Below are 55,575 nucleotides of genomic sequence, written 5' to 3'. Positions count from 1 at the left end.
CCGCTGGGCGGCGCAGGGATGCACGGGCTGGTCCTTTGCCGAAGTGCTGCCCTACTTCCGCCGGCTGGAAAGCTATGCCCCATCGCGGGACCAATGGCACGGCAACGATGGGCCTATCGCCGTCACCCGCGCCGGGCAGGATCCCCCCTTCGCACGGGCCTTCGTCGCGGCGGCGCAGCAGGCCGGCTATCCGTTCTGTGCGGACCTCAACGGCGCGGTGCGTGACGGGGTGGGGCCGGTGGACCTCACCATCGGGCGCGGGCGGCGTTCCAGCGCGTCTTCGGCCTATCTCCGCCCGGTACGCCATCGCCCCAACCTGACCGTGCTCACCGGCGCGCAGGCCTTGCGCGTGCTGTTCGAGGGCAAGCGGGCTTGCGGCGTGGTCTATCTCCGGCAGGGAGAGCACCACACCGCCCTCGCCCGGCGCGAGGTGATCGTCAGCGGCGGGGCGATCAACACGCCGCAACTGCTGATGCTGTCCGGGCTTGGCGATGCCCAGCACTTGCGCGGCCACGGGATCGACGTGGTGGCGCATGTCCCGGAAATGGGCCGCAATCTGCAGGACCACCTTGCCGCGCATGTGAAGTATCGATCGACCAAGCCCTGGTCGATGCTGCGCTATCTGAGCCCGCTGCGCGGCATCACGGCGATGGGACAATATCTCGCCACGCGGAGCGGGCCGCTGGCGGATCCCGGCATGTCGGTCGCCGCCTTCGTGCGATCCGACCCGGCGCTCGCGGAGCCCGACATCAAGATGCTGCTGGTCATGGCCCTGTTCGCCAACAACGGCCGCAGGATGGAGCCGAGCCACGGCTTCTACGCGCACATCAATGTCGCCCGCCCGCAAGCGCGCGGCACCGTCACCTTGGCCAGCGCCGACCCCGCTGCGCCGCCGGTGATCGACCAGATCTACAACGGCACCGAGCACGACCGCCGCGTCATGCGCGAAGGGATCCGCGCCGCCCGCCGCATTTTTGCCCAATCCGCCTTCGACGCGTGCCGGGGCGAGGAACTGGCGCCCGGCGCCTCCATAGAGAGCGACGAAGCGCTGGACGCCCATGTCCGCGCCCATGCGGAGGCCGATTACCACTCGGTCGGCACTGCACGCATGGGCGCGGACGCGGGGGCCGTGCTGGACCCGCAATTGCGCCTGCGCGGCGTTGACGGACTGCGCGTGGTCGATGCCTCCGTCATGCCGCATCTGGTGGGCGGAAACACGGCAATCCCCGTGGCCATGATCGCGGAGAAGGCGGCCGACATGATCCTTGGCCGCACGCCCCCGCCTGCAGCCCAGCTTTCCGGAGAACATGCATGAAAGTTCAAGCAATGGTCTGCCACGCGGCAGGCGCGCCGCTGGTGCGGGAGGAACTGGACCTTGCCCCGCCGGGAGAGGGCGAAGTCCTGATCGAGATCATGGCCAGCGGACTGTGCCATACCGATCTCAGCCAGCTGGACGGCAAGGCCGCGCCCTATCCCTTCCCCGTCATCGTCGGGCACGAAGGCGCGGGGATCGTGCGCGCGGTGGGCGCGAACGTCACATCGGTGGCGGTGGGAGACCACGTGATCGCGCTGGCCATCGGCGAATGCGGCGCCTGTGCCAACTGCCTTTCCGGCAAGACCAACCTCTGCGAACTATTTCTTGGCGAAATCGCCACCCAGCCGACGCGCTTTTCGCTGAACGGCCAGCCCGTTTCAGCCTATTCGGGCGTCGGATCGCTGGCCCAGTTCGTGGTCATGCACGAACGCAATGTCGCCCCGATCCGCGCCGACGTGCCGCTGCATCTGGCCTGCACCGCCGGCTGCTGCGTGGCGACGGGCGTGGGCGCCGCGCTGCACACCGCACATGTGCATGAGGGCGCGAGCGTTGCCGTGTTCGGCCTTGGCGGCATCGGGCTCAACGTCGTGCAGGGCGCGCGGCTGGCGGGGGCCCGCACGATCATCGGCATAGACGTGAACCCGGCCCGCGAAGCACAGGGTGAGCGCTTCGGCCTCACCCATTTCATCGATCCCACCACTGCCGATCCGGTCGCCGCCATTCGCGAGATCACCGGCGGCGGCGCGGACTTCGCCTTCGAATGCGTGGGCAAGGCGGCGCTGATGCGGCAGGCTTTCGAAAGCACCCGCATCGGCTGGGGCTGCTGCGTCGTGCTGGGCGTGCCGTTCGACCTGCAACTGGGCCGCACGGTCAAAGGATCGTTCATGGGCAATGTGCGCGGGCGCAGCCAGCTGCCGGCGCTGCTCGATCACTATGCGGATGGCGCGCTCAATCTGGACGATCTGGTGACGCACCGCCTGCCGATGGCGCGCGTGAACGAGGGCTTTGCGCTGATGAAATCGGGCGATGCCCTGCGCGTGGTCGTGAGCTTCGAATAAGGCTGGGCCCCCGGCGCGATGCCGGGGGCACCTATAGAATCACTGGCGCGGCGAATGGATATTCCCGCCGTCCACCACGATTTCGGACGAGGTGATGTAGCTGGCCTCGTCCGAGAGCAGGAAGCGGATCACCCGCCCCACTTCCTCCGGCGCGCCGAAGCGGCCTAGGAAGATGCGCCGTTCGAACACGCCGGGAAGCGCGGCCTTGGCGGCGGCAATGATCGGCGTATCGATCTGGCCGGGGCTGACCGAATTGATGCGGATGCCATCGGCCGAAAGCTCGTCCGCCATCGAACGCACCAGCGAGACTACCGCGCCTTTCGCCGCGCTGTAGATCGGGATCAGCCCGCTGCCCAAAGTCGCGTTGATGGAGGAGAGCGCCACCACGCTGCTGCCGGGAAGGCTGCGCATGTCGGCGCGGAACGCCTGCACCAGGCTGACGATGGCGCGCACGTGGAGGGCGATGCCCTTGTCCCACAATTCGGGCGTCACGCCGTCGATGCCGGTCACTTCGGCGGTGCCGGCCGAATGGACGATCCCGCCCACCAGACCCAAGGCTTCGCGCGTTTTCGCGGCAGCTTCCGCAATTGCCTGCGGATCGCGCAAGTCCACTGCCAGCCCGATGGCCGCAACACCCCAGGCATCGGCGATTTCCGCCGCCGCCGCCGTCGCGCCGGCTTCATTGATATCCCAGAGCGCCACGGGACGGCCGACCGCCGCCAATGCGCGGGCGCTGGCAAGGCCAATGCCGGAGGCGCCGCCCGTCACCACCACCGGGCTGGACGGTGCGCCAAGCGCGGGTTCGAAGTTCTGCTTTTCCATCTCTCTTCCCTTTCGCCCGATCAGACCATTCGCCCCATCAACCCAACCCCGGGGCGCCGGGCATACCCTGATAATAGGCGCCAACGATCATGCCGCCATCCACCACGATTTCCGCGCCGGCCAGATAGGATGCCTCGTCACTGGCCAGGAACACGGTCGCCGCCGCCACTTCCTCCGGCGCGCCGACACGCTGGAGCGGGATATTGCCGAAGCGTTCGTCCACCTTGTCGCGCGGCGAACCGTCGTGATTGGTCATCACCGTATCGACGCCGCCGGGGTGGACGGAGTTCACGCGCACGCCCTTGTGACCCAGTTCCATGGCGGCCACGCGGGTCAGCCCGCGCACGCCCCACTTGCTGGAGGCATAGGCGGAAAGGCCGTTCGCGCCCTTCATCCCGTCTACCGAGGAGACATTGACGATGGCGCCCTTGCCGCGCGCCACCATGCCCGGGGCCACCGCCTTGATGCCGAGAAATTCGCCCACCAGATTGACGTCCAGCACGCGCCGGTAATCGGCCAGCGTGGTATCGAGCAGGCCCGCGAAATGCAGGATGCCGGCATTGTTGACCAGCACGTCGACCGGCCCGAAACGCGCCTCCACGTCGCGAACCACGCTGGCCCAATCGGCCTCGCTCGTCACGTCCAGATGCCAGAACCCGGCAACATCGCCCAGTTCGGCCGCCAGAGCCGCGCCGGCTTCATCCAGCACATCGGCAATGGCCACCTTGGCCCTTTCGGCCACGAAGCGGCGGCAGGTTGCCGCCCCCATGCCGCGTGCGCCGCCGGTGACGATCGCCACTTTGCCTTCAAGCCTTCCCATCATGCATGTCCTTCGTTTTCGAAATTGTCTTTTGCGGCGGTCATGTCCGTCTCGCAGCGGTGCGTCCGCAGTAGCCTTGCCGCAAGCCCGTCCGGCGCAGGACCGGGATCGTCGTGCCCGGCCAGCCACAGCACGGCATCGGCGGGGAACGCACCGCCGCGCTCTGCAAATCCCCGCTCCATCACGATATCCAGAGCCACGCCTGCCCGATGTCGCGCGATCTCGCGCGCCCAGTCCAGCGCGCGGTCCATTCCTGCCCCTTCCAGAAGGACCGCAAGGCGCCGTCCGACCGCATCGGCTGGATCGCCGGGAGAGAGCACATGCTCCTCCACCCGCGCCGGGGCGAGCCGCGCGTGGTCGAGAAACCTCTCCTCGTCCGCGCGCAGCGTGGCGGCATGCGGCCCTTCGATGACGCGCAGCGGCGCCAGCGGATCGTCCACCCAGAACTCCGAAATCGTGTCCCAGCCGAAGCTTTCCGATGCCTCCACGTGATTGCGCGCATAGCCGCGGAACGGAAACAGCCGCGCTGCGAAGGGCGCGTGATGTTCCTCGTAATAGCGCTGGAAAAAGGCCCGGTCCCGATCCGGCCGGTGCACCAGCGCGCAGATGCTTTTCATGCCTTGCCTCCGCCAAGATGCGAAGCCGACGCGGCCGGGGGGACGGACCGCGTCGACCCGCGTGGGCCGTGAAAGACCCTTGCGATCATTCGCCGCCGAAGTGGTACTTCAGCCGCACCCCGTACATGCGCGGCTCGCCATAGAGCGTGGCGCGATAGAGCAGCCCGGTGTCCTGATAGACGTCGGAATTGCTGATACGGTAGAGGTTGTCGGTCAGGTTGGTGCCGAACAGGCCAAGGTCGAAATTGGTACCTGCCACGCCCTTCCAATCGAGCGAGGCGCTGAGCAGACCGAACGCCTCCAGATAGGCGCCCGGCTGGTTCTGCGGCAGTTGCACCGCCTCGGTATACTGGCTCGACGTGTGCGAATAGTTCACGAAAAGCGTCAGCGTGCCCAGATCGCCGCCAAGGTCGTGATCGGCGGACACGTGAACGCTCCAGATGTACGGCGCGGTATACTGGAAATCGAGGCACGAACTGTCAGCTATACCGGTTCCGCCATAGGCCTTTGGCAGCACATAGCCGTTGCAGGCCATGATCGGCGTGTTCGTCTCGAACTGATACTTGGTGTACTTCGCGTCGGTATAGCTGAAGTTGCCGCCGATCTCCAGGCCGGGGAAGGGACGCATCGATGCTTCCACTTCCACGCCGTTGATCCGCGCATCGGCATTGTTGGTGCGCGCGCCGCCGGCGTTGGTGGCCGGGTTGTAGTCTCCCGTCGCGCGCTGGATGTCCTTGTAGTCGACATGGTAGACCGAGGTGTTCAGGCGGAACGGCACTTCGCCCAGGAAGAAGTCGGACTTCACGCCCGCTTCGTAGCTGGTGACCTTCTCCGGCTTGAACGTGCGCGTATTCTCGAACACCGCGTACTGGTTGAAGCCGCCCGCCTTGTAGCTGTGGCTGACTTTGCCGAAGATCAGGATGCTGGGCGTGATCTTGTAGTCCAGCCCTGCCGTCCACGACGGCGCCTTGGTTCGCAGCGAGGCTTCCAGACGGCAGGTTGCCGCCGCCGTCGCGAAATCGACCAGCGAACTGTCCGATCCGCAAACCGCCTTGGTCGGATCGGTGGTGGAACGCTGATACTGGGACGCGAAGCCGTCGATATGGTCCCAGGTATAACGGAAGCCGCCGGTGAACCGCAGATTGTCCAGCGCCGGGGTCAGCGCACCAAGGTCCAGCGTCGCCTGCGCATAGAGCGCCTTGGACTTCGTGCTGGTGCCATAGGTGTTGTATCCCGCCTCGCAGAAGCCGGTGTAGAGCGCCGGGCAATAGACGATGGCGCGCGATCCCTGCGGACCGTCGGGCTTCTGGTCGTAGTAGAAACCGCCCACGGTCCAGTCCAGCCGGCCGCCCAGCGTCTTGCCCTGAAGCTGCAGTTCCTCGGTGATCTGGCGCAAGTTGTCGCGCGGCTCTTCGGTGTCCAGCGTGGCATTGGTGTAAGTCACCGGATAGCCCAACACCGGCATCGTCACCACGCCCGGCGCGGGCACTACCCCGGGATCGGCATCGTGCTGCTGCAGTATCGAGGCGTCGCCGTCATAGCGGTAGCCCAGCTTCAGCTTCTGGTAGCTGAAGATATTGCGCAGCGTAACCGTATCCGACAGGTCGATCGCGGTGGTGTTGGTCACGCCCCAGGTCACGGTGCGCTGGAACACATCGGTGGAGAACGCGGTCTTGCGCGGGCCCAGCGCCTCCGCATTGGCGGTCACCGCACGGTAGACGTCGCAGGGCACGCCGATGGGGCCGGGCACATTCGGGGCATCGGCGCAGAAGCCCCGGCTCTTCAACGCATCGATATTGAAGCCGCGATTGACCAACCCGGCGCCGTTGTTGCTGGACTTCGAGTAGTAGGCCATCGTGTAGTTCTCGACGCCGTCCACCGGGCGCAGCGTCAGGCCCATGCGGCCGGAGTACCAGTGCTCGTCATCGCGATCCTTGTTGAAGGTGACGTCGCGGGTGAAGCCGTCGCGGTCGTGATAGGCGCCGGCCACGCGCAACAGCACCTTTTCGTCGACGATCGGCAGGTTCACCGCGCCTTCCAGATACGTGCGGTCGTAATTGCCGAATTCGCCCTTGATCCAGCCGCCCAGCAGTTCGCCAGGCTTCTTGGGCACCAGCAGCACCGCGCCGCCGGTGGTATTGCGCCCGAACAGCGTGCCCTGCGGCCCCGCCAGCACCTGCATGCTTTCAAGATCCAGGAAATTGCCCGGCCCGCCCTGCTGGCTGAGCGTCAGCGCCCCCGGGAGCGGCACTTCGTTCATGTAAACGACCACGCCGGGCGAAGCCTGGAACGTCGCGCCCTGCCCGCGCAAGGTGAACGACATGGAATCGCGCGAACCCTGGCCATTGGGCCCCACCACCAGCGATGGCACGCTGGCCTGAAGGTCCTGCTCCTTGCCGATGCTCTGCTTTTCCAGCCGGTCGGGCGAGATGGCGGTGATCGCAATGGGCACGTCCTGCCCGCGTTCCGCGCGGCGGTTGGCGGTGACGATGATCTCGGTAATGCCCGCCGTGGCGGCGTGGGCCTGCGGTACAACGGCCGGCCCAGGCGCGGTTTGCCCGCTGTCCTGTGCCTGTGCCGTTATCGGCAGCAGCGCCGCCAGCGCCGCGCCCGACAGCCAGCAATGCTTCGCCCGCATCCGCATGGCGGATGCCAGTTCCTTCTTCTTGGTCACGATTGTCTCCCTCTCCACTCGACATCGTTCTTGTGTTCTTGTGCGGCGGGGGCCGCAGGTCCGGGGAAAGGGCACGAAAGCGGTCGCCTGCCGAAACGTCATGTCGCGGCGAGTGTGATACTTCGTGCTATGGCCGAGTGGATCCACTGCCGGAAATCGGCAGGAAGCCCGTGCGGCACCTTTCCCTTCGCTTTATGATCTTGCTCTTTCTTTAGACCTAACACTTACGCAAAATGCCATCAAGATCATATTTCATGTGATGATTGCGCATGATTTACGCAATTCAATCCGCAAATGAGCAAACGAATATCGCTGCGAAAGCGGCGAAATTCCGCGCTCTCTCGCACCTGTAGGGCGCGCATACGCAAAGAGCCGGAGGCGTGCCATTCCGCACACCTCCGGCCCTGACAATCGAAACCTGCTGCTCAGGAAGAGGTCAGACTCCGAATCCCCCCGAGACCGAGATCGACTGACCGGTGGTATATCCACCCTCGTTGCTCGCGAAATAGACGCAGGCATGGCCGATCTCTTCCGCCGTGCCCCAACGCTTCAGGCAGAGCAGCTTGTGCGTCTCTTCCACCCAGGCCTGATCGAATTGGCCCTGCTGGGTCAATTCATGAAGCTGCCCGGCATCGATCACACCCACCAGGACCGAATTGGCGCGGATGCCGAAGCGCCCTTCTTCCTTGGCGATGCCCTTGACCAGTTGCTCGTTGGCGGCCTTGACCGCCACCGACATGCCATCGCGCGCCGGCCACCAGTCGTGCCCGGCCGACCCCAGCGTGACGAAGCTGCCACCGCCTTGCTCGCGCATATGCGGGATCGCTGCCTGCGCCGCCGCGAAGAAACCGTGCACTTCGACATCGAAGGCATGGCGCCATTCCGTCATCGGCGTTTCGGCCAGATAGCGCTGGTTTACCAGCGGCCCGGCACCCCAGACAACCGTGTGGATGCGGCCATGTTCGGCGATGGCGGCGGCGATGGCATCCTGCACTTGCGCCGCGTCGGTCACATCGGCCGCATGAACGCTCGCCTTGCGGCCCTGCGCCTCGGCATAAGCGGCGACCGCTTTCGCTGTATCGGGCTTGCTGCGATAGACCACTGCCACGTCGCTACCGGCATCGGCGAAGCAACGTGCCACGCCCTGCCCAATTCCGCCGCTGCCGCCGAACAGCAGCGTACACCCCGCTGGAAATGTCGCCACGGGTTCTCTCCCTTCGATGTTTTCAATGCATGAACGGCCTGCCGAAACAGGCCGCCCCGATCAGGCCGCGACGCTACCGGGTCGCTTGTCCAGCGTGACTACCAGACCGTTCACGCGGCCCTGGATTTCCGGGGCCTTTGCGCGCGGATTGAAGAACTGGCGATACCAGCTGCGCACTTTGCCGTAGGGCCCGTCCGCCGGCACGGCCATCGGATTGAGGCAGGCGCGCTTGTTCGCCCAGATCTCCACATCCTGCGCGAAGGCAAGGCGGCTGCCTTCCTGATACATCGCGGCATTGGCGCGATCCTCATCGGTGATCTCGCGCGAACCGTCGTGCACTTTCACCATCAGCCCGTGCCATGCGCGCGAACGGCCGTCCTCGATCGGTGTGTTGGCGATCATGATGAAGCTGTCGAACGCGCCCGCCATTTCGGACTGGAGGAAGCCCGGCCCTTCATACCAGGTATCCAGCACCAGCTGATCCTCGGCAGAGGCGGTCAAGGTGCGGTGCCCGGCGCTGTAGTACTGGTGGACGACGTGGTTCTGGAACTCGTTGGCGAAGTACTGGAAATCCTTGGCCCCGTGGATCGGCACGAAGTGGCCGTAATCCGCCATGTTGTCGACGATCTCGACACCGTGGACATTCAGATCGCCCATGAAGTCGATCTTCCATTCCACCCAGCCCGGTTCACCGTAATGGCCGCCGAATTGGGGCAGGTCGTAATCCGGCTCCAGCCCTTCCTCGTCATGCCACATCCACAGGATGCCGGCGCGTTCGATCACCTTGTAAGTGCCCAGCTTCGCCGCCTTGGGCACGAAGTCCGAATAGGGGATGTGATTGCACGCGCCGTCCGGGCCGTAGCGCCAGCCGTGGAACGGGCAGCGGATCGATTCGCCTTCGACGTGTTCGGCGTCGCGCACGATGTAGGACGTGCTGTTCTTCGCCAGATGCGCGCCCATATGCGGGCAATAGGCATCGACGACATAGGCCGTGCCCGATTCGCCGCGATAAAGCACCAGATCCTTGCCGAAATAGCGGATCGCGGCAGGCGTGCGGGTCGCCTCCTCCGCCGCACCGATCATGAACCAGCCACGCGGAAATGCGTGAGGCCCAAGGCCATAGTCGCTGGTAGTGGCCATTTGCATCGACTCCTTATGTTGCGCCTGCTCACGGCGGCGCATTCCTTGTCCATTTAGCCGTTCGATTGACGATTTGCGAAGAGAATTGACCTGCACATAGGTTGTGCAAATATGCACGCGCTATGGAATGGAGCGATCTTCAGGTCTTTCTGGCTGCCGTGCGCGCCGGTTCGTACACCGCCGCAGGGCGCCAGCTGGGCATCAACCGCACGACGGTCGGCCGGCGGGTGGACGCGCTGGAAGCGGCGCTGGGCGTCGCGCTGTTCGAGGAGGGGCCGCTAGGCCCCGCGCCCAACCGGGCGGGCAAGCGACTGCTGGCCGCCGCCGAAGTGATGGAGCGCGAAGTCGCCCAAATGCGCAGCGATCTGGCGCTGCCCAATCTGGCCCAAGGCCCGGTGCGCGTGGCAGGCAGCGGGGGCATCGTCAGCGAATTCCTGCCCGAATTCGCCGAATTCCGCCGCCGCCATCCGGAAGTGTCCATCGAACTGCTGGGCGAACTCGATCCGATCGACGCGGTGACCTACCGCCGCGCCGATATGGCCATCGCGCTTGTGCGCAAGCCGCCGCTGCGGCTCTGGGGCGTGGAACTGGCGACGCTGGCGCAGGCCCCTTACGCCCGGCGGGACGGGGCAGGACAGCCTGCGCAACTGGGTTGGGGGTTCGAACTCGACGCCGCCCTGCCCGGCAGCCAGTGGACCGCCAGCAATCCGGCCGGCGAGGCGGCGGAAAAGGCCGGGTTGACCACCTTCAACGCCTGGCCGCAAATGAAGCAGGCCGTGCTGGCCGGGCTTGGCAGCGCAACGCTCTGGTGCTTCGCGGCCGATGGCGAGCCCGATCTGGAACGCCTGGCCCCGCCCGATCCGCGCCATGACTGCCCGCTATGGCTGCTCCATCGCGCCAAGGCGCCGCCCAGCGCGGGATTGAGCGCCTTGATCGCCTTTCTGACCGAGGCGCTCAGGGCGCGCGTGACAGGCCCGCCAGCAGGCTGAACGCCCACGAAGGGTCCTCCCCGTCGGCGCGGCCGTGGCTGGCCTCCGCGCCCAGTTTCGCCATCGCATCTTCGTCCACCGCGCGCACCTCCCCGTGATCGAAGGCGAGTTGGCGGTGGAGGAATTTCCAAGCTCCGTCCCGCCGCTCGTAGCGGTCGAGATAGCGGCCGTGGACGATATATTCTGTCCGCTCCGGCGGATGCGTGCGGTGCCACGCCCGCACGAGATGTTCGCCCTCCGCCCGGTCGCCGTCGATTACCACCACGCTGTTGGCGATCGCGTGGATGGTCAGTTCCCATGGTGCCATCGCCTGCGGCAACCATGCGACGAAGGCATCGGGGCCGCCGCGAAACATCGTGCCGTGATCGTCCACCGCATCGTCATGATAGAGCGAGCGGACCAGCGCGAAGTCGCGCCGGTCACACCCCCGGCAATAGCGGGCGACCAGATCGGTGATCGCCATGCGATCGCATTGCTCCTGCCAATCGGGCATCGTCTCCTGATCCTTTCGCCATTCCGGCACATTGTTTTCGATTTTCAGATATTATCACCTCATGTATTACGCAAATCCATGATCGAATCAAATTCGACAGAGAGATTGCCGAATCAGTCGGCCATGAAGGCGGCGCTCGATGCCTATGTCGATCGCATCAACGCGGGCGACGTGGAGGGCATTCTCGCGCTCTTCGCGCCGGACGCGGTGATCGAGGATCCGGTGGGCACCGAGGCGAAGAGAGGCGCGGCGATCCGGGCGTGGCTTGTCGATACGGTGGCGTTCGAAACGCGCATCCAGCCGCTCGGCCCCGTGCGCGGATCGCACGGCCGGGAGGCGGCGCTGGCCTTCGATGTGGAATTCACCCCGCCGGGCAGCCCGCGCCTGCGCATTCGCTCGATCGATGTCTGCAGCTTCGATGCGCAGAACCGGATCACCCACCTGCGCGGCTATTGGGGGCCGGACGATATTGGCCCTCCCCCTGGTCGCGAGTGACGCAGAAATAACGCCAAGGCCGAAGACGGCACGGCATGAAGGAGAGGAATTGCCCCTATGGCCACGATCGCCCCCACGGACGAAGCGGCGTCGTTCACCTGCGACGCTCTGCTGGATGCTGCCCGGCAGCGCGCCGGGCTGAATGATTTTGGAGACACCTGGTTCCTGGAACCGATGGAACGCTATGTAGAGGCGGTCCACCGCGAAGCCCGGCTGACGCCCGCCGGCTATGCCGCCCAGCGGGAAGTCGTAGTGAAGGGGCTGACCAGCCGGCTGCGGATGATCGAAGACATCCGCCGCGCCCCCGAAATCCTGGACGAGCATGTCGAAGTCGCCGGCGTGATTCTGGGTCTGCCGCGCACCGGCAGCACGATCTTCCACCGCCTGCTGGCCGCCGCGCCGGGCATGACCGCGATCCGCTGGTACGAAGCGCAGAACTTCGCGCCTTTCCCGGATGAGGCGCCCGGCGATCCGCGCGAACGGCGCGCCTATGCCCAGGCCATGATCGACGGCTGGCTGCAGCTATCGCCCGAACTCGTATCGATCCACCCCCTCGATCCCGAGGCGCCGGACGAGGAAATCCTGATCCTGGGCCAGATGTTCGTTTCGACGATGATCGAGGGCATGAGCTTCGTCCCCTCCTTCGCGCGCTGGCTGGACGGGTACGACCAGTCGCGCGGGCATGAGGATCTGAAGACCATCCTCAAGTACCTGCAATGGCAGGATCCGGCCCGGCGCGGGGCGAAGTGGATCCTCAAAAGCCCCTCCAACCTGCCTTACGCCGAACTGGCCGCGCGCGCCTTTCCGGAGGCTCTGCTGATCATGACGCACCGCGATCCGGCCGAAGTCGTGCCCTCCTACGTCAGCATGGAAGCCGCGCTCTACAAGCTGGCGGCGACAGTGGAAGATCGGGAAGTCGGCCAGTTCTGGTCCGCCCGGCTGGCCGAATGGATGGTCCTGTTCGAAAGGGCCCGCGCCCGCATCGGCGAGCATCGCTTTGTCGATATCGATTACCGCGCGGTGGCGCGCGATCCCGTCGGGCAGGCGGAGCGTGTGCTGGCGCGCATGGGCGTTACCCCGAACGAGGCGGCGCTGGCCGAATTCATGGCCGGGAACAGCCGCGAACAACGCCCGACGCACGAATACGCGCCGGAGCGCTTCGGGGTCGACATGGCAGCGGTACGCGACGCCTTTGCGGGATACCGCGCCCGCTACCTGTCGTAAGAGGCCTTTTGAAAAATGCCCGGAAGGGCATTTTTGGGGCGGCACCGGCCCACTCCCCCACCCGACCACCCACGAGTGTATCCTGATGGGTGGTCGGGTGGGGGAGTGGGCCGGTGCCGCAAAATCCGCCTCAGGCGGATTTTTCAAACAAACTCTAATGCATCGGCGCGATCAGCTGTTCGCGCCGGTCAGGTCCCGCGCGGCGATGTAGCCGAAGGTCATGGCCGGGCCGATGGTGACGCCGGCACCTGGATAGCTCTCCCCCATGGCCGATGCGGCATTGTTGCCCACCGCGTAAAGGCCGGGGATGGCGGCGCCGTTATCGTCAACAACTTGCGCGCGCGCGTTGGTGCGCAGGCCGCCGTTGGTGCCGATGTCGCCCGGATAGATCGGCAGGGCATAGAACGGCCCCTCGGTCAGCGGACGCAGGCAGGGGTTCGGGCCATGGCGGTAATCGCCGTACATCTTGTCATAGGCCGCCTCCCCGCGATGGAACACGGGATCGCGGCCTTCCGCTGCGTGGACGTTGAACTCCGCCACGGTGCTGGCCAGAGCGGCCGGATCGACGCCGATCTTTGCCGCCAGTTCCTCCACGCTCTGCCCCTTGCGCAGGATCTGGCGCACGCCGCGCGATTGCAGCCAGTCGGGCACCAGCGGCAGCAGCGGGCCCATCGGGAACTGATGGCGATAGCGGTTGTCGAAGATCATCCAGCTGGGGCTGGCATCGCCATGGTCCCGCTGGCGGCGCGCCATCTCCTGCCCGGTGACGTGGTAGGACGCCGCCTCGTTCAGATAGCGCTCGCCCTTCTGGTTCACCATGATGCAGCCGGGAAGCGCCCGCTCGATCGTGCAGAGCCGGCCGCGATCCTCACCCGGAACGTAGAAGACCGGCGCCGCCCAGGCCGATTGCAGGTTCATCGTGCCCGCCCCGATCGCCGCGCCCGCGCGAATGGAATCGCCGGTATTGCTGGTGACGCCGCCGGACAGCTTCGCCTGCGGATAGAGCGGGGCATTGGCATCGCGCATCTGCTGGTTCTTGTCGAACCCGCCCGCCGCCAGCACCACGCCCTTGCGCACGCCGATCCGCAGGGGCTTGCCATCGCGCTCCACCACGATGCCGATGACGCGGCCGTCCCCGTGCTCATCCTCGCGAACGATCTCCCGCATCGGGCTCGCCAGCCAGACCGGCACGCCCGCCTCGTCCAGCGCCAGCCGCAGCGCTCCCGTCAGCGCCGTGCCCAGAGTCAGGCGGCGATCCTTGCGCGAGGTGAAGCGGAACGGCAGGTCCAGCCAGTACTTGCCCATGTTGGCGACAAGGTGCGTGAACCAGCCCTTGGTGCGGTAGAGCAGCTCGTACGTCTCGGCGAAAGTCCACTGGAGATAGCCGAACAGGCTGGCCGCCGGGGACGGAAAGCGCTGCGTGCGGATCGCCGCGCCGAGCAGCTTGCCGTCGAACTCCAACGGCAGGTGCGTGCGAAATCCGGTGGGCGATCCGCCCGGATTTTCCGCATGATAGTCGGGATAGGGCTGCGCCTGATAGCGCACGCGCGTGTTCGCGGTGACCCAGCGCAGCATCGGCGCGGCATTGTCCACATAGGCGCGGATGTTCTCATCGGGCACATTGTCGGCCGAGAGCCCGCGAACATAGCGGAAGGCATCGTCCAGATCATCCACGAACCCGGCTTCACGCGCCTGATCGCTGCCCGGAATCCAGATGCCGCCGCCCGACGTGGCGGAAGTACCGCCCCACAGCGGATCCTTTTCGACGATCAGCACATCGGCCCGGTTATGCGCCGCGACCAGAGCGGACAGCATCCCGCCGGCCCCGGATCCGACGACGACGACATCGACGACCTTGTCCCATTGCGCGCTCGAATTCCCGGTCATGCCTCTCACCCGGCCGGTAGCCCGGCCTCTTTATAGGATCTTGTGACGCATGTTGCGATTGATATTGCACTCCTGTCAACTCCATGCGTAAAATGATGCGTCATTTTCTACGAGTCATTCGGGTAAAAGAGCATAATGGTGGAGATGGAAGGCAAAGTGGCGCTGATTACCGGCGCGGGACAGGGCATCGGCCTTGGCGTGGCGCGGGCGATGGCGCAGGCCGGGGCACGAGTCATGCTGGCAGGCCGCACTTACGATAAGGTGGCGCAGGCGGCGCAGGCGATCGTCGCGGAAGGCGGCGAAGCACAGGCGCTGGCCTGCGACGTCTCCAATGCGGAGCAGATCGACGCGGCGGTAGAGGCCACTTGCGCCGCGTTCGGCGGGATCGACGTGCTGGTCAACAACGCGCAGCAAGTGCCGCTGGGCAAGCTGGACGATGTGACGGACGAGGCTTTCATTGCCGGCTTCGAATCCGGTCCGCTGGCCACCTTCCGCCTTATGAAGCGGGTGCAGCCGGTGATGGCAGCGCGCGGCGGCGGCACGATCTTCAACTTCGCCTCCTCCGCCGGGATCCGCTGGGACATGACCGGATATGGCGCCTATGCCGCCGTGAAGCAGGCCACGCGCGCGCTGACCCGCGCCGCTGCCGCCGAGTGGGGCCGCGCCGGCGTGCGCGTGCTGACCATCGCGCCGCATGGCGAATCGCCCGGCCTCAAAGGCTGGATCGAACACAATCCCGCCGAGGCCGAAGCGTTCTTCCGCACCATTCCGCTCGGCCGGATCGGCCGGCTTGAGGAAGACATCGGCCGCGCGCTGATCGCCCTGTGCGGCACCGACCTTGGCTATCTGACCGGCGCCACCATCCCGCTCGACGGCGGGCAGGCCAACTTCGACTGAGGGAGACGACAGGCCGTGGAGAAGATCGTCGCTGCCCTTTGGGCACCTCAGGATGAAAATCGCGCCGCCTATGCGGAACGGCTGCTGGCCGGATTGCCCGCCGCGCTGCAGGCGGCCGGTGCGCAGCGTGTGCGGCTGAACTTGCGCGATGCGGCCGTCGCGCCGGCCGACCAGATGGTCCAGCGCTGGCAGGCCCCGCAGCAGGATGCGATCGTCCAGTTCTGGCTGGATTCGGCCAACAGCCGGTTTCGCGGCGCGGTAGACGCCGTGCTGGCGGAGTACTCGGACCGTTTCGCCGCATGGCTGGTCTGCGAATCGACCATCATCGCCAACGATGCGCATCCGCCACGGCCCGATGCGCGGACCTGGGGCTGGAGCCAGTCCACCTTCCTGGCCTTCCGCCGCGACATGAGCCGCGATGCCGCGCTCGCGCACTGGGTGGGCGAACACACCCGCGTCGCCATCGAGACGCAATCAAACTTCGAATACGTGCAGAACATCGTCGTGCGCCCGCTCACCGCAGACGCGCCGGCCTACGATGCCTTCGTGGAGGAATGCTTCCCGGCCGAGGCGATGTCCGCGCCGGAAGTGTTCTTCGACGCGGCCGGCGACCCCGCCAAGTTCGAAGAGAACGCCCGCATCATGATGGACAGCTGCACGCGCTTCATCGACTTTTCGCGGATCGATGTGATCCCGACCAGCCAATTCCAGTTCGCGGACTGACGTACCAATAGAACCAACGGGAGAGAAAAATGGCGCAAGGAAACGGAAAGGTCGCGCTCGTCACCGGCGCAAGCCGGGGCGCCGGCGCGGGCATTGCGCGCGGCTTCGGCGAAATGGGCTACACCGTCTACGTCACCGGCCGCACGACCGTGCCGGGCGATGCCAAGGGGTGGGACGGATCGGTGCTGCCGGGCACGGTGGCGAAAACCGCCGCCCGCGTGAACGAACTGGGCGGCACCGGCATCCCGGTGGTCTGCGACCATGCCGACGATGCGCAAGTCGCCGCGCTGTTCGATCGGATCCGGCAAGAATCCGGTCGGCTGGACGTGCTCGTCAACAATGCCGCCTATATGCATCACCAGCTGATCGCCAAGATGCCGTTCTGGGAGAAGGAGCTGGATGCGCAGAAGATCCTCGATGTCGGTCTGCGCTCGGCCTATGTCGCCAGTTGGCATGCGGCGCGGATGATGGTGCCGCAGGGATCGGGCTGCATTGCCATGACCTCTTCGTTCGGCGCCTCCTGCTACATGCACGGCCCGGCTTATGGCGCGCAGAAGGCGGGCCTCGACAAGCTGGCGCACGACATGGAGCACGATCTGCGCGGCACCGGCGTGATCGCCGTCTCGCTCTGGCTCGGCCCTCAAGTCACCGAACGGGCGGAGATCGCCCGCCGCACCAATCCCGAACAGTATGAGGCTTTCGCGGAAATGGCGGAGAACCCGGAATTTTCCGCGCATGTGCTGGAAGCGATCCAGAATGCGCCGGATCGCGAGGAGCTTTCCGGGCAGACGCTGATCACCGCCGAAGTGGCCCGCACCTTGGGCGTTACCGATCGCGGACGGGAGCGTCCCTCGCACCGCGAGATGCTGGGCAGCCCGCGCCCGAAGAACCCGGCGGCGGTCTATTGACGCAGACCGCTCGCAGACCAGACTGACGATAGGCACCGGCGAGGCGAACACGCCCGCCGGTCAAGGAGAGGAACGCACCGAGGATGCTCGATCCCCATATCAAGGCGCTGCTGGACATGTTCTCCGCCGCCCCGAAAGTCGATTACGCCACGATCACGCCCGAAGCGCTGCGGGCGACCAGCGACCAGCCGATGGCCTTCGCCCCGCCGCCCGAAGTGGCGCGGGTGGAGGATCTAGTCCTGCCCCTGCCCGGCCGCGACATTCCGGCGCGGCTCTACCTGCCCGAAAGTGCGGGCGAAGCCGGAGATGAAACCTCGCCGCTGGTGGTCTTCTACCATGGCGGCGGCTGGGTGATCGGCACACTGGACACGCACGATGCCACTTGCCGCCAACTGGCGCGCGAGAGCGGGGCGGCGGTGCTGTCTGTGGGCTATCGCCTCGCGCCCGAGCATCCGTTCCCCACCCCGCTGGACGATTGCTACGACGCGCTGGTCTGGGCCGCAGCCCACGGCGAAACGCTGGGTGTCGATGCCACGCGGCTGGCCGTGGCCGGCGACAGCGCGGGCGGCAATCTTGCCGCCGCCGTGGCGATCCGCGCGCGTGATGAGTGCGGGCCTGCACTGCGCCATCAGGCGCTGGCCTATCCGGTCACCAGCAACAGCTTCAGCCATGCCTCTTACGCAGAGAATGGCGACGGCAGCTATTTCCTCTCCACCGATGCCATGCGCTGGTTCTGGCAGCACTATCTGGGCAGCGACACGGCCGATCACGTTCCACTCGCCAGCGTGCTGGGCACGCCCGATCTTGCCGGGCTGCCTTCGGCCACGGTGATCACGGCCGAGCACGATCCGCTACGCGACGAAGGCATGGCCTATGCCGCGCGACTGGGCGAAGCGGGCGTGGAGGTCGACAGCACTGTCGCGCCGGGGATGATCCACGGCTTCCTGTCTATGTTCCAGGCGGTGCCCGGCGCGCTGCCATGGATGGAGCGCGCCGGGAGGGGACTACGCGAAGCGCTCGCCTGACTGTTCAGGCGCACATGGTGTTGATCAGATGGCGGTCGCCCCGCCATCGATCACCATGGGATGGCCGGTGACGAAAGCCGACGCGTCGCTGCAGAGCCAGACGACCGCCTCGGCAATCTCCTCCGCCTTGCCCATGCGGCCCATCGGGGTCATCCCCTCGATCACTTGCTTCATTTGAGGATCGGCGACCAGCGGTGCGGTCATCGGCGTTTCGATCACGCCGGGGCACACGGCGTTGACGCGGATACCCGCCTTGGCCCAGCGCAGCGCGCCGTGGCGGGTAAGGCCGATGACGCCGTGCTTGGTGGCAGTGTAGCCGGGCTGGCTGGGATTGCCGACCAGACCGTTGATCGAGGCGGTATTGACGATCGCGCCGCCGCCCTGCGCCAGCATCACTTCCGCTTCCTCCCGCATGCACAGCATCACGCCGGTCAGATTGATGCCCACGCTGCGCGCCCAGACCTCATCCTCATATTCGTTGGCGGCGATGGAGTTGATCCCGGCATTATTGAACGCATAGTCGAGGCGGCCGAATGCGGAGACGGCAGCGGCGACCATCGCCTTCACCTCGTCGCCCTTGCTGACATCGCAGCGCTGCCAGACCGCCTTGCCGCCGGCCTTCTCGATCAGCGACACGGTTTCACGGCCGCCTTCCTCGTTGACGTCGCTGACCAGTACGCTGGCGCCGGAGCGGGCGAAGGCCAGCGCGGCGGCGCGGCCGATGCCGCCGCTTGCGCCGGTGACCAGCGCGACCTTGCCGGCCAATCCGTAATCGATCATTCCCATATCCTCTCTCAGATCTCTTTCAGGCAGCCACTCAAGCAGCCACTGGCACTTCGCCGCAAGCGATGACGCGCAGCGCACCGTCCTCGGCGATTTCCTCGGTAATCATCGACGTCACCCGGCTCACCGTTTCGGCGATGAACCAGCGGCCCTGATGGCGGCGGTAGACGTCCTCATATTCCACCGCGAGGCGGGTGATGCGCTGGGCGCTCATCAGGATGGTGCGGAAATTGAGCGACCAGACCCCGCGCGCCTCATCCGGCCCGACAAGGTCGATTTCCCAGTTGGTGGCGTGGTGAATGTCATGCACGCCGGGCTGGCACGCCATCTGGCTGAACACCTCTACGAAGGCATCGCGGTCCGCAAATTCCGGGAATCCTTCGTAAGCGATGCGCGCGCCGGTTGGCAGGAAGCAGTCTCGCACCACGTCCGGCTCCTTGAGATCGCAGGCGCGCAGGTAACGGGCCTTGAGCGCACGGATCGCCTCCTTATCCTCCAGCACGGCAAGGCGCGCGGCGATCTCTTCCAGGCTGATGGGCATTCGCGTCTCTCCGAAATTTATCGTCTGATTTGCTTTATTGCGCTTTATATTGAACTTTGAATTACGCAAATCAACATCAAACTGACCGGTAGGCGGCAGTGATGCGAATCGGGAAAGAGGATCAGGAATGGCCGGTTACTCCACCATCCGATACGAACATGACCAGGGCCTGCTGCGCCTGACGCTGAACCGGCCAGAGGCGTTGAATGCCTTTACCGTCACCATGGCCGACGAACTGGTGGATGCCTATGCCCGCGCCAGCCGGGACGACGACGTGCGGGCCATCGTCGTCACCGGGGAAGGCCGGGCGTTCTGCGCGGGCATGGACCTTTCGGTGGGCGGAAACGTCTTCGGGCTGGACGAAAACCTGTCCCCCACGCTGGACGACCTGGCCATGCGCCCACTCGCGCCGGAAATCGAGCGCGGCGTGCGGGACACCGGCGGGCGCGTGGCGCTGGCGATGTTCGCCTGCACCAAGCCGATCGTCGGCGCCATCAACGGCGCGGCCGTAGGCATCGGCGCGACGATGACGCTGCCGATGGACTTCCGCCTTGCCGCCGAAAAGGCCCGCATCGGCTTCGTATTCGGCCGGCTGGGGATCACGCCGGAAGCCTGCTCGACCTGGTTCCTGCCGCGCATCGTCGGCGTGACGCAGGCGCTGGAATGGTTCTACCGCGCCGAGCCGTTCGGCGCGCAGGAGGCGCTCGACAAAGGGCTGGTCCGCTCCATCCACGCGCCCGAAGCGCTGGTGGAAGAGGCCTGCACATTCGCACGCTCGCTGGTGCGGGACCGGTCTCCCGTGAGCGTGGCGCTGATCCGCCAGATGGTCCTGCGCAACAGCGCTGCGCCGGGTCCACGCATGGCGCATGACGTGGAATCGCTGGCGATGTTCCACACCAGCATGGCGGACGGGAAGGAAGGCGTTGCCGCCTTTCTGGAGAAACGCGCGCCGGACTTCACCGGCAAGGCTTCCGCACTGCCGCCGTTCTTTCCGTGGCAGCAGGACTGATACGAATGGCTCCGCACGCAAGCGCGGACGGAGCCATTCGAGGCTAATCGGTTACTTCAGCTTGGCGAAATCGGCGTCGATTGCCGCAAGCCGCGCGTCGGTGATGTCGGTCGAGGCATATTGCTGCACCACCTTCAGCGTCATGCCGCGCGCCATTTCCACCTGATCGTTGGTGGTGAAGCCGGGAATGTGCTTTTCGACGATGGCCTTGGCCGCCGGATCGTCCAGCAGGGTGCCGATCTCGGTATCGGTCGTGGTGTACTTGGCCTTAGCGGCTGGCGCTGGCGTCGCAGGAGCAGCCGGAGTCGCAGGCTTGGCCGGTGCAGCCGCGAAGGCGGGCGTACCGATCATCCCCAGCGTTGCGGCAGCGAGAGCAATGGAAATCTTGCGCATCAGTCATCCTCATCGAGTCGAGGGTCAATTCCTCGCGTCGAATATATCGAACGACATCGTTCGAATATCAAGCGCTCACCACGCGGCCCGTCCGGCCACGATCACATCCACCAGCCTTTCGGCGAAAAGGGGCAGGCTTTCGCCGCTTCCGGCCAGCCCGTCCTCCTGGATCTGAAAACCCGAAAGCCCGGCTACCAGCATGCGGGCCACCGCCTCCGCATCGCGCGGCGCCTGCCCCTCGCGCCGGCCCGCATCCTCGATATCGCGCACCAGCAGGTCGACGATGTAGCGATAGCCGCGCTCGTGCATGGTCGCGGCCAGTTCGGGAAACCGGCTGCGCACCGAGAGCAGCAACCGCTGTAGTCCCAGCACTTCAGGGGTTTGCAGGAACCTCGCGATCATGCGGGCGTGATGGCGCAGGCGCTGCTCGATATCGTCGGTCAGTTCGTTATCCTGCCGCGAAGCCTCATCCGACCAGTCGCGCACCGAAGCGTCGATCACCGCGATGAACAGCGCCTCCTTCGAGGGGTGCCGCGCATAGAGCGTGCCTTTCGAAATATCCGCCGCCGCTGCGATCTGCTCCATGGCCACGGCGTCGAAACCATCCGCCAGAAACCGCGCGCGCGCGACATCGATGACCAGTCGGTCGATGGCCGATGCACGCGCAAGGCTGGGACGGCCACGGCGCGATCCGGCGGAATTCTTGGGTTCACTCGTCATCACGGGCTTGTTCCACAGCGGCCGAGTGCAGGCAAGCATAGCGCCTCTTCAAACTTAAATCGAACGCTACCGAACATTTTATTGACAGGCCCCGGCGATGCCCCATACCCATGGCGAGGAACCCGGACGGACGCCGTCACGGATATTGGGAGAAAGGGACCGATGCCCACCATCGCCATGCGCCTGCTGGCAGGCTCCGCACTTGCGATCGCCTTTGCCGTGCCGCTCGCCGCCCAGACGGATGAGGCTGCCGCAACCGCAGACCAGCGGGCCGAAGAAACGCTGTCGCGGATGACGCAGGAAGAGAAGATCAGCCTCATCCACGGCCGCATGCTGATGATGGTTCTGGCCGCCAAGCGCCCGGACGGCGCGACGCTGGGCGCCGGCTATGTCGATGGCGTGCCCCGGCTTGGTGTGCCGCCCCAGCTCTCCACGGACGCCAGCCTTGGCGTTTCCAACCTGCTGGACATGCGCAAGGGCGATACGGCCACCGCACTGCCCTCCGGTCTGGCGCTGGCGGCGACTTGGAACCCGGCGCTGGTGCGGGAGGGCGGCCGGATGATCGGGTCCGAGGCGCGGGCCAAGGGCTTCAACGTGATGCTGGCGGGCGGCACCAATCTTGTTCGCGATCCACGAGGCGGGCGCAATTTCGAATATCTGGGCGAGGATCCCCTGCTCGCCGGCACGCTGGTGGCGGCGCAGATCCAGGGCATCCAGTCCAACCACATGATCTCCACCATCAAGCATTTCGCGCTGAACGATCAGGAAACCGGCCGCTCCAGCGCATCGGTGGAGATGGATGAGAAAGCCATGCGCGAAAGCGACCTGCTGGCGTTCGAAATCGGGATCGAGAATGGCGCGCCCGGCGCGGTGATGTGCGCCTACAACAAAGTCGGCGGTACTTATGCCTGCGAAAATCCCTTCCTGCTGACGCAAGTGCTGCGCAAGGAATGGGGCTTCAAGGGCTTCGTCATGTCGGACTGGGGTGCAGTCCATTCGCTGGGATCGCTGCAGGCCGGGCTGGACCAGCAACAGGGCGAACAGATCGACGCCAAGCGCTGGTTCTCCACCGAACTTACCGCCGCGCTGGCGGCCGGGACAGTGCCGGCAAGCGCCCTCGATACCGCCGCGCGCCGCGTGTTGCGGTCGATCTATGCCCATGGCCTTGACGCGCATCCCCCCGCCAAGGGGCCGATTGATGCGGAGGCGAACGCACGCGTCGCCCAGCACGCGGCGGAGGAAGGCATCGTGCTGCTGCGCAACCGCGACGGACTGCTGCCGCTGGCCGCATCGGCGCGCTCGATCGCGGTGATCGGCGGCCATGCCGATATCGGCGTGCTTTCGGGTGGCGGATCGAGCCAGGTCACGCCCATGGGCGGTTTCCGCAAGCTGGAGGCGATCAACGAAGGCCCCGCCGCCGCCTTCGCCCGCAAGGGCTATGGCGGTACGCCGCCGCTCGACGCGATCCGCGCCGCTTTTCCACAAGCGCACGTCACTTTCGTGGACGGTGCCGATCCCCAAGCCGCCGCAGCCGCTGCCAAAGCGGCCGACATCGCCGTGGTCTTCGGGGAAAAGTTCGCGACCGAGGCGCTGGACCAGCACACCCTTGCGCTCGACGGCGATCAGGATGCGCTGATCGATGCCGTCACCACCGCCAATCCGCGCAGCGTGGTGGTGCTGGAAACGGGCAATGCCGTGCTGATGCCCTGGGCCGACAAGGCCGGCGCAATCCTGGCCGCGTGGTTCCCGGGACAGCGCGGCGGGGACGCGATTGCCGCGGTGATCGCGGGCAAAGTCAATCCATCGGGCCGCCTGCCGGTAACGTTCCCGGCCGCGCTGGAGCAATTGCCAAACCCCACGCTGCCCGGCGCCGGCCTGCCGCCGCCGACCGCGCAGGACCGTCTGACGTATGGCCTCAACACCAATTCGCCGGCCTTCACCATCCACTATCCGGAAGGCGCCGATGCCGGGTATCGTTGGTTCGACCGCAAGGCGCTGAAGCCCGCCTATGCCTTCGGTTACGGGCTTTCCTATACGACTTTCGCCTATTCCGGCCTCTCGGTGAAAGGCGGCAAGACGCTGACTGTGCGCTTCACCGTCGTCAATTCCGGCAAGCGTGCCGGGGCCGATGTGCCGCAGCTCTACGTCACCTTGCCTGGCAAGGCGAAGCGGCTGATCGGTTGGGAGAAGATCGACCTCAAGCCCGACGAAAAGCGCACCGTCACGCTGACGGCCGATCCGCGCCTGCTGGCCGATTATGATACCGCCGCCGCGCGTTGGACGGTTTCGGCGAGCAAAGTGAAGGTCGAACTGGCGCGCTCCGCCACCGATCCGGCGCTCTCTGCAACGGCCCAATTGACCGCTTCGACGCTGCAGCCCTGAACGGCACCTAAGGACACCCGAGATGCACCTGAACCGCCGTGAAGCCATGGGCGCGGGCCTTGCCGGCGCCGGTATGGCACTGGCCCCGCTGGAGAGCTGGGCCAAGCCCGATTCCACACCTCGGATCGAGGGCGTGCGCACGTGCGGGCTGGTCGATCCCCTCGCCCTTGGCGACCTGCCCCCGCGTTTCTCATGGCGGCTGGCCGACCCCGCCAAGGGCGCGCGGCAAATCGCCTGGCGGGTGACCGTCGCCCGATCTGCCGAGGACTTGTCCGCCGGCCGCGACCTGCTGTGGGACAGCGGGCGGGTGCCCTCCGGCCAGTGCCTCGATGTGGCTTATGGCGGCCCGGCCTTGCCCTCGCGGTCCCGCGCGGTCTGGCAGGTGGAGGTGTGGACCGGCCATGGCTCGCTGAAAAGCGCACCGGCCGTCTGGGAAACCGGCCTTGCCTCACCCAGCGATTGGCAGGCCGAGTGGCTTGCCTCCGAAACCCCGGTTGCCCGAGCGGACCGTATGGCCGGGCTGCACTGGATCGCCGGCAGCGAAATGCCCAAGGCCGGCGCCAGCCGCCATTTCCGCTGGAATCTGGAGCATTCCGGCGGCCCCGCCGAACTGTGCCTTTCCGCGCATGAAACGGTCGGCCTCTGGCTGAACGGCAAGCCGCTGCCCGCGCCGCGCGGCGTGCCGCAGGACGGGCCGGTGCGCTGGGCGCAGATGGCGGTCTATCCGATAACGCTGGCCAAGGGCCGCAATGTCGTGGCCGTCGAAGTGCGGCGAGAACTGGGCTTCGGCGTCGCCCCGCCCGCACTGGCCGCCCTGCTGCGCCACGGCCCGGTGCTGGGCGAGCGGTTGACCTCGCTCTCCCCCGGCTGGAAGGTGTCGAACGAGGCCGCCGAAGGCTGGCACCTTCCCGCGTTCGACGACAGCGACTGGACCGACGGCAAGCCTGCCACCGGCTCGCTGCCGATCGGCGAACCCTGGCCGATCTATCCCGCCAACCTGCTGCGCAAATCCTTCGCGCTGAACGGAAAAGTCCGCGCCGCCCGGCTCCATGCCACGGCCTTGGGGGCCTATGAGGCCCGGATCAACGGCGCCCCGGTGGACGACCGCAAGCTTGCGCCGGAATTCACCGATCCCTCCAAGCGCGTGCTGTTCCAGACTTACGACGTCACCGCCGCACTGCGCGATGGCGACAACCTGCTGGCCTTCACCGTGGCCGACGGCTGGTACGGATCGAAGTTCAGCCTGAACGGCCGCTTCTGCTTCGGCCCGGCCCCGTGCCGCCTGAAGGCGCAGTTGGAGATCGACTACGCCGACGGCCGCCGCGAGGTGATCGCCACCGGCCCCGGCTGGCAGATCGCCGAAGCCCCCGTCCGCGCCGCCAGCATCTACGACGGCGAAGTCCACGACGCCCGTATCGACCCCGCGGACTGGCGGGCGGCCGAAACCATCGAAGCGCCGTCCGTGGCGGTGGAACCGCAGCGCTGCCCGCCGATCCGCGTTGGCGAGGTCCGTCGCCCGGTCGCCACGCGCCGCCTTTCCGCCGGGCGCTACGTGCTCGATTTCGGGCAGAACTTCGCCGGCTGGCCGCGCCTTTCGGTCGAAACGGCTGCCGGCACGCAGATCGAGATGCGCTTTGCCGAACTTGTGACCGCAGACGGCAGCGCCGACCAGTCCAACTTGCGCACCGCCTGGCAGCGCGACATCTACATCGCCGCCGGGAAAGGACGTGAGGTGTGGGAGCCGCGCTTCACCTACCACGGTTTCCGCTACATCGAAGTGAGCGGCGTACCCGACGATCCCTCGCGCTGGTCGATCGAGGGGCTGGTCGGCCATCAGGATCTGGACCTCACCGGCGAGCTGCGCGTCGGCGATCCGGTCGTTCAGAAATTCTGGGAAAACGCGGTGTGGAGCCAGAAGTCGAACTTCTTCGGCCTGCCTACCGATTGCCCTCAGCGCGACGAGCGGCTTGGCTGGATGGGCGATGCCGAAGTGTTCTGGCCGGCCGCCGCGTTCAATATGGATGTCGCCGCCTATACCGCGCGGGTGATGGAGGACGTGCGCCACAGCCAGTCCGCCAAGGGTGGCTTTCCCGATTGCATCCCGCCTTTCGTGCCCACGGTCAGCCTATCCTCGCCCGGCTGGGCGGACGCGGGAATCGTGCTGCCGTGGACGGCGTGGCGGCAATATGGCGATACCGGCGTGATCGCGGCCAACTGGCAGGCGATGGAACGCTACATGGACTGGCTGCTCGCCACCAATCCCGATCATCTCTGGGCCAAGGCGCGCGGGGCGGACTATGGCGACTGGCTGGCGGTCGATGCCAGCACCGCCAATCCGGGCGAGGCCACCACGCCCAAGGACCTGATCGGCACCGCGTTCTGGGCGGAAGATGCGCGGATGATGGCCGACATGGCAGAGGCGACGGGCCATGCCGCAGCCGCCGCGAAGTACCGCGCGCTGTTCGATGCCATCCGGCAGGCTTTCGCCGCCGCCTATGTCAAACCCGATGGCAGCGTCGGCAATGGCAGCCAGACCGGCCATGTCCTTGCCATCCGCTTCGGCCTGCTCTCGCCCGAAGGCGCGGCCGAGGCGGGCAAGCGCCTTGCCGCAGACATTGCCCGGCGCGGCAACCAACTCTCCACCGGGTTCCTCGGCACGCCGCACATTCTCGACGCGCTGGCCCTGTCCGGGCAGGAGGACATGGCCGTGACATTGCTGCTGCAGCGTTCGAAACCCTCATGGGGCTACATGGTGGAGCAGGGCGCGACGACGATGTGGGAGCGCTGGAACAGCGATGAGGGCGACGTGGGGATGAACAGCCGCAACCACTACGCCTTCGGGGCCATCGGCGCTTTCCTGTTCCGCCGGATCGCCGGGATCGCCCCGCTGGAGCCGGGCTTCGCCAAAGTGGCCGTGGCCCCGATCATGGACCCGCGCCTCGGTTCGGGCGGCGCCACCTATCACAGCGTGCGCGGGCCGATCCGTACAGACTGGACCGCGAAGGACGGCCGCTTCCGCCTTGATGTAGAGCTGCCGCCCGGCGTCGCGGGCGAAGTGCGCCTGCCGGGCGGGCGCACCGCGAAAGCAGCCTCGGGCCTCGCCCGCTTTTCCGGAGCCCTGTGATGGATCGCCCGCGTTTCCCGATCGACCGGCGCGGCATGATCGCCGCGTCTGCCGCGACGCTGGGCGCAACCATACTGCCCGCGCTGGCGTTCGGCGCGGCCGGCGACAAAGCCCCGTTCGCACCGCCGCTCGGTCCCCGCGCGCGCGTCATGCTCGTCAACGATCTGGCCGGCGATGTGGACGGGCTGTTCGCGGCCGTCCATGCCGTGCTCTCACCCTCGATCGACCTGCGCGCCATCGTCACCACCGGCACCGGCGTAAAGACCGAAACAGCGCAGCGGGCCACCGAACTCGCGCATGAGATGCTCGCCGCGATGGGGCGGGAGGGTACGATTCCGGTCGCGACCGGCGCCGCGCAAAAGCTGCAAACCTCGGGCGCGCCGGACCGTTCCGCAGGCACCATGGCCTTGATCGCGGAAGCCCGGCGGACCGACAGCGCACTGCCGCTTTACGTCGCGGTGGGCGGCGGCCTTACCGAACTGGCCAGCGCGCTGGCACTGGCACCGGACATCGCCAATCGCATGACGTTGATCTGGATCGGCGGCGGCGCCTATCCGGAGGGCGGGGCCGAATACAATTTCGCCATAGACCGGATCGCCGCGCAGCAGGTCTTCGCATCCGGCGTGCCGATCTGGCAGGTTCCATCCGTGTCTACGCCGCTTGCCAGATCTCTCTGACCGAGTTGCAGGCCCGGGTGGCGCCGCATGGCCGGATCGGCGCATGGCTTTATGCGCGCATGCTGGCGGCGGCGGCGGACTTCGGCTCGCGCTATCACCTCAACACCGGGGAGACCTGGACTCTGGGCGATAGCCCGCTGGTGCTGCTGACCGCGCTGACCGCATGGCCGCCCACCGCGATGCGCCCGGTGCCGCGCAGCGAAGCGACCGGCGGCAGCCGTTTCGACGAGCGGCCCGCCCCGCTGCTGAACGACAACGGAAGCTATGGGCCGCGCAGCGACGGGCGAGCGATCCGCGTCTATCGCAGCGTCGACACGCGCCTGATGTTCGGAGATTTCTTCGCTAAGCTTGGCATGAATTACCCCGCCTGAAAGATCGCGCCGCGCACCCAATCTACCGAGCCCGCACGCGTGCCGAGCCGCAGAAGGCCAAGGCGTGCGTTCCAGTATCCTTCCGATCCGTCCGCCAGGCGCCATTCGTGCAGGCGGCGGGTCAGCAGTTGCAGATCGCATTCCGCGCTGATGCCGATGGCGCCGTGGACCGCATGGGCGGTAGTGGCGACGCGTGCGGCGGCGGTGGAGGCGACCGACTTGGCGCTCGCCGCCGCCTCCACGGAGAGATCGAGCCCGCCTGCACACCCCAGTCGGGCGGCGATGCGGGCGGCAACGGCATCTTCGGCCATGACCGCAAGACTTTGCTGCAGCGCCTGCTGGCGGCCGATGGGCTTGCCGAACTGCACGCGTTCGTTGGCATAGGCCACGGTCGTTTCCAGCAGGCGCCCCGCCGCACCGGCGATCTGCGCCGCGCGGAGCACGGCGGCCAGCGGGCGCAGGCCATGTTCGGGGCGCGGGAGCGGCGTGCCGGATGTCATTGACGCGGGATCGGTCAGTCGCAGCCGCTCGCCCTGATCGATCAGCACATGCCTGGCCACCGAAAGGCAGGGCGGCGCCTGCACGGCGGAACTCGCCAAGGCCACAGGGCCATCCGGCACTGCGATGCCGGCGCGCGACAGCAGGGCGCGGGCGATCATCGTCTCGCCCACCGGCAGCGGCACGGCATGGGCGCCGAGCGCTTCGAACAGCGGCCCGACTTCGGCCAAGGGCAGCCCCGCGCCGCCCCGTTCTTCCGCCACCAGCGCGTCGAGAAAACCGGATTCGGCGATCTCGTCCCAGAGCGGCTCCCACGGCTCTCCCGCTTCCACTGCGCGGACCACGGCAGGGGGGCAGGCGGAAGCCAGCATGCGGGTGAAAGGTTCCAGCAGGTCCATCTCGTCCTCCCTCATCGCAGGCCCATCCCGCGCGCGATGATGCCGCGCAGGATTTCCCGCGTGCCGCCGCGTAGCGAAAAGCTGGGCGCGATATGCGTGACGTAGAGCAGCGTGCGATACAGTTCCGGGCTCACCGCTTCGTCCGGATGCGCGGCCAGATCGTCGCCGATGGCCAGCGGCAGTGCCTGTTCGAATCCGGTGCCCCGGTCCTTGACCAGACTGGCCTCGACAACCGGGCTTTCGCTCCGCGCAAGGCGGGCGGTGCAGGCGATGGACATGGCGCGCAGCGCGGCCAGTTCGGCCATGAATTGCCCCACCAGCGGCGCGGCATCGGTGCGCCCGGCGGCCTGCAAATGCGCAATCCAGGCATCCAGGAGCACCACGCTGGAATAGATACGTTCCGGCCCCGACCGCTCGAAGGCGAGTTCGGCGGTGACCTGTTTCCAGCCCTCCCCCTCCCGCCCGACCAGCGCGTCCTCGCCCAGTTCGACATTGTCGAAGAAGACTTCGGCGAAATGGGCATCGCCGGTCAGGTCGACGATGGGCCGCACGGTGACGCCGGGCAGCGACAGGTCGACGATCAGTTGGGAGAGCCCCGCCTGCCGGTCCCTCGCCGCGCCGGACGTGCGGACCAGCGCGATCATGTAGTGCGAATGCGCCGCGTTGGTGGTCCAGATCTTCTGGCCGTTGAGCCGCCAGCCGCTCGCCGTCCGCTCGGCGCGGGTGCGGACGCTGGCAAGGTCCGATCCGGAGCCGGGCTCGCTCATGCCGATGCAGAACAGTGCCTCGCCCCGGCAGATAGCGGGGATGTAGCGTCGGCGCTGCGCCTCTGTGCCGTAGTGGAGGATCAGCGGGGCGCTTTGACGGTCGGCGATCCAGTGCGCGGCGACCGGGGCCCCGGCGGCCAGCAGTTCCTCCACCACCACGAAGCGGGCGAAGGGGCCGCGCTCCTGCCCGCCATAGGCCTTGGGCAGCGTCAGGCCCAGAAAGCCCGCTTCGCCCAGCGCGCGGCTGAAAGCGGCGTCGAACCCCTGCCACGACCGCGCGCGACGATCGAGCGGCAGGCATTGCAGACGGCCTTGGAGGAATTCGCGAATGCGGGGCCGCAGCGCCTCATCCTCGGGCGGCAGCGACGCCAGCGTCAGCGTATCGAACACGTCGGGCATCCTCCTGCGTGACCGGCGGTGGAGCCCCGCCTTGCCGGTCCGCGATGCGCCTGCCCGCAACTGCGTTCAAATATTTAGTGCCCCTCTATCGATACCGATTGAATATCGATGGCAGTCTTCACGAAATTGCGCGCCAGCGGGCCGGCGTCCTGCGCGCTGGCGATTCCCATCTCGATGGCGATGGGTTCGGTCAGCGGCAGCAAGGTCACTCCGTCCGGCACGAAGCGGGCGGTGCGCGCGGGCACCAGCGCCCAGCCGAGACCCGCCTGCACCAGCCCCAGGATCGTCTGCACCTGCATCGCCTCCTGCGCGATGCGCGGCGCGATTCCGGCGCGTTGGCAGGCCAGCCGGATAGTCGCGTGCAGCACGCTGACCGGGCTGTAGATCACCAGCGGACGGTCCGCGAACTCGGCCAGTGCGACCGCATCGCGGCCTTGCACATCCGCCGTAGGCAGCGCCGCATGGAGCACGTCCCGCTCGATCACGTCGATGACCACCGGCGTCGCGTCCATCACCGGCAGGCGTACCAGCCCGGCATCGATCCGCCGCGCGGCAATGGCGCGCACGATCTCCACGCTGTTCATCTCCTCCAGCACGAGGTCGACTTGCGGATAGGCCTGCCGGAAGGGCGAGACGATGCGCGGCAGCAGCCCCGCCACGGCCGAGCCGATGAAGCCGACTGTCAGCCGGCCGCTCAGCCCCGCCGCGCCCTGCCGTACCGCCTCGCGCACTTGCTCCGCCTGCGCCAGCGCCGCGCGGGCGGGGCCCAGCGCGGCCTGCCCCGCCGCGGTGAGCCGCACGCCGCGCGTCTCACGCTCGAACAGGGGCGTGCCCAAGTCCTCCTCCAACTTGCGGATCGCCACCGTCAGCGGCGGCTGCGACATGTTCAGCCGCTCCGCCGCGCGGTGGAAGTTCAGCGTATCGGCAAGCGCGGTGAAGTAGCGAAGCTGGCGAAGGTCCATGATACCGATCGAATATCGTTTCGTGAGAAATCAATATTAGTCAAGATCGCCGCAAAGGCATAGCCCTCCTCAAGGACCCGGCACCAGAGCCCGGAGCGGAGAGGACGAGACATGGCCGAACAGCCCTTCCTGCGCGTGGAGCGCGACGGCGCCATCGTGATGGCCACGCTCGACCGCCCCGATAGCCGCAACGCCATCTCCGAAACCGCGCACAGCGAGGAAATCGCCGATTTCTGCGCGGCGATGACCCGCGACGCCTCCGTCCGCGCCATCGTCCTGACCGGGGCGGGCAAGGCCTTCTGCGCGGGTGGCAACGTCAAGCACATGCATGAGCGCAAGGGCATGTTCGCCGGCGCGCCCTTCCCGCTGCGCAATGCCTATCGCACCGGGATCCAGTTGATCCCGCTGGCGCTCTACGAACTGGAAGTGCCGGTGGTCGCCGCGATCAACGGCCCCGCCATCGGCGCCGGGCTGGACCTTGCCTGCATGTGCGACGTGCGGATCGCGGCGGAGGGCGCCCTCTTCGCGGAAAGTTTCGTCAAGCTGGGCATCGTGCCGGGCGATGGCGGTGCCTGGCTGCTGCCGCGCGTGATCGGCATGGCGCGCGCCAGCCAGCTGACGCTTACCGGAGAGACCATCGGCGCGGCAAGGGCGCTGGAATTCGGGCTCGTTTCCGAAGTGGTTCCGCCTAAAAGCCTCCTCCCCCGCGCGCTGGAAATCGCGGGGCAGATCGCCGCCAATCCGGGGCAAGCCACGCGCATGGCCAAGCGCCTGCTGCGCGAAGGGCAGGACATGAAGCTGGCCCCGCTGCTGGAGCTTTCCGCCGCCTATCAGGCGCTGGCCCATCATACCGAGGACCACCGCGAGGCGGTGGCCGCTTTCCTGGAAAAGCGCGCGCCGGAGTTCACCGGGCAATGAGCGGCCCCCTCTCCACCGGGCCGCTTGCCGGCATCCGCGTGCTGGACCTTTCGCGCGTGCTCGCCGGGCCGTGGTGTTCGCAGATCCTGGGCGATCTCGGCGCCGAAGTGACCAAGATCGAACAACCCGGCCACGGCGACGACACCCGCCGCTGGGGCCCGCCGTTCCTCGAAGACGGGTCGGGCGATTCCGCCTATTACCTCTGCGCCAACCGCAACAAGCGATCGGTCGCGATCAACATGGCCGATCCCGAAGGAGCCGCGCTGATCCGCCGTCTGGCTGCCGAGGCCGATGTCGTGCTGGAGAACTTCCGCGTCGGCGGGCTGGCCAAGTACGGGCTGGACTACCAGAGCCTCAAGGCGATCCGGCCGGACATCGTCTATTGCTCGATCACCGGGTTCGGGCAGGACGGGCCGCTGAAGGACAATGGCGGCTACGACTTCCTTGTGCAGGGCATGAGCGGGCTGATGAGTGTGACCGGCCTGCCAGATGGTGAGGCGGACGGCAAAGCAGGTGGCAGCCCAATCAAAGTCGGCATCCCGATCAGCGACCTGACCACCGGGCTCTATGCGGCGATCTCCGTGCTCGCCGCGCTCCACCACCGTGAGCGCACGGGCGAAGGGCAGCACATCGATCTGGCCCTGCTCGATACGCAAGTCGCGCTGCTGGCCAATCAGGCGTCGAACTGGATGAATGGTGGCCTCATGCCGCGAAGGCTCGGCAACCAGCACCCCAATACGGTGCCCTATCAGGACTTTGCCTGCGCCGATGGCGATGTGCTGGTGGCGCTGGGCAACGACCGGCAGTTTCGCGCCTTCTGCGAGTTGATAGGCCGGCCCGACCTGCCCGACGACCCGCGCTTTGCCAGCAATGGCGGCCGCAGTGTCCACCGCGATGCGCTGCTGGGCGAAATGCGCCCCGCGATCGCGCGCTGGCAGGCGGCCGATCTGATCGCGGCGATGGAAAAGGCCAAGCTGCCGGGTGGCAAAGTGAACACCATTCCCGAAGTGCTGGAGCATCCCCAGATCGCCGCGCGCGGACTGGTGCGGCAGATCGCCCGCAGCGACGGCACGCCGGTGCGCTTCCTCGGTTTTCCCGCGAAATTCAGCGCAACGCCAGCCGATTACCGCCATGCGCCGCCACGTTCCGGCGAAGATACCTTTGCAACGCTGAAATATAAGTTAGAACTTACTGATAACGAGATTGAGCGGCTGGAAGCCGGCGGCGTGATTGCGGAGAAGCTGGGATGATCGGGCGTAGCTACATCGATGGGCAATGGCGCGAAGGCGCCGCGACGTTCGAGACGATCAACCCGTCCGATCTTAGCGAGGTGGTCGGCCGCTATTCCCGGCTCGAACCCGGCGAGGTCGCGGAAGCCATGGACGCCGCCCGCCGCGCACAGGCGGGCTGGGCAGGGTTCAACATGCAGGCCCGCGCCGATCTGCTCCACCGCGTCGGCGACCTGCTGCTGGCCCGCAAGCAGGAAATCGGCACCCTGCTCGCGCGAGAGGAAGGCAAGACGCTGCCCGAAGGCCTAGGCGAGACCGTACGCGCCGCGCAGTGCTTTCACTTCTACGCCGGTGAAGTCGTGCGCCCGCAAGGCCAGTGGTACAATTCGATGCGTGACGGGCACAATGTGCTGGTGACGCGCGAGCCGGTGGGCGTGGTCGCGGCGATCACGCCGTGGAACTTCCCCATCGCCCTGCCTTCGTGGAAAGTGGCGGCGGCGCTGGCCTATGGCAACACGGTGGTGCTGAAGCCCTCCACCTTCGTACCGGGCTGCGCGGTCATGCTGGCCGAAGTGCTGCACGATGCGGGGCTGCCGAAAGGCGTGTTCAACCTCGCCATCGGTGACGGGCGCGCGGCCGGCAATGCGATGATCGACGCCGCCGACGCGCTGACTTTCACCGGCGGCACCGAAACCGGCCGCACGGTGCTGCGCCGCGCGGCGGAAACGATGACCAAGTGCCAGCTTGAACTCGGCGGCAAGAACCCGCTGGTGGTGCTGGACGATGCCGATCTCGATCTGGCGGTGGAAATCGCCGCCAATGGCGCGTGGATCCAGACCGGCCAACGCTGCACCGGCACGGAACGCTTCATCGTCACGCGCGGCATCCACGATGCTTTCGTGGAAAGGCTGGAACAGGCCGCCAAAGCCTACCGCGTCGGCCACGCGCTCGATGCCGAAACGCAGATCGGCCCGGTCGCCAACCGGCCGCAGTTCGAAGCCAATCTGGACTTCGTGAAGCAGGCGCAGGGCGAAGGCGCCGAACTGGCGGCGGGCGGCACGGCCGTGGAAGCGCGCACGCGCGGCTACTACATGGCGCCCACCTTGCTGGTCGGCACGCGCAACGAATGGGCCTGCAACCAGCACGAATCCTTCGGCCCGATCGCCTCCGTCATCAAGGTGGACGACCTCGACGCCGCGATCGGTGCCGCCAATGCCTGCGACTACAAGCTGACCGCCGGGATCGCGACAACCAGCCTCAAAAGCGCCGAACGCTTCCGCAAGACGTCGCAGGCCGGGATGGTGATGGTCAACGCGCCGACCGCCGGCCTTGAATACCACGTGCCGCTCGGTGCCCGCGCACCCTCCGGCTACGGCGCGCGCGAGACGGGATCGGCCAGCGCCGAATTCTTCACCGAAAGCAAGACGTCCTACATCCACCACGGCGCCGCATGACGCCGGCCGATCGGGAGAGCCTGACATGACCAGAATCGGCTATATCGGCCTTGGCGCCATGGGTCTGCCATTGGCACGGCACCTGCAGAATGCGGGGCATGCGGTGACCGCCTACGACATCGACCCGAGCCGGCCCGAGGCCATTGTCGCGCTGGGTGGCAGCAGGGCCGAAACGGTGGCCGATGCGGTGCGCGGCGCAGACGTGATCATCACCTGCCTGCCGGCGACGCCCCATGTAGAGGCGGTCGTTCTCGGCCCCGATGGCGTGCTGGCCCATGCCGCGCCGGGTGCGCTGCTGCTGGACATGTCGACCATCGACGCCAATGGCGCGGACCGCGTGGCCAGCGCCTGCGCCCAAAAGGGCGTGGCCTTCGTGGACAGCCCGATCGGCCGCCTGGTCCTCCATGCCGAGCGCGGGGAATCGCTGTTCATGGTCGGCGCGGACGATGCCGACTTCGCGCGGGTGGAGCCGCTGCTACGCGCCATGGGCAAGGATATCTACCGTTGCGGCCCGGCAGGCACCGGCAGCCGCATGAAGCTGGTGAACAACTTCCTGCTGCTGACCATCGCCCAGGTCTGTGCGGAGGCAGTGGCGCTTGGCACCAAGCTCGGCCTCGATATCGACACGATCCTCAAGGTGACCGGCGGCACCACTGCGCAGAACGGGCAGCTTCACACGCTGATGGTCAACAAGGTGCTGAAGGGCGACACCGCGCCCGGCTTCACCATCGACCTTGCCTTCAAGGACATGACCCTGGCGATGACCGCCGCCGCCGAGCAGCGTATGGGCCTGCCGGTGGGGGCCGCCGCCCACGCCGTCTATGGCGCGGCGCGGGCGGGCGACTTTGCCAGACAAGACTATTCGGCGGTGCTGGACTTTGCCTGCCGCAACGCCGCCATCGACTCTCCGCGCACGGAAGCCTGACGGGAATCCGGGGGGATTTCCGTCCCCGTCAGCCGTGCGCAGGCCCTTTTCCGCAAAAAAGGGCCAAACCTGAGCCCCGGGAAGCGGTCAGCCTTCCCGGGGCTTTTTTCGGGGAGCTGGGTCAGTCCGCGGCGATCTCGCGGGCGATGTCCGGCATGAAGGGCGGGGTTTCGTTCTGGAAGAAGGCCATGCGCCCTTCCAGCACCTGCCGGCTCATCTCCGGCTGGCTGTGGACCCAGAACTTGTTCTCCGCGATCTGTTCCAGGAACAGGCGGCAGCCTTCGTCCAGATCCATGCCATAGGCGCTCATCATCTCGGCCATCTTGCGGCGGTGGCTCGCGGCAGCTTCGGGCTCACCCGCGCCGGCTTCGGCGTTGAAGATGTTGGTCTTGAGCATGCCCGGAATGATCGAGGAAACGTGGATCGGCGCCTCCTTCAACTGCATTTCCAGATAGAGGCACTCGCTGAAGGCCTGCACCGCGTGCTTGGTGACGATGTAGGCGGTCTGCGCCGGCATGACCGAGAAGCCGCCGATCGAGGACAAGTTGGCGATCCATGCCTCCTTGCCGCTTTCCAGCATGCGCGGCACGAAGGCGCGCACGCCGTGGATCACGCCGTGGATATTGATGTCCAGCGTGGCTTCCCAGCGGGCGACGGGGATTTCCCAGGTGAAGCCCACCGTCTCGATCCCGGCGTTGTTCACCAGCAGGCGCACGTCGCCATGGGTGGCGAAAACATGGTCGGCCAGCCGGTCCAGCTCTTCGGGCTTCGATACGTCCACGCGCACGGCCTCGGCCTTGCCGCCGGCGGATTGGATGACATCCGCCACCGCCTGCGCGGCAGCCTGATTGATATCGGCGACCACCACGGTCATGCCCAATGCGCCGGCACGGCGGGCAAGACCCGCGCCGATGCCCGATCCGGCCCCGGTGATGACGGCCACGCCGCCTGCGAAAACTTCGGCGTCACGCGCCATGGCAAATTCTCCCTTTTGGTATCGTTATCGGGTTCAGGCCGCGCAGTGCGCCTTGAGGAAAGCGGCGGCATCCTGCATCGCTTCGCGCGCGCCGGGCAGGAAGCCCACCCAGGACGCGAAGCCGTGGACCATGCCGGGATAGCGCTTGGCCTCCACCGTGACGCCTGCCGCCGCCAACTTTGCGGCAAAGGCTTCGGCATCGTCGCGCGAGGGGTCGCACTCCGCCGTCGCCACGAAATGCGGTGGCAGGCCGGCGTGGCTGGCCGCGCGCAGCGGGGAGGCGCGGTAGTCGTCGGCCTCGGCAGGGTCCGTCAGGTACTGTTCCCAGAACCACAAGACATCGTCCTGCGTCAGCAGCGGCCCTTGCGCATATTCGCGCGACGATGGCGTGTCGGCATCGGGATAATTGCACGAGCCGTAGATGTTGATCACGGCGCGCAAGTCCGGGCCGCCCGCTTCGCGCGCCATCAGCGCCGCCGCGCAGGCAAGGTTGCCGCCTGCGCTGTCCCCCGCCAGCGCCAGCCGCGCGGGATCGCCGCCCAGTTCTGCGGCACAATCCGCCGCCCAGCGCAGCACGGCGAAGGCATCTTCCGGCGCGGCGGGAAAGCGGTGTTCGGGCGCCAGCCGGTAGTCGGCCGAGACGACGATGCTCTGCCCCCACGCGCAGAGCGCGCGGGCGATCATGTCCTGCGTGTCGAGATCGCCGACGACGTAGCCGCCGCCATGCATATAGACCGTGACCGGCAAGGGCCCCGCACCTTCGGGCCAGTAGACCCGCACCGGAATCGTACCGTCGGCGCCGGGAATGGCGCGATCCTCGGTGCGCGCAACCGGGGCATCGACGGCGGCCGGAATGGCGATCGAACTTTCCCGCACCGACTGGCGCAGCACGTCCAGCGGAACGTGCCGCACGCCAGGCCATTCGGGCATGGCCGCCAGCATCTGGGCGATCTGCGGATCGATGGACAAAGTCTGCATCCCCTCTTCCTGTCTGCACTTCGGATCGGCATTGCCATGCATTCGATTGAGTGCTTACTTACTTAGTATAGAGTTCGCAAAATTCGAGTCAATCTCGCCGCCTGTCATTCCATGCGAAACATCGACATGACGTTTCTGCGCATTTCATTCGCCACAGGCTTGCCATGCTCCCTTCCCGCCAAGTAAGTGATCGCCCATGAACAGAAAGAGGATGTCGGCAAACGAGCGCCGCGCGCAGATCGTTACCGCCGCGCGCCGGATCTTTTCACGCCACGGGTACGAGGGCGCGAAGACGCTGCAGATCGCGCGGGAGGCGCATGTGTCGGAAGCGCTGGTCTACCGGCATTTCCCCTCCAAGCTCTCGCTCTATCGCGCGGTGCTGCGGCAGGTGTTCCTGGAGCAAGACCAGACCTGGCAGCAGCTTGGCTTCCACCGCAACGGGGCCGAGGGGCTGGTCGCGGTGATCCATTCGTTCTTCCTGCTGGCCGTGCAGGGCGACCTGACGCCGGAGGCGCTGGACCGCTATCGCCTGACGCTCGCCAGCCTTTCGGGCGACGGATCCTATGCCAGCCTGATCTACCGCCGCTCACAGCGCCGCAATGGCAAGGCCATCGCGAAGGAGCACGAAGCCGCGCGCGCGGATGGCGACATTGGCGGAGAGCCGCTGGACGTCGCCACCACCTCCATGTTCATCGAGCACGTGGGCACGATGATGGGGGCGATCTCGGTCCTGCCCGAAACCGCGCGGCCCTATGGTGTGGCCGGCGAAGACCTCGCCCGCCACGCCACCTGGTTCTGCTGCCGGGGGATCGGCATGAGCGACGCGGCCATCGAACGCTGCCTCACTCATGCCTGAGAGGCTGTTCGGAAAATGCCCTGCCGGGCATTTTCGTTCGGCACCCGTCAGGTCTGCGCCAGCATCTGCACGTTTTCGGTCAATGCGCCTTCGGGATCGGTGGCGAAGACCACGCGCACGCCGTGTTCGGGCTCGTCACGCACCGGGCCGACCAGCTTGCCGCCATTGGCCTCGATCCGGCTGACCAGCGCGTCGATGTCGTCGGTCACGAAGCCCAGGATCACCTGCTGGTCGCGCGCGCCGGTGCGCTGGGTGAAGTTGAACATCACCAGCGACCCCGCCGCCATGCCGTCACCGGGAGAAAGGATGACCTCGCGATAGGGTTCGCCGTCGCTGGTGCCTTCCGCGCGGTAGACGGGATTGAGGCCATAGACCGCGCCGTAATAGGCGGCCTGTGCTTCCTCATCCTTCACGATCAGCTTGGTGAACATGGTCGGCGTCATCACTTTCTCCCTAGTGCCCCGCCTGGATCAGGCGGGAGCTTCTTCTTCCAGTTGCCCCTGAACCGACGATCCATCGGAAAGGCCGTAATCCGCGAAGATCGGCGTGCGCATGGCGTCGGCAAAGGCGTCGTAGCTCCACGGCCAGCTGGCCGGAACGCCTTCTGCATCCAGATACCAGCTGGTGCAGCCCGAACCGAAGATCGTCTTCTTCGCCGCATCGATCCGGCGTTCTTCATAGTCCGCATGCGCGGCGGCTGTGGGCGCGATCTGGCGGACTTCGCCGGAGCGTAACCGGTCCAGCAATTGCTCCACGTAGTCCCACTGCCGTTCGGCAATGTCGATCAGCGAGAAGTTGCCGACCGGCCCGGTCGGCCCATTAAGCAGGAACAGGTTGGGGAAGTGCGGCACGCTGAGCGCGTAGTAGGCGGTCGGCCGCTTGGCCCATGCCTCGTCCAGCGAACGGCCGCCTTCACCCGTCACCGTTGCCGGGCGGATGAAGCGATCGGCGTGGAAGCCGGTGGCAAGGATCAGCGTATCGAGCGGGTGGAACGTGCCGTCCACCATGCGCACGCCTTCCGGCTCCACCCGCGCGATGCGGCCGGTTTCCACGAAGACGGAGGGGTTCTGCACTTCCTCATAGAAGCACCACGAATAGATCAGCCGCTTGCAGGCCGCCCGGTAATCGGGGCGCAGCTTCTCGCGCAGCTGCGGATCGCGGATCGAGTTCTCCAGATTGACGCGGCAGATTTCCTCGATCTCCGCCATTTCCGGGCCGTCGATATCGGTGATGCCATCGGTGAAGCGGCGGATCGCGCCGATATAATCCTCGTGATAGCGGATCGCGTCCATCAGCGCGGGATCGGCGCGGAAGGCGGCGCGGTCCTCGTCGGTATAAGGGAACTGCGGCACCGGCATGATCCACTGCGGAGAGCGCTGGAAATGCACCAGCTTCTCCACCCGCTTGTTGATCGCGGTCAGGATCTGCACGCCGGTCGATCCGCAGCCGATCAGGCCGACGCGGGCGCCGTCGATCGGCGCATCGTCATCCCAGCGGGCGGTGTGGAAGGCGTGGCCGGCAAAGCTGTCCAGCCCCTCGATGGGGGGCGTCTTCGGGTGGTGCAGCACGCCGGAGGCGGCGATCACCACGTCGAAGCGGTGGCTTTCGCCATTGGCCAGCGTCACCGTCCATTCGGCGGCGGCCTCATCCCACACCAGCCCCGCCACTTCGCAGCCGAAGCGGATCGAGCGGCGCACATCATACTTGTCCGCCACCATTTCGAAATAGGCCTGAATTTCAGGACCGGCGGCGTAATAGGCCTTCCACTCGGGATAAGGTTCGAACGCATAAGTATAGGCATGGGCCGGCACATCGCAGGTAAGGCCCGGATAGCGGTTTTCACGCCAAGTGCCGCCCAGCTTCTCGGCCTTTTCGAAGAGCGTGAACTCCTCTCCGTTCTGCCGCAGCTTCACGCCGGCAAGCAGCCCCGCCATGCCTGCGCCGACGATCGCGTACCGCAACTTGCGCGTCGTCTGCTTGTCCTGTGCCATAGTCTTCCTCTCTCCATTCGGTGGCCGGTCCCGCCAGTGGTCAGCATGCGGGGATCCGGCCAATTCTCTGTTCTACGATTTCAATTCAGCAGCGCGCCGCCATTGACGTGGATGACTTGCCCGTTGATCCAGCGCCCGTCTTCGGACAGCAGCATGGCCGCCACCCCGGCAATATCCTCCGCCTTGCCCAGCCGGGTCGAACGGGTCTGCGCAAGGCAGAGATCGGCCCATTCGGGGGGCACCTGCCCGCCCGCGATCATCTCCGGCGTCATCACGAAGCCGGGGGCGATGCAGTTGGCCGTAACCCCCTGCTTCCCCCAGCGCGACGCCACGTGCCGCATCAGCGCATTGAGGCCGCTTTTCGAAGCGGCGTAGCTGGGCCGTTCCGGCTCTCCGCTGTCACCCGCGCCGGAACTGGTGTAGATGATCGCCCCGCCGCCCGCCGCAAGCAGGTGCGGCAGCACCGCCCGCGTGCACAGCAGATGGCCGCGCAAGTTCACCGCGATCGTCCGGTCGAATACGGCCAGATCCAGCGCCAGCGCATCGCTGTCCGCAAAGATCGTCCGCAAATCGGCGGCGTTGACATGCGCGCCGTCCAGCCCGCCCAGCCGGTCCGCCGCTGCGGCTATCGCGGCATTGACGGATGCCTCGTCCACAATGTCCGCCGCCAGCGCGAAGGCATCGTGGCCATTGCCTGCCATGCGCGTCGCGACCGCCTGCGCCGCAGGAAGATTGATATCCAGTACGGCGACGCGCGCGCCTTCGGCGCAGAGGCGCTCCACGGTCGCGGCACCGATGCCGGTGCCCGCGCCGATCACCACAAGCCTCTTGCCTGCGAGCCGATCCGCCATCATCTCTCCGTCTGGTTCATCGTCCCCGGTTCCATCGCTGCGACGCATATCGTCAAGCCATGAACCAAGTTTGCCTTGATTATCGTAAAATCATCGCCAATAATTTGCGCAATGACAAGCCAAAAGGCGATGGGAGAGGCAAAATGCGATATTGCACGGGGTTACGGCCCTGCCAATCGCCGGTCTGCCGCTTTTCCGCCGCCCAACAGCGCCCCGGGGAATGAGAGAGCCAGCCGCATGACATCCAATACCTATCCGCACCTGCTTTCCCCGCTTCGGATCGGCGCGATGGAGATTCGCAACCGCATCGCCGTCACCGCGATGGGGGTGAGTCTGTCCGAAGACGACGGCACCGTGGGCGAACGGCTGATCGCCTATCATGAGGAACAGGCGCGCGGCGGCGCCGGCCTCATCATCTCCGGCGTGGCGGGCGTGGCCTGGCCGGTCGGCGCGGTGTCGATGGGACAGACGGCGATCTCGGAAGACCGCTTCGTTCCCGGCCTGCGCCAGTTGACCGACCGCGTCCATGCGCACGGCGCGAAGATCGCCGCGCAGCTTCACCACGGCGGCCTCGTCGCCAATTACAGCCACGCGCGCTGGGGCCATCCGCTCTGGGCGCCGGCCTATCCCAAGCCGCCGAAGGGCAATTTCACCGAATACTTCCTGATGGAGGAACTGGCGCCGCTGGCCGGGATGACCCCGCCCGCGATCAAGCCGCTGGAACAGGCGGATATCGACCTTGCCGTCAGCCAGTTCGCCGCCGGCGCCCGCCGCGCGAAGGAGGCCGGTTTCGACGGTGTGGAGATCCACGCCGGGCACGGCTATCTGCTCTCCTCCTTCATCTCGCCCTATACCAACACCCGCACGGACGCCTACGGCGGGCCGCTGGAGAACCGCGCGCGGCTGGCGCTGGACGTGCTGAAGGCGGTGCGCGCCGAAGTGGGGCCGGACTTCCCGGTGTGGATCAAGATCGATTCGCGCGATGTCGGCAAGCCGGGCGGGATCACCATCGACCTTGCACGCGATCTGGCCAAGCTGGTGGAGGCGGCCGGGGCGGACGCAATCACCGTCACCGCCTATCACGATACCGATCAGGGCAAGCTCCATTCGGAATCGCACACGCCGCAAACGCCCGGCTGGAACCTGGAATCCGTGGCCGCCATTCGCGAGGTGGTGTCGGTGCCGGTACTCGGGTCCGGCCGGGTCGGGCCCGATGTGGCGGACCGGGCGATCGGGCGCGGCGAACTGGACGTCGTCGCCATGGGCCGCAAGCTGCTGGCCGACCCGCACTTGCCGCGCAAGCTGACCGAAGGCGCGCCGGACACCGTGCGCCCCTGCATCTATTGCTACACCTGCATCAGCGCGATCTACATGGGCGAAGCCGTGCGCTGCGCGGTCAATCCCGCGCTCGGCCGTGAATATCAGGGCGAGCCGGAAGCCGGGTCGCCGCGCCCCATCGCGGTGGTCGGCGGCGGCCCTGGCGGCATGGAATCGGCGCGCCGGCTGGCGGCACTGGGCCACAAGGTGACGCTGATCGAAAAGTCGGACCGCCTGGGCGGCACGCTGCGCTTCGCCAGCCTGGCCTATGAACCCAACGAGCGCATTCTCGACTGGCTGCGCCGGGAAGTGCGCGAGGCAGGTGTGGATGTGCGGCTCTCGACCGTGGCCACGCCCGAACTGCTCCGCGACCTCGGCGTCGAGGACGTGATCGTCGCCACCGGCGCGGTGCGCGGGATGCCGCCGATCCCCGGCGGCGATCTGCCGCATGTGTTTTCCGGCGACGACATGCGCCGGATGATGCTGGGCGAAAGTTCGGACGAATTGAAGCGCAAGACCGGGCTGTTCACCCGCCTCGCCACCAAAGTCGGCGCGGCGACGGGCGCCACGGCCAATCTTTCGCTGGTGCGCAAGGCCACGCATACCTGGATGCCGCTGGGGGACCGCGTGGTCATCGTCGGCGGCGAACTGGTCGGGCTGGAACTGGCCGAATTCCTCAGCGAACGCGGCCGTACGGTTCATGTGATCGAGGAAGGCCCCCGGCTGGGGCGCGGATTGATGCTGGTGCGGCGGATGCGCATCCTGGCCGAACTCGCCGAGCACGGCGTCGGCCTGCACGGCGGTGCCAGCGGCATCGCCATCGGCGCGGACGCGGTGACTTTCACTGACAACGAGGGCCACGTGCAGAGCGTGGCGGCGGACAATGTGATCGTCGCGCGCGGGGCGGAAGGCGACCTGTCGCTGGCGCAGGCGATGGAGGCGGCGGGCTTCACCGTGCATGTCGTGGGCGATGCCAACGGCGTCGGCTACATCGAGGGGGCGATGCGTGGCGCGGCCGAAGCGGTGCGGGAAATCGCTACGCCCCGCCTTCCGCAACCGGCCTGAGGCCGGGCACAGGCGATCAAGGGAAAAGGGGGCGAACGATGGAAACGGCCGATTTACGCCGCGTAGATACTCGATTTAAATTCTACGCATACACACCATCGCCGCCGCAAGTAAGCGGCTTTGGCGCTTCCATTTTCGGCTCTGCCGCGCGTTTCCAGCGGTCACTATGAGGTTGACGAGCAAGCGCTCCATGCGCAAACCGGCCGCTCGTTCCACGCTCCGTTCGGGAAGCAGGTTGCCGGAAGACATGACGCAGACGTTCCAGTTCGATGCGACCGACGCCAAGATCGTCGAGTTGCTGCGCCTCAACGGCCGCGCCAACAACCAGCAGATTGCCGAGACGCTGGGGCTGACGGCCACCACCGTTTCCACCCGCATCAAGCGGCTGGAAGACGCCAACCAGCTGCGCGTCGTCGCCGTGTCGGACTTCTCCGCCCACGGCTACAACGTCCTGCTCAAGATCGCGGTGGAAGTGGACGGCCGCCCGGTGAACGACGTGGCGCACGATCTGGCCGCGCTGCCCGAAGTCTTCGCCGTGCATCTCGTCACCGGCCGGTACGATATCGACATGCTGGTGGCGCTGCAGGGGTTCGAGGATCTGTCCGGCTTCCTGCTCGACGATCTTTCCACCGTACGCGGCATCCGCTCGCTGACGCCCGCCGTGGTCGTCGATATCATCAAGTACCAGTTCGACGTCGCGCCGATCGAAGCAAGGGATCGCTGAACAATGTCCTCCCCCGTGCTCGACGCACTCGACCACCAGCTGATCGACCTGCTTGCGCGTGACGCGCGCGTTTCCAACCGCAAGATCGCCGCCGAACTGGGCGTTACCGAAGGCACCGTGCGCGGCCGCATCAAGCGGTTGCAGCAGGACGGCCTGATCGCTTTCACCGCGATCACCGGCTTCGAAATGGGCAAGAAATCGCGCCTGGCCTTCATCAATGTGCAGGCCGACGTGCACCGCGTGCGCGAAGTGGCGGAAGCCATCGGCGCGCTGCCCGAAGTCAACGCCGTGCTGGTGACGATGGGCCAGTTCAACATCGCCGCGCTCTGCCTGTTCGATGAACTGGAGACGCTGCAGCACATCGCTTCCGAACTCGTGCTGATGATCGACGGTGTGCACCATGTCGAAACCTCGATCGCGGTCAGCACCGTGAAGTACGAGGCGCGCATGGCCAAGATCACCCCGCCGGACCACATTGCCGACGAGGATTAAGCGCCAGATTTCGCGAATTGGCCGAAAGCAGTCCATTCTGGTTTGCATTTGCGTAATTCAATAGATATACGATGACGCAAATCTAAAGCGTCATCGGTGAGTCGCCCTTGCTTGCGCAGCTCCCGACGGCCAACGGGAGCAGGCATATGAGCGAGAACCGGGCGGCACCGGACCGCACCCTCATGCATTCCGGGGAGCACCCCCAGCAGCAACCGGCGTTGGATGCGCGGCTGAAGCACGTGCTGCGCCACCTTCCGGCGCCGGTGGGCGTGGTCACCAGCTTCGATCCGGAAACCGGCGACCCGGTCGGCCTTGCGATGTCGGCGATCATGCCCGTCTCGCTGGAGCCATGCTCGATGGCGATCGCGGTCAACCGCTCGGGTTCCAGCCACGACGCATTGGTGCGCAGCGGCGAATTCTGCATCAACCTGCTGGACAGCGAACGGCACGGCCACATGGAGCCTTTCGCCCGGCCGGAAGCGCGCGCGCTGCGCTTTACCCAGCCCGAATGGCAGCGCCGGGGCCGCGTCTGGTTCATCGACGGCGCGCCCGCCAACATCTTCTGCCACATCCGCGAGCGCGTTTCCTACGGCACGCATGACCTGCTGATCGGCGATGTCGACGAACTCGTCGCCACCGGGGGCGAGGACATTCTGGGCTGGGCCAATGGCTGCCTGGGCCGCCTGTCTCCGCTCGCCGCCTGACCCCACCCTTTTGCAAGAGAGTGCAATGCCCGAAAACGACGCCTTGCTGGCGCGGATAGACCGCCTTGAATCGCTGGACGCCATCCGCCAGCTCCCCGCCAAGTACGCCCTTGCACTGGACATGCGCGACAGCGATGCCTGGGTGAACCTGTTTCCCGCAGACGTGAAAGTCGGCGGCGGCCAGTCTGGTCGCAAGGCGCTGCGCGACTGGTTCGACGAGACGCATTCGCGCCAGTTCACCGGCACATCGCACCACATCGGCGGCCATGTGATCGACTTCGACGATGCCGACAATGCGCAGGGCGTCGTCTATTCCAAGAACGAGCATGAGGCCGGCGGCGACTGGGTGGTCATGCAGATGATGTATTTCGACCGGTATGAGCGGATCGACGGCCGCTGGTTCTTCCGTCGCCGCCTGCCGCTCTACTGGTACGCCAGCGACCTGAACCGCCCGCCCATCGGCGAGCGCAAGATGCGCTGGCCCGGCGAGCCGCCCTACGAAGGCAGCTTCCACGACTTGTTCCCCAGCTGGAAAACCTACTGGGATCGCCATGGCATGGCGCATGACGGCCCGGTAGACGCGCCCGCGCCGCTGGAAAAATTCATCGAAACGATGCGGCGCGGCGCCCCGCTGCCCCGTCCGCGTGTGCGGAGTTGAAGGGGCCGATGGATCCGCTTTTCACACCCGTCCGCCTTGGCGCCATCCACCTTGCCAACCGCGTGGTCATGGCCCCGATGACGCGCGACCGCGCCGGGCCGCAGGATGAGCCGACCGACCTGATGGTGCAATACTACCGCCAGCGCGCATCGGCCGGGCTGATCGTCACCGAGGGCACGCAGCCCTCCCCCACCGGCAAGGGCTACTGGCGCACACCGGGTATCCATTCGCCCGCGCAAGTCGAAGGCTGGCGCAAGGTGGCGGAGGCGGTTCACGGCGAAGGCGGGCGCATCGTCGTGCAACTGATGCATGTAGGCCGTGCGTCGGTGCGCGCGAACAAGGCCGCCGACGCCGAAACCGTGGCCCCGTCCGCGCTGCCCTGCCCGGACCCGATCCCCGGTCCTGACGGCGTGCCGGTGCCCACCGAAATGCCGCGCGCGCTGGAAACGGGCGAGATCGACGGCGTCATCGCCGAATACGTGGCCGCCGCACGCAATGCCCGCGCGGCGGGGATCGACGGCGTGGAACTCCACTGCGCCAGCGGCTACCTGCCGATGCAGTTCCTCTCCTCCAACAGCAACCAGCGCACGGACCGTTACGGAGGCTCCGTACAGAACCGCGTGCGGTTCGTGGTCGAAGTGCTGGAATCGCTGGCAAAAGCCATCGGCGCGGACCGCGTGGGCCTGCGCATCTGCCCCGGCGTCACCTTCAACGGCATGGCCGATGCCGACCCGGCCGAGACCTACGCCACGCTGCTGGACGCCATCGAGCCGCTGGGGCTGGCCTATTGCCATCTGATTCACATCCCCAATACCGGGTTCGACGCGCTGGAACTGGTACGCGCACACTGGTCCGGCCCAGTGATCGAAAACTGCGCACTCACGCCCGAAAAGGCGCGCGCCGTGCTGGCGGAGGGCAAGGCCGATGCCGTCTCTTTCGGCTTCGCCTACATCGCCAACCCCGATCTTGCGCAGCGGCTGCGCGTCGGGGCCCCGCTCGCCAAGGCGGACCGCGCGACATTCTACACCGGCATGGGCGACGACCGGCGCGGCTATACCGACTACCCCGCGCTCGCCGACTAAAGCACGACAGGGATGCAGCGATGAGTGAAATCCAGACTTTGCTCGACGAGCGGCAGATCGTGCGGGGACTTTCCCGCTTCGCCCGCGTGCTTGACCGGAAGAAGTGGAGCGAGCTTTCGGATGTCTTCGCCCACAACCTGACCTTCAACTACGGATTGGGTGAGGAAATCGGCATCGCCGCACTGGAACGCAACATGCGCCGCTATCTCGACCGGTGCGGCCCCACGCAACATCTGATCGGCAGCGTGATCGTCGATATCGACGGCGATCACGCCACAAGCAGCGCCTATGTGCAGGCACGGCACCAGCGGCAGGACGATCCGGTCGGCGCGATATTCGATTCCACCGGCGAATATGTCGATCGCTGGCAAAGGCAGGATGAAGGCTGGCGCATCGTGCGGCGCGATGCGCTCTGGTTCCTCCACGCGGGCGATCCCACCGTTATTTCCGCCGAAAACGCAGGGCTGGGATAAGGCCGATGAAGGACGACACGATGACCGCGATGGCACAGGGAACCCGGCTGCTGGCAGGACGCGCGGCGCTGATCACCGGCGGTGGACAGGGCGTGGGCCAAGGCATCGCGCGGGCCTTGGCCGAAGCCGGGGCCGATGTGGTCATTGCCCAGCGCCGTCTGGACGAAGCCGAGATCGAGGCTGAATGGCTGCGCCGAACCCACGGTGTACGTGCCTTGGCGATGCAGATCGACGTGACCCTCCCCGAACAGATCGAGCGGATGGTGGCGGAAACCGTCGAACATCTCGGCCGGCTCGACGTGCTGGTCAACAATGCCGGGGCCAGCTTTCCCAAGCGACTGGAAAGCCACAGCGATGCGGACATGGCGGCGAGTTTCGACCTCAATTATTGGGCCGTATTCCGCGCCATGCGCGCTGCGTTTCCGGTGATGAAGGCGCAGGGCTATGGCCGGGTGATCAACCTCGGCTCGCTGAACGGCGTCAATGCGCACATGTTCACCGCCGCCTACAATGCCAGCAAGGAAGCCGTGCGCGCGCTGACCCGCACGGCGGCGGTCGAATGGGGGCCGCATGGGATCACTTGCAACGTGATCTGCCCCTCCGCCACCAGCCCGCAGGCGCGCGACTATTTCGAAGCCAACCCCGCCATGGCGGAGGAAATCCTGTCGCAAGTGCCGGTGGGCCGCTTCGGCGATGCCACAAAGGACGTCGGCCCCGTCGCCGTGTTTCTGGCCAGCGAGGGCGGCGGCTACATGACCGGCAACACGCTGTTCGTGGACGGCGGCGGGCATATCAACGGCGTGTCCTGGCGGCCGGAAGTGGCGGCATGAGCATGTCCCCCGCATCCCTCACTCCCTCCCGGCTGGGCCTGACCGGCCGCGCCGCGCTGGTCGCTTTCGCGACGATGAGCGGCGTCGCCAATAGCACGCTCTCCCCCATCCTGCCGCAGATCGAGCGCGAATTCGGCGCCGCAAGCGGCCATGTCACCGTGACCATGGTGCTGACCGTATTGGGGCTGGGCGTCCTGATCGGATCGCCATTGGGCGGTTGGCTGGGGGACCGGCTGGGCCACCGCCGGGTGATGTTCGTTTCCGGCCTGCTCTACGGCCTAGCCGGCTGCGGTATCCTGTTCGCGGCGACGCTGGAACAGGCGGTTTTCGGCCGCCTGATCGTCGGCATCGCACTGGGATCGATGGGCGCGGCGGCGTTCTCGGTCATCGGCGATTATTGGGACGAGGCGGGGCGCAATTTCTGGTCCGGCGTGATCCCCTCGGTCGGTGCGCTGGCGGGCATGGCGCTGTCGATCGTCGCTGGCTCGCTGGCGGATACGGCGTGGCGCACCTCGTTCCTGATCTATGCCGTGGGCTTCGTCGCGGCGGCGCTGGCGCTGGCGGGAATTCCCGAAAAACCGGCTACCACCTCGCGAGCGCGGGCAACTGCGGGATCGGGCATTCCGGTAAGGCTGCTGCCCTCCATCCTGGGCTTCGGCCTGATCGTCGGCAGCATCGCCACCGGCACGTCTGCCTATCTGCCGCACCGGCTGGTCGATGTGGGCGTGGCCACAAGTTCGGGCCGCGCCGTCGTCGCGCTTTCCGGCGCGGCAACGGTGGTGCTCACCGGCTTCGCCTATGGCCGGATCCGGCGGCTGATCTCGCTGAACCTGGCCTTCGTTTTCGGCGCGGCGTGCAGCGGCTTCGGCCTGCTCATCATGGCCTATGCCCCCACCGCGCCGATGGTCGCGCTGGGCATGGCGATAGAGGGCGTGGGCATCGGCATGCTGATGCCCAGCCTGATGGTCTATGCCATCGGCCTGTCGGACGAGAGTAATCGCGGGCGCGTGATCGGCCTGATGAAAGGGGCGATTTTCGGCGGCCCGTTCCTGGTGCAGTTCGCACTCGATCCGGTCCGCCTCCACGCCGGAGCCTCTGCTGCGCTGGCGATCCTGTCGACATCGGGCGCCGTGCTGGCGTTGTGGTTCGCAGCGCGCTGGCTGGGCCGCCGGCCGAAACTGGCCTGACCGCCGTCAGCTCAATCCTGCCGCGGCATCGGCGATGCCGCTGGTGTCGAACGGCCGAAGCGCGCAGAGCAAGGTGAGCCAGCGGCCCGGTCGCAGGCTCGTTTCCCGGTCGCGGTCGCCCAGTGCCTGCACGTCGCGGCGCAATCGCTCGATCAGTTCGGCGAGTTGGCCCGCCCCTGCTTCGGACAGCTTGATCAGTTCGGAGGTGTAGACCGCATCGGGCGCGCCGAAATCCATCGCCATGAACTGCTGTTTCAGGTGGGTTTCGAACAGCTTGCGCAGCGGCAGCTTGCGGAAAATCAGCGCCCGGTCGACGCGCGGGCGCACGCGGTCTCCGCGCAGGCGGTCGATCAGCGCAAGGCGCTCCAGCTTCAGCAGGGCGGCGTCCAGCGTGGCGCGCGGCAGGCCGAAATCCTCACCGATCTCGCGCGGGCTCGCCCCTGACAGCAGCGCCATGAACAGGGTGGAGAGAAACACGTCGGCAGAGAGCGCCCGCTCCTGCGCCAAAGTCAGTTCGCGGGCGAGGCCGGTGCGCGCCTGCTCCGCCTCCCGCGCGAGTTCGGAGATGGTGGTGCCGCACAGTTCGGCCATGCGTTCCAGCCGGTCCAGCGTGAGTCCCTTGCCCACGATCCAGCGCTTTGCCGTCGCCTCCGAAACGCCCAGCGTTTCGGCCAGACGGGGCGCCGTCCACCCCTCCTGCCGCAAGTGGCGGCGCAGCACGCCCAGCATGGCATCGCTTGTGGAATCGTATCGCATTTCGATACGCATGGGCGCAGATCATGACACGATTTTCAAGCCGTTTCTTCGGCCCCACGCCCCCTCATTCTATCATCTTCCTCGCGACAACGATCGCCCGGCGGCCTCTTAGCGGGCCGGGGAAAAAAGTGTGGGAGATGCCCGAAAATGGAAGATATCCTGATCAGGAACGGCACCGTGGTCGACGGCACCGGCGCCCCGGCCTACGCGGCCGATGTACGCGTGACCGGCGGCACCATAGCCGAAGTCGGCCCCGGCCTGGAGCCGCGCGGCGAGCGTGTGGTGGATGCCACAGGCTGCTACGTCACCCCCGGTTTCATCGAAAGCCATACGCATTACGACGGCACCATGTGGTGGCAGCCCGATCTGGACCCCCTGCCCGGCTATGGCGCGACGACGATGATCCTGGGCAACTGCGGCTTTTCCACCGCGCCGCTCCATCGCTACATGCCCGCGCAGAAGGAGATGATCGGCATCTTCTCGTTCTTCGAGGATATTCCCGAAGGCCCGTTCCTCCAGCACTTGCCGTGGGACTGGAACACATGGTCCGAATACCGCGCATCGGTGGAGCGGAACGTCACGGTGCCGCTGAACTATGCCGCCTATGTCGGCCATATCGCCATCCGCCTTGCCGCGATGGGCGTGGAGGCGTGGGACCGCGAGGCGACGCCCGAGGAAATCGCGCGCATGTGCGAATTGCTGGACGATGCGCTGGCGGCAGGGGCCCTCGGCATGTCGGACAATCTGCACGATCATGACGGTCAGGACCGCCCTGTGCCGACGCTGAAGGCCAACGATGCCGAGTTCGCCGCGCTGTTCGACGTGATGGAGCGCTATCCCAACTGCTGCTATCAGGTGATCGTCGATACTTTCATGCGCATGACCGGCCCGGCCGACCTTGAGCGGCTGGCGAAGTTGCTGGGCGGCCGGAAGATCCGCGTGCAGATTGCGGGCGCAGTGCCGACGCTGGATTTCCAGAAGCCGATCCTGCCCGCGATGCAGGAAAGCCTGCGCACGATGCGCGAGGCGGATGTCGATATCTGGCCCGGCTTTGCGCACGTTTCGCCCACAAACGTGCTTTCCATCGTTAAGTCGCTGATCTTCGCCCAGTCCAACGACTATGTCTGGCACGAGGTCGTCATGGCCGAGGATCATGGCGAAAAGGCGCGGCTGCTGGCCGATCCGGACTGGCGGGCGCGCGCACGCAAGAGCTGGGACGAGAACGCCTGGGATCATTCGCCGTTGAAGAACCCGCAGGCGCTGAACCTGATCGACAGCGAGAATGGCACCGGCCCGGTCAACGTGACGCTCAAGGCCTATGCCGATGAGCGCGGGCTGCATCGGTCCGACGCGATGGCGGAGTGGATTCTGGCCAACGGCACCCGCTCCACCGTGCACATGGCGCCTTTCCCCAAGGACGAGGCCCTGACGATCGAACTGATGCGTGACCCGAAAACCGTGGGCAACATCTCCGACGCCGGCGCGCACTTGCAGATGCTCTGCGGTGGGGGCGAGAATGCGCTGCTGCTGACGCAGTACGTGCGTGAGGAAGGCTCGCTCTCCATCGAAGAGGCGGTCCACGTCATGACCGGCAAGCTGGCCGGCCACTTCAACCTCAACGACCGGGGCGTGATCGCACAAGGCAAACGCGCGGACATCGCCGTGTTCGACCTTGCCGAAGTGGAACGGCGCGATATGGAAAAGGCGCATGACGTGCCGGACGGGCGCGGCGGCCATTCCTGGCGCTTCACCCGCAAGGCGATGCCCACCCGCCTGACGCTGGTGAACGGCGTGCCCACGTTCGAGAACGGGGCCTATACCGGGGCCAAGCCGGGCCAGTTCCTCTCCCCCGCGATCCAGCCGCTGGGCAATTTCGCGGAAGCTGCCGAATGATCTGACAAGACCAACCGGGGCAGCGCTTCCCAAGGAGAGAAGCGCGCCCCTACAGGAAAGGATGTCCCGATGAACGAAGCCACGATCGGCGATGCCGACCGCGCCTATTTCAACGGCGCGATCAAGGCGATCACCACGCAAAGCTCTGTGCTGGTCAGTTCCTCCCGCTACCTCAACCACGCGCCGCTGCGCGCGCTGATCGCGCAGGAGATGCTGCGCCGGAACGGGCCGGACCTGCCCAACACCGCCTATATCCCCGAAGTCGCGCAGATCTTCCACGAACTGGAGGACATGGCCCGCATCATCCAGTTGTTCGAGATGGAGAAGGCCCGCCTGCCCGAATTCCGCCGCTGGCTGGAGGAAAAGCGGCTGGCAGACTTCACCATCGCCGAACTGGAACACTGCGCCCCCGGCACGCTGGGCGCGGCGATCCGCGATTTCATGGTGAACTCGGGCTATCAGCTGGACCTGTTCTTCCAGGAAGTGCAGGTGGTCAACGACTTCACCTATTACTTGCGCCAGACCGCGCTGACGCATGACATCGAGCATATGGTGACCGGCTTCGGCCCCAACCACGGCGGCGAGATCGCGCTGCTGACCGCCAACATGCATGCCAAGGCGCGCTATTTCCATCCGGAGCTTTCCGCCTTCTTCTCGCGCATCGCCTTCTACCTGAAGGCCAAGACGATCCTGAAGGACGGACTGCACTATCCGGAGGCGATGGTCGTCAATCTGGAAGCCGAATTCCGCGGGGCCGAACAGGGGCGCAACTGGACCATGCCGCTGATGCTGGTGGACTGGCGCGCGCGGGTGGACCAGCAGATCGTCGACATCCGCCGCGAGCTGGGGATCACGCCGGCAGAGGAAGGCCTCTGGCTCGATACCAATCGCCTCTGCAACGAGGATGATCCCGACTACCAACCGGCTCTCCAGGCCGCCGAGTAAGGCGGCCTCCTCCCAGGCCGGTCCCGCGTCCTGCGGGGCCGGCCGACCCGGTGGCGCGCGGCATCGCGCGGACCGGAGCGGCTGCGGCACGCCTAAAGCGTGATGCAGCCGCAGCGAAATCCCAACAACAGGCGATAAACCGACCGGAACGACAGAACAGAACCACAAAAAATTGGGGAGGCACTTGCATGAAGAACCTGAACCTCGCGCGTTTCGCGGGCTGCTCGGCGCTGGCCATGGGGCTGGCCGTAACGGCCACGCCAGCGTCGGCGCAGACCGCGCCTGACGGGGCCCCGCAGCCGGTGACCACCATTCAGGAAATCATCGTCACCGCCCAGAAGCGATCCGAGAACCTGCAAAGCGTGCCGGTCGCCGTCACTGCCATCACCGCCGACCAGATCGCCAATTCGCGGATCGAGAACATCGCCGACTTGCGCTCGGTCGCGCCCAATCTCTACGTCGTCACCCAGCCGGGCGGCAACGCGATCCCCTCCACCATGATGCGCGGGCAGGTTTCCGGCGCAGCGTCCAACCCGACGGTGGACAACGGGATCTCCTACTACATCGACGGGGTCTATCTCGGCTCGCTCAGCGGCATCATCTTCGACGTGGCCGATATCGAGCGGATCGAGGTGATCCGCGGCCCGGCCGGAACGCTGTTCGGCACCAATTCCACCGGCGGCGCGATCAACTACATCACGTCCGGCCCGCGCGGCGTCTTCGCGGCCAAGCAGGATTTCAGCTATGCCCGCTTCGGATCGTTCCGCAGCAAGACGCGGATCGATCTGCCCGAATGGCACGGGATCAGCGCGGCGGTCAGCTATCTCCACAATGAAAAGCGCAACAACGTGCGCAATTTCGACCAGATCACGCTCGACTATTCGAACGAGACTTCGGGCGAAGTGGGCAAGCTCACGTCGGTGAAGCGGCTGGGAGAAAGCACCACCGATGCCGTCCACGCGGCGGTGCGCTGGAAACCGCTGGACGACCTGACGATCGACTACAAGTTCGACTGGTCACGGCAGGAATTCTCTCCCCCGCCGGTCTATCTGCTGGGCTTCCCCGATACGCCGGGCGGGATCGCGGCCTATCAACTGGTGGCCTCGCAAGTCTATTTCGGCGGGCCGACGCTGGACGACTATATCCAGACCAAGCGCGGCAACGTGGTGTTCAACGACACGACGACCAAGAGCGTGACGAAGACGACCTCTCACCTGATCGTCGGCACCTATCGCGCGAATGAGCACCTGACGATCAAGAACACCACCAGCTGGCGTTCGCTCGATCGCAATGCCTTCACCTCGAACCTGGACGGAACCGGCACGCTGACGGTGCCGATCGCCTATGGGCCGGACGGTTCACCCGTCGCCTTCGCGCCGCTCTCTCCGCTGTCGGTGCGCTGCTGCAACCAGCTGCGTCAGTTCAGCAACGAGCTGCAGTTCAACGTGGACACCACGCCGGTCGCGGCGACCGCGGGCCTGTTCTACTACAACCGCCGTACACCGCCGGGTGAGAATCCGTTCGGCTTGCCGGTCGTCGATACCTTCCAGGTCTTCCCCGGCAACGCCCATCCCGGCACGCCGATCACCGATTTCGACCGCAGCTTCTACTTCAAGGTCCGGCAGGTCGCAGGTTATGGGCAGGCGACCTGGCACGCCACCGACCAGATCGATGTGACGGGCGGCATTCGCTACACGCAGGACGACAAGACCTTCTTCGACACCTCGGCGGGCGAGCCGGGGTCGACCTACACCTATTCGAAGGGCAATTTCAGCTACCTCGCGAACCTGACCTACAAGCCTTCGCGCGACCTGCTGCTCTATGCCAAATACGTCACCAGTGTCATTGCGCCAAAGCGTTCCCAAGATGCGGCAGGGCGATTTTCTGGCGCATTTCCGCCATTTTCTTAGAACGCGCGACGCACATAATCTCGGCGTCAGTTCGACTAGGAGCCAC

At 66.4% G+C, this 55,575-nt stretch carries 52 protein-coding genes (1 of these 52 only partly in view); 31 read left to right on the top strand and 21 right to left on the bottom strand.

What is annotated here, in order from left to right; all coding sequences use genetic code 11:
• On the top strand, positions 1-1,315 hold the 3' portion of the coding sequence (locus ACZ1JC_RS07735; protein WP_465140124.1) for a GMC family oxidoreductase. Its footprint begins 341 nt before the window's first position; 1,315 of the gene's 1,656 nt are visible here — the last part of the coding sequence; the start codon falls outside the window, past its left edge; the stop codon is at positions 1,313-1,315.
• Positions 1,312-2,373: an alcohol dehydrogenase catalytic domain-containing protein gene (locus ACZ1JC_RS07730; protein ID WP_465140125.1), complete on the top strand. Its 1,062-nt coding sequence runs from the start codon at positions 1,312-1,314 to the stop codon at positions 2,371-2,373. The genes ACZ1JC_RS07735 and ACZ1JC_RS07730 overlap by 4 nt, the downstream gene beginning before the upstream one ends.
• Positions 2,374-2,412: 39 nt before the next feature.
• Here the strand turns inward: ACZ1JC_RS07730 and ACZ1JC_RS07725 are convergent, their stop codons facing one another.
• The 6 genes from ACZ1JC_RS07725 to ACZ1JC_RS07700 form a co-directional block, all read right to left on the bottom strand.
• Positions 2,413-3,195, bottom strand: coding sequence for an SDR family NAD(P)-dependent oxidoreductase (locus ACZ1JC_RS07725; protein ID WP_465140126.1), 783 nt, complete (start codon positions 3,193-3,195; stop codon positions 2,413-2,415).
• Positions 3,196-3,232: 37 nt separating this feature from the next.
• Positions 3,233-4,018, bottom strand: a complete 786-nt coding sequence (locus tag ACZ1JC_RS07720) for an SDR family NAD(P)-dependent oxidoreductase (RefSeq protein ID WP_465140127.1) — start codon at positions 4,016-4,018, stop codon at positions 3,233-3,235.
• A complete protein-coding gene (locus ACZ1JC_RS07715; protein ID WP_465140128.1) occupies positions 4,015-4,632 on the bottom strand; it encodes an EthD domain-containing protein in 618 nt (205 codons plus the stop codon). Before ACZ1JC_RS07715 ends, ACZ1JC_RS07720 begins: the two co-directional genes overlap by 4 nt.
• 85 nt (positions 4,633-4,717) lie before the next feature.
• Positions 4,718-7,306 (bottom strand): TonB-dependent receptor, encoded by a 2,589-nt coding sequence (locus tag ACZ1JC_RS07710; RefSeq protein ID WP_465140129.1) that lies wholly within the window; start codon positions 7,304-7,306, stop codon positions 4,718-4,720.
• A 436-nt stretch (positions 7,307-7,742) separates the two neighbouring features.
• Positions 7,743-8,510, bottom strand: coding sequence for an SDR family NAD(P)-dependent oxidoreductase (locus ACZ1JC_RS07705; protein ID WP_465140130.1), 768 nt, complete (start codon positions 8,508-8,510; stop codon positions 7,743-7,745).
• A gap of 60 nt (positions 8,511-8,570) precedes the next feature.
• Positions 8,571-9,650 (bottom strand): Rieske 2Fe-2S domain-containing protein, encoded by a 1,080-nt coding sequence (locus ACZ1JC_RS07700; RefSeq protein WP_465140131.1) that lies wholly within the window; start codon positions 9,648-9,650, stop codon positions 8,571-8,573.
• Between the two features lie 122 nt (positions 9,651-9,772).
• Between ACZ1JC_RS07700 and ACZ1JC_RS07695 the strand changes: the two genes are divergently transcribed.
• Positions 9,773-10,639, top strand: a complete 867-nt coding sequence (locus ACZ1JC_RS07695) for a LysR family transcriptional regulator (RefSeq protein WP_465140132.1) — start codon at positions 9,773-9,775, stop codon at positions 10,637-10,639.
• On the opposite strand, the gene ACZ1JC_RS07690 is transcribed toward ACZ1JC_RS07695, so the two are convergent.
• Positions 10,605-11,132 carry a nuclear transport factor 2 family protein gene (locus tag ACZ1JC_RS07690; RefSeq protein ID WP_465140133.1) on the bottom strand — a complete coding sequence of 176 codons (528 nt, stop codon included), beginning with the start codon at positions 11,130-11,132 and terminating at the stop codon, positions 10,605-10,607. The genes ACZ1JC_RS07695 and ACZ1JC_RS07690 overlap by 35 nt on opposite strands.
• A 105-nt stretch (positions 11,133-11,237) precedes the next feature.
• Between ACZ1JC_RS07690 and ACZ1JC_RS07685 the strand changes: the two genes are divergently transcribed.
• Both ACZ1JC_RS07685 and ACZ1JC_RS07680 read left to right on the top strand, forming a co-directional pair.
• The gene (locus ACZ1JC_RS07685; protein WP_465140134.1) at positions 11,238-11,627 is read left to right on the top strand and encodes a nuclear transport factor 2 family protein; all 390 of its coding nucleotides are present in this window, start codon (positions 11,238-11,240) and stop codon (positions 11,625-11,627) included.
• A gap of 57 nt (positions 11,628-11,684) precedes the next feature.
• Positions 11,685-12,851 (top strand): sulfotransferase family protein, encoded by a 1,167-nt coding sequence (locus ACZ1JC_RS07680; RefSeq protein ID WP_465140135.1) that lies wholly within the window; start codon positions 11,685-11,687, stop codon positions 12,849-12,851.
• Positions 12,852-13,022: 171 nt separating this feature from the next.
• Here the strand turns inward: ACZ1JC_RS07680 and ACZ1JC_RS07675 are convergent, their stop codons facing one another.
• On the bottom strand, positions 13,023-14,738 hold the full coding sequence (locus ACZ1JC_RS07675; RefSeq protein WP_465140136.1) for an FAD-dependent oxidoreductase: 1,716 nt from the start codon (positions 14,736-14,738) through the stop codon (positions 13,023-13,025).
• 135 nt (positions 14,739-14,873) lie between these two features.
• On the opposite strand from ACZ1JC_RS07675, the gene ACZ1JC_RS07670 reads away from it, so the two are divergent.
• The 4 genes from ACZ1JC_RS07670 (at position 14,874) to estDL136 (ending at position 18,291) form a co-directional block, all read left to right on the top strand.
• A complete protein-coding gene (locus tag ACZ1JC_RS07670) occupies positions 14,874-15,635 on the top strand; it encodes an SDR family NAD(P)-dependent oxidoreductase (protein WP_465140137.1) in 762 nt (253 codons plus the stop codon).
• Positions 15,636-15,650: 15 nt separating this feature from the next.
• Positions 15,651-16,358, top strand: a complete 708-nt coding sequence (locus tag ACZ1JC_RS07665; protein ID WP_465140138.1) for an EthD domain-containing protein — start codon at positions 15,651-15,653, stop codon at positions 16,356-16,358.
• A gap of 29 nt (positions 16,359-16,387) precedes the next feature.
• Positions 16,388-17,266 (top strand): SDR family NAD(P)-dependent oxidoreductase, encoded by an 879-nt coding sequence (locus ACZ1JC_RS07660; RefSeq protein WP_465140139.1) that lies wholly within the window; start codon positions 16,388-16,390, stop codon positions 17,264-17,266.
• Between the two features lie 83 nt (positions 17,267-17,349).
• Entirely contained in the window at positions 17,350-18,291 is a 942-nt protein-coding gene (estDL136, locus tag ACZ1JC_RS07655) for a chloramphenicol hydrolase (RefSeq protein WP_465140140.1), read from the top strand.
• Positions 18,292-18,315: 24 nt separating this feature from the next.
• On the opposite strand, the gene ACZ1JC_RS07650 is transcribed toward estDL136, so the two are convergent.
• A complete protein-coding gene (locus ACZ1JC_RS07650; RefSeq protein ID WP_465140141.1) occupies positions 18,316-19,071 on the bottom strand; it encodes a glucose 1-dehydrogenase in 756 nt (251 codons plus the stop codon).
• 37 nt (positions 19,072-19,108) lie between these two features.
• Positions 19,109-19,615, bottom strand: coding sequence for a nuclear transport factor 2 family protein (locus ACZ1JC_RS07645; protein WP_465140142.1), 507 nt, complete (start codon positions 19,613-19,615; stop codon positions 19,109-19,111).
• Between the two features lie 127 nt (positions 19,616-19,742).
• Between ACZ1JC_RS07645 and ACZ1JC_RS07640 the strand changes: the two genes are divergently transcribed.
• The gene (locus ACZ1JC_RS07640; RefSeq protein WP_465140143.1) at positions 19,743-20,624 is read left to right on the top strand and encodes a crotonase/enoyl-CoA hydratase family protein; all 882 of its coding nucleotides are present in this window, start codon (positions 19,743-19,745) and stop codon (positions 20,622-20,624) included.
• A gap of 51 nt (positions 20,625-20,675) precedes the next feature.
• Here the strand turns inward: ACZ1JC_RS07640 and ACZ1JC_RS07635 are convergent, their stop codons facing one another.
• Complete coding sequence (locus tag ACZ1JC_RS07635) at positions 20,676-21,017, bottom strand: hypothetical protein (RefSeq protein WP_465140144.1); 342 nt, start codon at positions 21,015-21,017, stop codon at positions 20,676-20,678.
• A gap of 75 nt (positions 21,018-21,092) precedes the next feature.
• Positions 21,093-21,737, bottom strand: coding sequence for a TetR/AcrR family transcriptional regulator (locus ACZ1JC_RS07630; RefSeq protein WP_465140270.1), 645 nt, complete (start codon positions 21,735-21,737; stop codon positions 21,093-21,095).
• Positions 21,738-21,899: 162 nt separating this feature from the next.
• Here ACZ1JC_RS07630 and ACZ1JC_RS07625 point away from each other — a divergent pair, with 162 nt between their 5' ends.
• From ACZ1JC_RS07625 to ACZ1JC_RS07610, 4 genes are read left to right on the top strand one after another with little or no spacing between them, the layout of a single operon-like run.
• The gene (locus ACZ1JC_RS07625) at positions 21,900-24,119 is read left to right on the top strand and encodes a glycoside hydrolase family 3 C-terminal domain-containing protein (RefSeq protein ID WP_465140145.1); all 2,220 of its coding nucleotides are present in this window, start codon (positions 21,900-21,902) and stop codon (positions 24,117-24,119) included.
• A 22-nt stretch (positions 24,120-24,141) separates the two neighbouring features.
• Positions 24,142-27,243 carry a family 78 glycoside hydrolase catalytic domain gene (locus ACZ1JC_RS07620; protein ID WP_465140146.1) on the top strand — a complete coding sequence of 1,034 codons (3,102 nt, stop codon included), beginning with the start codon at positions 24,142-24,144 and terminating at the stop codon, positions 27,241-27,243.
• On the top strand, positions 27,243-27,920 hold the full coding sequence (locus ACZ1JC_RS07615; protein ID WP_465140147.1) for a nucleoside hydrolase: 678 nt from the start codon (positions 27,243-27,245) through the stop codon (positions 27,918-27,920). Before ACZ1JC_RS07620 ends, ACZ1JC_RS07615 begins: the two co-directional genes overlap by 1 nt.
• 17 nt (positions 27,921-27,937) lie before the next feature.
• On the top strand, positions 27,938-28,291 hold the full coding sequence (locus ACZ1JC_RS07610; RefSeq protein ID WP_465140148.1) for a hypothetical protein: 354 nt from the start codon (positions 27,938-27,940) through the stop codon (positions 28,289-28,291).
• On the opposite strand, the gene ACZ1JC_RS07605 is transcribed toward ACZ1JC_RS07610, so the two are convergent.
• The 3 genes from ACZ1JC_RS07605 to ACZ1JC_RS07595 form a co-directional block, all read right to left on the bottom strand.
• Entirely contained in the window at positions 28,279-29,202 is a 924-nt protein-coding gene (locus tag ACZ1JC_RS07605) for an acyl-CoA dehydrogenase family protein (protein WP_465140149.1), read from the bottom strand. The two genes, ACZ1JC_RS07610 and ACZ1JC_RS07605, sit on opposite strands and share 13 nt — an antisense overlap.
• Positions 29,199-30,353, bottom strand: a complete 1,155-nt coding sequence (locus ACZ1JC_RS07600; protein ID WP_465140150.1) for an acyl-CoA dehydrogenase family protein — start codon at positions 30,351-30,353, stop codon at positions 29,199-29,201. The genes ACZ1JC_RS07605 and ACZ1JC_RS07600 overlap by 4 nt, the downstream gene beginning before the upstream one ends.
• Positions 30,354-30,427: 74 nt before the next feature.
• Entirely contained in the window at positions 30,428-31,315 is an 888-nt protein-coding gene (locus tag ACZ1JC_RS07595; protein WP_465140151.1) for a LysR substrate-binding domain-containing protein, read from the bottom strand.
• A gap of 111 nt (positions 31,316-31,426) precedes the next feature.
• On the opposite strand from ACZ1JC_RS07595, the gene ACZ1JC_RS07590 reads away from it, so the two are divergent.
• From ACZ1JC_RS07590 to ACZ1JC_RS07575, 4 genes are read left to right on the top strand one after another with little or no spacing between them, the layout of a single operon-like run.
• A complete protein-coding gene (locus ACZ1JC_RS07590; protein WP_465140152.1) occupies positions 31,427-32,233 on the top strand; it encodes a crotonase/enoyl-CoA hydratase family protein in 807 nt (268 codons plus the stop codon).
• A complete protein-coding gene (locus ACZ1JC_RS07585; RefSeq protein WP_465140153.1) occupies positions 32,230-33,483 on the top strand; it encodes a CaiB/BaiF CoA transferase family protein in 1,254 nt (417 codons plus the stop codon). Before ACZ1JC_RS07590 ends, ACZ1JC_RS07585 begins: the two co-directional genes overlap by 4 nt.
• Positions 33,480-34,916: an aldehyde dehydrogenase family protein gene (locus ACZ1JC_RS07580; protein WP_465140154.1), complete on the top strand. Its 1,437-nt coding sequence runs from the start codon at positions 33,480-33,482 to the stop codon at positions 34,914-34,916. Before ACZ1JC_RS07585 ends, ACZ1JC_RS07580 begins: the two co-directional genes overlap by 4 nt.
• A gap of 25 nt (positions 34,917-34,941) precedes the next feature.
• Positions 34,942-35,841, top strand: coding sequence for an NAD(P)-dependent oxidoreductase (locus tag ACZ1JC_RS07575; protein WP_465140155.1), 900 nt, complete (start codon positions 34,942-34,944; stop codon positions 35,839-35,841).
• A gap of 121 nt (positions 35,842-35,962) precedes the next feature.
• Here the strand turns inward: ACZ1JC_RS07575 and ACZ1JC_RS07570 are convergent, their stop codons facing one another.
• Together ACZ1JC_RS07570 and ACZ1JC_RS07565 are read right to left on the bottom strand one after the other, a co-directional pair.
• Complete coding sequence (locus ACZ1JC_RS07570) at positions 35,963-36,817, bottom strand: SDR family NAD(P)-dependent oxidoreductase (protein WP_465140156.1); 855 nt, start codon at positions 36,815-36,817, stop codon at positions 35,963-35,965.
• Positions 36,818-36,850: 33 nt separating this feature from the next.
• Positions 36,851-37,795 (bottom strand): alpha/beta hydrolase, encoded by a 945-nt coding sequence (locus ACZ1JC_RS07565; RefSeq protein WP_465140157.1) that lies wholly within the window; start codon positions 37,793-37,795, stop codon positions 36,851-36,853.
• A gap of 211 nt (positions 37,796-38,006) precedes the next feature.
• Between ACZ1JC_RS07565 and ACZ1JC_RS07560 the strand changes: the two genes are divergently transcribed.
• Positions 38,007-38,651, top strand: a complete 645-nt coding sequence (locus tag ACZ1JC_RS07560; RefSeq protein WP_465140158.1) for a TetR/AcrR family transcriptional regulator — start codon at positions 38,007-38,009, stop codon at positions 38,649-38,651.
• Between the two features lie 47 nt (positions 38,652-38,698).
• Here the strand turns inward: ACZ1JC_RS07560 and ACZ1JC_RS07555 are convergent, their stop codons facing one another.
• From ACZ1JC_RS07555 to ACZ1JC_RS07545, 3 genes are all read right to left on the bottom strand, one after another.
• Positions 38,699-39,094: a VOC family protein gene (locus ACZ1JC_RS07555; RefSeq protein WP_465140159.1), complete on the bottom strand. Its 396-nt coding sequence runs from the start codon at positions 39,092-39,094 to the stop codon at positions 38,699-38,701.
• 27 nt (positions 39,095-39,121) lie between these two features.
• Positions 39,122-40,642 (bottom strand): flavin-containing monooxygenase, encoded by a 1,521-nt coding sequence (locus ACZ1JC_RS07550; RefSeq protein WP_465140160.1) that lies wholly within the window; start codon positions 40,640-40,642, stop codon positions 39,122-39,124.
• An 80-nt stretch (positions 40,643-40,722) separates the two neighbouring features.
• Positions 40,723-41,541, bottom strand: a complete 819-nt coding sequence (locus tag ACZ1JC_RS07545; protein WP_465140161.1) for an SDR family NAD(P)-dependent oxidoreductase — start codon at positions 41,539-41,541, stop codon at positions 40,723-40,725.
• Positions 41,542-41,730: 189 nt separating this feature from the next.
• Here ACZ1JC_RS07545 and ACZ1JC_RS07540 point away from each other — a divergent pair, with 189 nt between their 5' ends.
• The 9 genes from ACZ1JC_RS07540 (at position 41,731) to ACZ1JC_RS07500 (ending at position 50,025) form a co-directional block, all read left to right on the top strand.
• Positions 41,731-43,875, top strand: a complete 2,145-nt coding sequence (locus tag ACZ1JC_RS07540) for an oxidoreductase (protein WP_465140162.1) — start codon at positions 41,731-41,733, stop codon at positions 43,873-43,875.
• A 247-nt stretch (positions 43,876-44,122) separates the two neighbouring features.
• The gene (locus tag ACZ1JC_RS07535; protein ID WP_395337015.1) at positions 44,123-44,599 is read left to right on the top strand and encodes an Lrp/AsnC family transcriptional regulator; all 477 of its coding nucleotides are present in this window, start codon (positions 44,123-44,125) and stop codon (positions 44,597-44,599) included.
• 3 nt (positions 44,600-44,602) lie between these two features.
• The gene (locus ACZ1JC_RS07530; RefSeq protein WP_465140163.1) at positions 44,603-45,091 is read left to right on the top strand and encodes an Lrp/AsnC family transcriptional regulator; all 489 of its coding nucleotides are present in this window, start codon (positions 44,603-44,605) and stop codon (positions 45,089-45,091) included.
• A 146-nt stretch (positions 45,092-45,237) separates the two neighbouring features.
• Complete coding sequence (locus ACZ1JC_RS07525; RefSeq protein ID WP_465140164.1) at positions 45,238-45,795, top strand: flavin reductase family protein; 558 nt, start codon at positions 45,238-45,240, stop codon at positions 45,793-45,795.
• Positions 45,796-45,820: 25 nt separating this feature from the next.
• A complete protein-coding gene (locus ACZ1JC_RS07520) occupies positions 45,821-46,453 on the top strand; it encodes a nuclear transport factor 2 family protein (protein WP_465140165.1) in 633 nt (210 codons plus the stop codon).
• A gap of 8 nt (positions 46,454-46,461) precedes the next feature.
• The gene (locus ACZ1JC_RS07515) at positions 46,462-47,535 is read left to right on the top strand and encodes an alkene reductase (protein WP_465140166.1); all 1,074 of its coding nucleotides are present in this window, start codon (positions 46,462-46,464) and stop codon (positions 47,533-47,535) included.
• A 20-nt stretch (positions 47,536-47,555) separates the two neighbouring features.
• Entirely contained in the window at positions 47,556-48,008 is a 453-nt protein-coding gene (locus tag ACZ1JC_RS07510; RefSeq protein WP_465140167.1) for a nuclear transport factor 2 family protein, read from the top strand.
• A 5-nt stretch (positions 48,009-48,013) separates the two neighbouring features.
• Positions 48,014-48,838, top strand: coding sequence for an SDR family NAD(P)-dependent oxidoreductase (locus ACZ1JC_RS07505; RefSeq protein WP_465140168.1), 825 nt, complete (start codon positions 48,014-48,016; stop codon positions 48,836-48,838).
• A complete protein-coding gene (locus tag ACZ1JC_RS07500) occupies positions 48,835-50,025 on the top strand; it encodes an MFS transporter (RefSeq protein WP_465140169.1) in 1,191 nt (396 codons plus the stop codon). Before ACZ1JC_RS07505 ends, ACZ1JC_RS07500 begins: the two co-directional genes overlap by 4 nt.
• A gap of 6 nt (positions 50,026-50,031) precedes the next feature.
• Here the strand turns inward: ACZ1JC_RS07500 and ACZ1JC_RS07495 are convergent, their stop codons facing one another.
• On the bottom strand, positions 50,032-50,793 hold the full coding sequence (locus ACZ1JC_RS07495) for a helix-turn-helix domain-containing protein (protein ID WP_465140170.1): 762 nt from the start codon (positions 50,791-50,793) through the stop codon (positions 50,032-50,034).
• 135 nt (positions 50,794-50,928) lie between these two features.
• Between ACZ1JC_RS07495 and ACZ1JC_RS07490 the strand changes: the two genes are divergently transcribed.
• The 3 genes from ACZ1JC_RS07490 (at position 50,929) to ACZ1JC_RS07480 (ending at position 55,529) form a co-directional block, all read left to right on the top strand.
• Positions 50,929-52,674: an N-acyl-D-amino-acid deacylase family protein gene (locus ACZ1JC_RS07490; protein ID WP_465140171.1), complete on the top strand. Its 1,746-nt coding sequence runs from the start codon at positions 50,929-50,931 to the stop codon at positions 52,672-52,674.
• 69 nt (positions 52,675-52,743) lie between these two features.
• A complete protein-coding gene (locus ACZ1JC_RS07485; RefSeq protein ID WP_465140172.1) occupies positions 52,744-53,619 on the top strand; it encodes a Coq4 family protein in 876 nt (291 codons plus the stop codon).
• Between the two features lie 188 nt (positions 53,620-53,807).
• Positions 53,808-55,529 carry a TonB-dependent receptor gene (locus tag ACZ1JC_RS07480; protein WP_465140173.1) on the top strand — a complete coding sequence of 574 codons (1,722 nt, stop codon included), beginning with the start codon at positions 53,808-53,810 and terminating at the stop codon, positions 55,527-55,529.
• Positions 55,530-55,575 lie beyond the last annotated feature (46 nt).

Source organism: Sphingomonas sp. BL-S-28 (genome assembly GCF_055521515.1).
This window is presented reverse-complemented; position numbering and strand designations above follow the sequence as displayed.

Bases quoted from the DNA above. Each gene is read 5' to 3' on its own strand.
- ACZ1JC_RS07580 (WP_465140154.1), top strand. From the start codon at position 33,480: ATGATCGGGCGTAGCTACATCGATGGGCAATGGCGCGAAGGCGCCGCG.
- ACZ1JC_RS07530 (WP_465140163.1), top strand. From the start codon at position 44,603: ATGTCCTCCCCCGTGCTCGACGCACTCGACCACCAGCTGATCGACCTG.
- ACZ1JC_RS07625 (WP_465140145.1), top strand. From the start codon at position 21,900: ATGCCCACCATCGCCATGCGCCTGCTGGCAGGCTCCGCACTTGCGATC.
- ACZ1JC_RS07560 (WP_465140158.1), top strand. From the start codon at position 38,007: ATGTCGGCAAACGAGCGCCGCGCGCAGATCGTTACCGCCGCGCGCCGG.
- ACZ1JC_RS07545 (WP_465140161.1), bottom strand. From the start codon at position 41,541: ATGCGTCGCAGCGATGGAACCGGGGACGATGAACCAGACGGAGAGATG.
- ACZ1JC_RS07590 (WP_465140152.1), top strand. From the start codon at position 31,427: ATGGCCGAACAGCCCTTCCTGCGCGTGGAGCGCGACGGCGCCATCGTG.
- ACZ1JC_RS07525 (WP_465140164.1), top strand. From the start codon at position 45,238: ATGAGCGAGAACCGGGCGGCACCGGACCGCACCCTCATGCATTCCGGG.
- ACZ1JC_RS07555 (WP_465140159.1), bottom strand. From the start codon at position 39,094: ATGACGCCGACCATGTTCACCAAGCTGATCGTGAAGGATGAGGAAGCA.
- ACZ1JC_RS07495 (WP_465140170.1), bottom strand. From the start codon at position 50,793: ATGCGTATCGAAATGCGATACGATTCCACAAGCGATGCCATGCTGGGC.
- ACZ1JC_RS07720 (WP_465140127.1), bottom strand. From the start codon at position 4,018: ATGATGGGAAGGCTTGAAGGCAAAGTGGCGATCGTCACCGGCGGCGCA.
- ACZ1JC_RS07630 (WP_465140270.1), bottom strand. From the start codon at position 21,737: ATGACGAGTGAACCCAAGAATTCCGCCGGATCGCGCCGTGGCCGTCCC.
- ACZ1JC_RS07550 (WP_465140160.1), bottom strand. From the start codon at position 40,642: ATGGCACAGGACAAGCAGACGACGCGCAAGTTGCGGTACGCGATCGTC.
- ACZ1JC_RS07490 (WP_465140171.1), top strand. From the start codon at position 50,929: ATGGAAGATATCCTGATCAGGAACGGCACCGTGGTCGACGGCACCGGC.
- ACZ1JC_RS07670 (WP_465140137.1), top strand. From the start codon at position 14,874: ATGGTGGAGATGGAAGGCAAAGTGGCGCTGATTACCGGCGCGGGACAG.
- ACZ1JC_RS07585 (WP_465140153.1), top strand. From the start codon at position 32,230: ATGAGCGGCCCCCTCTCCACCGGGCCGCTTGCCGGCATCCGCGTGCTG.
- ACZ1JC_RS07595 (WP_465140151.1), bottom strand. From the start codon at position 31,315: ATGGACCTTCGCCAGCTTCGCTACTTCACCGCGCTTGCCGATACGCTG.
- ACZ1JC_RS07650 (WP_465140141.1), bottom strand. From the start codon at position 19,071: ATGATCGATTACGGATTGGCCGGCAAGGTCGCGCTGGTCACCGGCGCA.
- ACZ1JC_RS07695 (WP_465140132.1), top strand. From the start codon at position 9,773: ATGGAATGGAGCGATCTTCAGGTCTTTCTGGCTGCCGTGCGCGCCGGT.
- ACZ1JC_RS07505 (WP_465140168.1), top strand. From the start codon at position 48,014: ATGAAGGACGACACGATGACCGCGATGGCACAGGGAACCCGGCTGCTG.
- ACZ1JC_RS07540 (WP_465140162.1), top strand. From the start codon at position 41,731: ATGACATCCAATACCTATCCGCACCTGCTTTCCCCGCTTCGGATCGGC.
- ACZ1JC_RS07725 (WP_465140126.1), bottom strand. From the start codon at position 3,195: ATGGAAAAGCAGAACTTCGAACCCGCGCTTGGCGCACCGTCCAGCCCG.
- ACZ1JC_RS07600 (WP_465140150.1), bottom strand. From the start codon at position 30,353: ATGCCCGACGTGTTCGATACGCTGACGCTGGCGTCGCTGCCGCCCGAG.
- ACZ1JC_RS07575 (WP_465140155.1), top strand. From the start codon at position 34,942: ATGACCAGAATCGGCTATATCGGCCTTGGCGCCATGGGTCTGCCATTG.
- estDL136 (WP_465140140.1), top strand. From the start codon at position 17,350: ATGCTCGATCCCCATATCAAGGCGCTGCTGGACATGTTCTCCGCCGCC.
- ACZ1JC_RS07605 (WP_465140149.1), bottom strand. From the start codon at position 29,202: ATGAGGGAGGACGAGATGGACCTGCTGGAACCTTTCACCCGCATGCTG.
- ACZ1JC_RS07635 (WP_465140144.1), bottom strand. From the start codon at position 21,017: ATGCGCAAGATTTCCATTGCTCTCGCTGCCGCAACGCTGGGGATGATC.
- ACZ1JC_RS07615 (WP_465140147.1), top strand. From the start codon at position 27,243: ATGGATCGCCCGCGTTTCCCGATCGACCGGCGCGGCATGATCGCCGCG.
- ACZ1JC_RS07485 (WP_465140172.1), top strand. From the start codon at position 52,744: ATGAACGAAGCCACGATCGGCGATGCCGACCGCGCCTATTTCAACGGC.
- ACZ1JC_RS07535 (WP_395337015.1), top strand. From the start codon at position 44,123: ATGACGCAGACGTTCCAGTTCGATGCGACCGACGCCAAGATCGTCGAG.
- ACZ1JC_RS07620 (WP_465140146.1), top strand. From the start codon at position 24,142: ATGCACCTGAACCGCCGTGAAGCCATGGGCGCGGGCCTTGCCGGCGCC.
- ACZ1JC_RS07660 (WP_465140139.1), top strand. From the start codon at position 16,388: ATGGCGCAAGGAAACGGAAAGGTCGCGCTCGTCACCGGCGCAAGCCGG.
- ACZ1JC_RS07675 (WP_465140136.1), bottom strand. From the start codon at position 14,738: ATGACCGGGAATTCGAGCGCGCAATGGGACAAGGTCGTCGATGTCGTC.
- ACZ1JC_RS07700 (WP_465140131.1), bottom strand. From the start codon at position 9,650: ATGGCCACTACCAGCGACTATGGCCTTGGGCCTCACGCATTTCCGCGT.
- ACZ1JC_RS07510 (WP_465140167.1), top strand. From the start codon at position 47,556: ATGAGTGAAATCCAGACTTTGCTCGACGAGCGGCAGATCGTGCGGGGA.
- ACZ1JC_RS07645 (WP_465140142.1), bottom strand. From the start codon at position 19,615: ATGCCCATCAGCCTGGAAGAGATCGCCGCGCGCCTTGCCGTGCTGGAG.
- ACZ1JC_RS07565 (WP_465140157.1), bottom strand. From the start codon at position 37,795: ATGCAGACTTTGTCCATCGATCCGCAGATCGCCCAGATGCTGGCGGCC.
- ACZ1JC_RS07715 (WP_465140128.1), bottom strand. From the start codon at position 4,632: ATGAAAAGCATCTGCGCGCTGGTGCACCGGCCGGATCGGGACCGGGCC.
- ACZ1JC_RS07570 (WP_465140156.1), bottom strand. From the start codon at position 36,817: ATGGCGCGTGACGCCGAAGTTTTCGCAGGCGGCGTGGCCGTCATCACC.
- ACZ1JC_RS07515 (WP_465140166.1), top strand. From the start codon at position 46,462: ATGGATCCGCTTTTCACACCCGTCCGCCTTGGCGCCATCCACCTTGCC.
- ACZ1JC_RS07480 (WP_465140173.1), top strand. From the start codon at position 53,808: ATGAAGAACCTGAACCTCGCGCGTTTCGCGGGCTGCTCGGCGCTGGCC.
- ACZ1JC_RS07730 (WP_465140125.1), top strand. From the start codon at position 1,312: ATGAAAGTTCAAGCAATGGTCTGCCACGCGGCAGGCGCGCCGCTGGTG.
- ACZ1JC_RS07640 (WP_465140143.1), top strand. From the start codon at position 19,743: ATGGCCGGTTACTCCACCATCCGATACGAACATGACCAGGGCCTGCTG.
- ACZ1JC_RS07680 (WP_465140135.1), top strand. From the start codon at position 11,685: ATGGCCACGATCGCCCCCACGGACGAAGCGGCGTCGTTCACCTGCGAC.
- ACZ1JC_RS07500 (WP_465140169.1), top strand. From the start codon at position 48,835: ATGAGCATGTCCCCCGCATCCCTCACTCCCTCCCGGCTGGGCCTGACC.
- ACZ1JC_RS07690 (WP_465140133.1), bottom strand. From the start codon at position 11,132: ATGCCCGATTGGCAGGAGCAATGCGATCGCATGGCGATCACCGATCTG.
- ACZ1JC_RS07520 (WP_465140165.1), top strand. From the start codon at position 45,821: ATGCCCGAAAACGACGCCTTGCTGGCGCGGATAGACCGCCTTGAATCG.